Source organism: Chloroflexota bacterium, from assembly GCA_016875875.1.
Lineage (GTDB): Bacteria > Chloroflexota > Dehalococcoidia > GIF9 > UBA5629 > 9FT-COMBO-48-23.
The window spans coordinates 57,672-109,663 of sequence record VGOP01000009.1 but is presented as its reverse complement, the minus strand read 5'-3'; the positions used below and the strand labels follow the sequence as shown (position 1 = coordinate 109,663).

Below are 51,992 nucleotides of genomic sequence, written 5' to 3'. Positions count from 1 at the left end.
AATCAGCCGAGGACAAGCTTTTCTTATTCAGCTCAGTCGAGGCGAGGCTGTTTTGAGGAAACTGTAGCTTTGGCACGTAGGGATCGTGATAACTTACATTAGCCCCCTTTTCACGGAGGAGCTGGATTAACTTCAAGCAAGGCGACTCTCTTGTATCTTCGACATCTTTCTTATAGGTCACTCCCAAGATAAAAACCTTGGCTCTGTTCAAGCTTTTGCCTACTGCATTTAACGCTTCCATAATGCGGAAAACAACATAATGCGGCATATGCTCATTAATCTCAGCTGCCAACTCGATAAATCTGGTATGAAAATCAAATTCCCTGGCCTTGTTGGACAAGTAATACGGGTCTAAGGGAATACAATGACCACCCACACCGGGGCCAGGATAGAATGGCATATAGCCAAAAGGTTTTGTTGATGCAGCATCGATAACTTCCCAGACATTCACATTCATGTTATGGCAGAGCTGTGCCAGCTCATTGACAAGTGCTATGTTCACACTGCGAAAGACATTCTCAAAAATCTTTGTCATCTCAGCTACTTCTGGAGATGATACGGGAATCACAGTGTCAGCTATCTTAGAATAAAGAACCCTAGCCACATGAGTGGATTCTGGGTTTATGCCGCCAACAATTTTCGGGGTGTTCTTAATACTGTATTTCTTATTGCCAGGGTCTACCCTTTCCGGCGAATAAGCCAGATAAAAATCAACGCCACACTTAAGCTTTGCGGATTCTAAGATAGGTAATACCACCTGTCTGGTAGTACCGGGATAGGTGGTGCTTTCCAAAACAACGAGTTGCTCAGGCTGGAGATATTTAGCCACCTTTTTAGACTCATGGATTACATGAGAGAGATCAGGGTCCTTAGTCTTGGTTAAGGGGGTAGGCACACAAATACAGATAGCATCTACATTCCGCAGGCTGCTCTGGTCCGTGGTTGCTTGCAGACAATTGCTGGCTATTACACTTCCAAGGTATTCTGCAGGAACATCGGCGATATAAGACTGTCCACGATTAACCGCATCTACCCTTTTTTGTTGAATATCTATACCCAATACCTTAAAACCAGCTGTTGAGAAAGCTACCGCCAGCGGTAGGCCAACATAACCAAGCCCAACTATACCTATTTTGGCGGACCTAATGCTGATTTTTTCTTCCAGCTTTATCATAACATCCCCACCTGTCAATCCATTGTATAGCTTTGAAATATAACTCTGCTCTGATTCGTATGATTGCCCTCAATAATAAAGAGCTCGAGCGCGTCGATATCCTCAATGAATCTGATACGCCTGTAGCTCAGCCTTGTTGAAAAAATCATACCAAACAAGACAGGAACCACGCAAGTTTGTCCTCTGCTGTTTGATGTGATAAACTCAAATAGCTTTTGGGAAACTGCTGTGAAGATACTGATTAGCAATGATGATGGCGTATATGCCGATGGGCTATGGGCATTGGTAAAGGAATTGCGAGATATAGCCACGGTAACGGTAGTGGCTCCAGATAGGGACCAGAGTGGTGCCGGCACCTCGGTGACGCTACGCCATCCTCTGAGAATGATTGAGATAAGGACACCGCTTGAGGGAGTAAATGCATACTCAGTAGAGGGCAGTCCTGCAGATAGTGTAATTCTAGCCATCAGGCATATCCTGAAAGACGGGGTGGATTTGGTAGTAGCTGGCATCAATGAGGGGCCGAATCTAGGCGATGATGTTTATATCTCAGGAACAGTGGGGGCTGCTTTGCAAGGCCTTTTTTACGGCGTTCCTGCCCTTGCCTTTTCTATAGCTGCTTTTGGAAGTCTTCATTTTGATGTGGCTGCCAGACTAGCCAAACTATTAGTCGGAGAAATTGTTGATAGAGATATGCCTCGAAGAATACTGCTGAATGTCAACCTACCTAATTTGCCGCGGGAGAAACTCGAAGGAATTGAGATTACCAGGTTAGGCAAGCGTAGGTATGCTGATAGGATTGAACCGGGACATGATGGTAAGAGGCAATACCACTGGATTATGCGTGGCAAGTCTGAGTGGTATCCGACTTCAGGAACTGATATCTGGGCATTGGAGCATAATAGGGTTTCAGTTACTCCTTTGTTTGGAAATCCGGACGGCTCCAGCCGCGAGCTTCTTAAAGGCCTGGCCCCGGAGCTTTTCCGTAAGTTATCGGGCAACGAAGCTTCTTAAACTAGATTTGGAGTATAGAGTTATGTCAGAGGTAGTTATTGTCAGCGGCGTCAGGACAGCTATCGGGGCCTTCGGTGGCTCTTTGAGGGATGTTCCTGTGGTAAACCTTGGGGCGCTGGTGATCAAAGAAACATTGAAACGGGCTGGTCTAAGACCTAGAGCTGGCAAAGAGTTGCTCGACTATGCACCAAAAGCAGCGAAGGATGCTGGGCTGACTGAGCTGGAGAAAGCTCACTATGACTGGGATGATACACTTAAAGAGGTTCAAGTCGATGAAGTAATTATGGGCAATGTGTTGCAGGGAGGGCAGGGACAAAATACTGCCAGACAGGCTGCTATCTATGCTGGTTTGCCTAAGGAGACGAATGCCTTTACTGTAAATAAGATATGTGCTTCAGGGCTTAAAGCAATTACATTAGGTGCGCAGGCAATAATGCTCGGCCAAGCTGAAGCAGTTGTCGCTGGCGGTATGGAAAACATGAGTTATGCCCCTTATGTTCTACCTCGGGCTCGTTGGGGTTATCGCATGGATGTAAATGCCAAAGGCGAGGCTATAGACCTCATGGTTTACGATGGATTGTGGGAGATATTCTATGGCTACCATATGGGGTTGACTGCAGAAAATATTGCCCAGAAGTATAGCATTTCCCGGCAGGAACAGGATGAACTAGGGCTTTTGAGCCATCAGCGAGCCAGAGAAGCTATAACTCAAGGTTTATTCAAGCAAGAGATAGTGCCGGTGGTTATTCCACAAAAAAAGGGCGAAGCTTTTGTCTTTGATACTGACGAGCGACCGATGGACACAAGTCTGGAAAAGATGGCGAAGTTGCCGCCAGTATTTAAGAAAGATGGCACAGTAACTGCGGGCAACGCTTCTGGTATTAATGATGCTGCTGCGGCGGTAGTGCTGATGAGCCGGGAAAGAGCTGATGAGTTGAAGCTGAAGCCGATGGGGATGGTCAAGTCTTATGCCTCTGGAGGTGTCGACCCGGCTTATATGGGATTGGGGCCGATACCAGCGGTGAAAAAGGCGCTGGAGAAGGCTGGAGTTGGTGTTAAGGATTTGGATATTATTGAGCTGAATGAAGCCTTCGCCTCCCAGGCTATTGCTTGCATTAGAGAACTAGTATTAAGTACAGATAATACCAATGTCCGCGGAAGTGGCATTTCCCTGGGACATCCTATTGGCTGTACCGGAGCCAGACTGGTGGTCACAATACTCCATGAGATGAAGAGGCAAAACTTGCATCTTGGTCTGGTAACCATGTGCATTGGTGGAGGGCAGGGCATGGCGATGGTTATAGAGAGATAATGTCCCTGTCTGGAGTTAGCAGAATTGACTCGACTTATTGTGGTCAGGCATGGGCGGACGGAGTGGAACCGGGTAGAAAGATTTAGAGGTAGAGCTGATATCGAGCTTGATGAGATAGGTATTAGACAAGCTGAAGCTGCAGCTGCACGGATTGCAGACTGGCAAGTTTCAGCAGTTTGTTCTAGCCCACTTCGCAGGGCCTTGACCACAGCCAAAGTACTAGCCAGGCCTTTTAATTTGGAGGTGAAGTCACTCCCTGGTATTATCGACATAGATTATGGAGAGTGGCAGGGTTTGTCTCCTGAGGAAGCGGCTGCCAAGCATGGTAATCTTTATTCAATGTGGCTAAACAGCCCACACAAAGTGAAATTTCCCGGAGGCGAGTACCTTGCCGAGGTCAGAGAGAGAGCTGCTTTTGCGGTGGATGGCTTGATAGCACAGCATCCTAAAGAAACGGTTGTTTTGGTGACACACAAAGTGGTCTGCCAGATTCTTATTCTCAGTTTACTAGGTTTAGATAATTCGCATTTCTGGGAGATAACTCAGGATGTCTGCGCCGTTAACCTCTTTGAAGTGAGAGAAGGTGTACCTTCGGCCTTATTTCTAAATGACACCTGCCACCTGAAAGGTGTAAACTAGAGTCTCGCTTGGATTTGAATATGTCAAAGATAAGAGTCGGAATCATAAATGTTACCGGTTATGCCGGTGCAGAGTTGGCTAGGTTGCTCTATAAGCACCCGAGAGTTAAGCTTGGCTCAATTACAGGCAGGAGCACTGCCGGACAGAAGCTAGCCGAGGTTTTCCCACACCTAGCTGAAATTGACATAACGATCACTGCAGAGCTTGATGAAGTTGACCTCGTCTTTTCTGCAATGCCACATAAGGCAAGCGCTGAAGTCATAATACCCTTAGTTGAACGTGGCATTAAAGTTGTCGACATCAGCGCTGATTTCAGGCTCAAAGATGCTAGTCAGTATCCACTGTGGTACGACTTTGCTCATCCAGCACCGGAATTATTGCAGAAAACTGTTTATGGCTTGCCTGAATTACATCGTTCCGAGATCGCTACAGCCAATTTGGTTGCCAATCCCGGTTGCTATCCAACAGGAGCACTGCTGGCTCTAGCACCGGCAGTTAAGGAAGGCCTGATCGAGCCAGATATCATCATTGATAGCAAATCAGGTGTCTCCGGTGCCGGCAGGACTTTAAGTTTATCAACCCATTATACCGAGGCTGTTGATACTGTCCGTGCCTATTCCGTGCATGGGCATCGTCATTTGCCAGAAATTGTCCAGGGGCTTGAAACTCTGAATCTAGGTTCCCCTGTTTCGGTGACATTTTTGCCTCATCTGGTGCCGATGTCTCGGGGCATATTAAGCTCGTGCTATGCCAAGCTGAAAGAGAGCCAATTGGTTAAGAAGGAGAAGGTATTAGAACTATATCGCGATTATTATAAAGGGGAACCTTTTGTCAAGGTGGTTGATAAGCCACCTGAGACGAAACAAACCTGGGGAAGCAATCTTTGCCTCGTTTATCCTACTGTTGATGCTAGGACTGGCAGGATTATAGTCATAAGCTGTTTAGACAACCTGGTAAAAGGGGCGGCTGGACAGGCTATACAGAATATGAATATAATGTCTGGCTTTCCTGAAACTGCCGAGCTTGAAGCCTTACCGATTTACCCCTAACTCCTCTGCCCCCATCGTCTAGGGGACTAGGACGTCAGCCTTTCAAGCTGAAAACAGGGATTCGAATTCCCTTGGGGGCACCAAATCTCTTTTAGCCAAGGCGAGCTACACAGACTTCCCCACCCTCAATGACCACGGTCATCGTCCGGTGGCAATTATGGCAGGTGAGTGGGCCACTGTAATTCATCTGAGATGGCTCCAGCGGTATGCCTTTGCCACAACCCAAACAAATCACACCTTGGGAGCCCGCTGGAGCAGCCTGGTGCTGCTTCTTATGACTGGCTAACTGCTCTATGTTATCGAATTCGATTCCGCAGGTAACGCACTTGAATCGCATGTCTTTCTCCTTTCAGTTTTCTTTTGGCAAGACCTGGACTATTCTAAATCATTGGATGATGATATGTTAAGACTGAACTCGACCTAGACAAGCCGCCCACGGGTCTTGCAACTAAAGGTCGAACATAGACCCGCGCTTTTTCTTTGTCTCTCCTTTTATTTTCTCAAGTGTACTATCTATCTTGTCCAAACGTGAGCTTATATTCTCCAGATATTTGTTACCTTCTTTTAGAAGTTTTACCAGTTCCTCAAATTCCTGCTTGTTCATTTTCTGTCTCCTTGGTTGTTATAACGGGATGCTGGCTGGGAAGTTTATCTTGAGGCTGCGTTTATAAGATTCTGGTAAGTCAAGCCGGCGCCGGTAAGCTTATGGTTAAGGATATTCTGAACAGCTTTTTGATTGGATAGCTGAGTTAGCTGTCGGTAGGTGAGGCTATTATGGACTGCTTTATAATCCAGATAGCCAAAAAAGTACTTGGACCAGAACGGAGAAATGAACCCATACCCCTTGTAGTTAGCCAGCTTGACCAGGATTTCCAGGAATTTGGAATCCAGAGGTTCCCAGAAGCTGTACACATCTCTGCTGAACATCATTGCCTGGGTAGCAATGTTGCCTAAGTCTCCCAGTTCGTTATCGTATACCTTGTAAGTCCAGGCTTCACCGATAATGAGTCTTTTGTTATGGGCACGTGCAATGTCAGCAATGGTGCCGGCTTGCTCAAGGAAGTTAGCCGGATATATGTGGATGTCAATGTAGTCAATGCCGGTATCTCTGGCCAGCGACTTGACATAATCCAGATGGTTCCAAGTGCCGGTACCAGCTCCAATGAGCACGCCAGAGCGATCGAGTCCATTCAAGACGTAGCGCACCGTCTCTGTAAATTCAGGTACTGTTACGTTAAGCCCCGTGGACATGGCCTCGGTGGAAGGCTCGTTGGCTATGGTTAAATAGTCGGGGTGAATCTCCTTGATTATCCTTTCCGTTATTTGGCGTTTGGATTGGCGGTATTTGGGAAAAGTTAGATTTGAAAAAGACACTTGTAAATCGGTGAAAGATGGATCTGGAAGCAGGTTGCCGATGGCAATCAATATCTTCATGTCCCTTTTTTTCAGTTCTAAGACAAGGTTTTTGTAATATTCTAAATATCTGTCGGAGTTAGGGAAGTCAGGTGACAACAACGGATAGCTGATGGCTATTTTTACACCCTGGATGCCTATGGATTGCAAGCCGTCCAAATAAATCAAGGTGCCCTTATAATTCTCTTCGGTAAACAGTCTTTCGCCCATATGTCCATTGGCGGGAAGCAGTTCAGCACCGAAGGTTACTTTTTGTTTCACCCCATTCCAGTGAGAGTTTAAATAACTGTCAAATGTCTCTAGTTTCTGCGATATGTCTTCGTAGAGGGGCTGGTATTCTGTGGGGATGGCATGTTCTGTTTCTGGCTCGGCTACAGGTCCGGCTTGTGTTTCTGTTGGCATTTCTCCAGGCTGAGATGTAGGCATTGCTGGCTTTGCCTGATAACTGCAGCTAATTATTATGGCTACAGTAACAGATAATAGTAGACTGAAGTGTAGTTTACCCAATTATTCGCCTGGTTTTGAGTGAGCCTCAACCTATTTTTTGTATCTGTTGTTTATGTTCCTCGAGTACTTTTTCGTATTGAGCATTGAGTTGGCTGCTGAGCTTGTGCCATTCTGCCTGGAATTGAGCCTGAAGCTGTACCTCGATAGGGACAGCATTTCCGGGTTGCTTTTGTAAAACTTGATTACTTTCTTGTAGTCTTGCTTCGAAACCCTTTTTGAACTGCGAGTAGGTCTGCTGGCAGGCTTGCTCATAATAATTGAGTAGATTAGTTATCCGGTCCAGGATAGTTTCGAGTTGGTTTTTGTTTTCTTTTGCTACCCTTAAGCCAGTCATAGCTCTTTTTGTGATTTCTTTGTCTCGCTCACTTTGGGGGAGGATTATATTATGCAGGAATATCTCCTGGGCACCCTGAGCTATGTATTTCCTTAATCCGGTGCCTTTGTATTTCATCAGTTCGGCATCTAGATTAAAATCAGCTTCTTGAAGATATCTGGAAGCCAGTTTATTTCCGACTGGGACACACTCAAATCGTTTGACCTCGTCTTCAGTGGGTTTGCCCAGCTTTTCTACTTTTTCCATGGCTTTTTCCCGGGCGCTTTTCATCTCACTCATAATACCACCCACATGCCAAGATGGTGTTTAACATAATAGAGTTTGTTAAGCGACCTTTGATAATTCATTTACATAGAGTTCTCGCCATCTGTTTTTATTAGCTTGTCTAAGTTGCTTAAAGTGTGATTGAAAAACGCTGGAAGTCAGAGAATCGGTGGTCATGAGCACTGCATCTTCTCCGTTGTCTGTATAGTAAGCCCGGCGTACGCCAACCTTTTGGAATCTATATTTCTCGTATAGTGCTTGGGCTTGTTTGTTTGAGACACGTACTTCTAGTGTAACCACGTTAGCCTTAAGTTGTGCCGCCATTTCGATGATTTGAATTAGTAGTCGTTCTCCTATACCCTGTCGGCGGTAAGCGTTTCGTATGGCAAGAGTAGTAATATGTGCCTCATCTACCATTATCCAGAAACCAGCAATGCCAACGATGTATTCCTTCTGATGTGGGGAGACTTCTTCCCCAAAGAAGCGGGCATGGTCGAAAAGGTGCTGCAGTTTCTGCCAAAAACCTTTGTCGTCAGTGTCTTGTTTAGTCGCTTCAATTTCGCTTGGTTTAACAACCACTACATAAAGGGCTAACCGGTTGCGGAGTTCCTGTTTGAAGGAATCATACGATGGGTGAGGCCACTGAGCTGGGAAAGCCTCGCGGTCTATCTCAAGCGCCTGTGGAATGTCTCCGTCTTGCATACGTCGGATAATATAACTCATGAGCTCCTTGAATATCTCGATTTTGCCCTCTTTAGACTATTGGTTAAGATTTTAGCATATTTCTTTATATATGATAAAAGCCGATGCTGTCAGAGCGTTTAACAATGTACCCTTTCCAATGTAGTTGTAACCTTATGTGGGTGTCTAGCAACACAACATGTAGCCTTGACCCTAGAATTACCTATCACCACACACATGTAGCCTCACCCTTGGTAAATAATCGCGATACTATATTTTCTTCATAACCTTGGCTATACTATATGTAGGAGGTGGTGATGAAAGGACGCGTTGTTGCAGAAGTGTCAATTATTCCAATAGGTACAGGCGATACAGGGTTGAGCCACCATGTTGTTTCATGTCTCGAGGTACTTAAAGGGAGGAAAGACTTAACTTATCGTCTTACTCCAATGGGGACTGTCATTGAAGGTCCCCTTGATAAACTACTTGAAGCGGTTCGCAAGATGCACGAGGTTCCTTTTACTAGGGGTGCATCGCGAGTAGTTACCCACCTGAAAATAGATGACCGCCGGGACAAACCAACAACTATGGCTAGCAAAGTGGAGTCTGTGCGCAAATTGCGTCCGTCAATTAAGGCTTGAAATGGGTAACCTAAGTGTCCAGTTAACACCAGGGCATCCAAAGGGCCTACTTCTGGCTAATCCTGTGATGACAGCCTCTGGCACCTTTGGCTATGGTGTTGAATATAGCAAACTAATTGACATAAAAAGGCTGGGAGCTATCGTTTGTAAAGGCACAACTTTAAGGGCTAGAGAAGGTAATCCGCAACCACGGCTGGTGGAGACAGCTTCCGGGGTTATTAATTCTGTAGGTTTGGAGAATATTGGGGTCGAGGCTGTGATAAAAGAAAAAGCTCCTGTTTGGGCTAAATGGCGAGTGCCAGTTATTGTTAATATCGCTGGCGAAACTATAGATGCGTATCAAGAAGTCGCTGCTAGGCTAGAGGGCATTCCCGGCGTAAGCGGTATCGAAGTCAACATAAGTTGCCCTAATGTAGCATCTGGTGGGATGGAATTTGGCACTAACCCGAGGTCTGCAGCAGAAGTGACCAAAATGGTTAAATCAGTCAGCAGCTTACCCATTATCGTTAAGTTAAGTCCTAACGTCACTGATATTGGAGAAATTGCCTCGGCAGTATATGAAGCTGGAGCTGATGCTATAACCTTGATTAATACAGTGCGAGGAATGGCTATAGATATAAATAAATGCCAGCCTTCTTTGGGTAATACCGTAGGTGGGCTTTCCGGTCCAGCTATCAAGCCGATCGCTCTCTACATGGTGTATAAGGTTGCTGGGATCGTTGGTATACCTATAATTGGCTGCGGTGGCATTAGTTGCGCTGCTGACGCTTTAGAATTTCTAATGGCCGGGGCTAGTGCTGTACAGGTTGGCACGGTTAACTTGACCAGCCCTCAAGCCGTTCTGGATGTACTGGATGGCATTGAGCAATTTATGAAAAAGAAGGGGATACAGAATCTGAAAGATATCGTTGGAATTGCCAGAAGGTGATAAACTTGCTTAATTATTTTTGCCGGTCAGTTCGCTCCTGATAAACTCGATAATCTTTGGTGTGGGGGTACCTGGGCCAAAAATGGCTTTTATGCCTATCTTCTGCAATGCGGGGATATCCTCGTCTGGTATAATGCCACCGGCAACAAGTAAAACATCAGTCCTTCCCTTCTTCTTAAGCCCTTCCACAATTGGTGGGAAAAGTTCCAAGTGCGCACCGGAAAGAATACTTAAACCGACAACATCAACATCCTCTTGTACTGCTGCCTCAACTATCATTTCTGGTGTTTGCCTGATTCCAGTATAGACTACTTCCATTCCGGCATCTCGGAGTGCTCTGGCAACAACCTTAGCTCCACGGTCATGACCATCAAGGCCTGGTTTTGCAACTAATACTCGAATTTTTGCTTCTTCTGCCATCAGCCCTTCTCCTTATACTTTCTGCGCCAGTTCAATGAGTACCCCTTTGGTTGATTTAGGATGTAGGAAGCCGACTTTACCGGCTAGACCGGGGCGGCCTTCCTTGTCAATCAGTTGAACACCTTTATCAGCTAAGGTACAAAGCTCCTGGTCAACGTTCTCAACTTCGAAGCATATATGATGAATTCCCTCGCCCCGGCTTTCGAGAAATTTGCCTACACCGCTTTGCGGGTCAATCGGCTCGAGAAACTCGATTTCCCCACCTTCAGCCATAGGCAAGAGGGCTGCTTTTACTCCTTGCTGTGGCAAAGTTTCTATCTTGCTGGGTTTAGCCCCAAAGAGGTTATCGTAAAGTTGAAGTGCCTCATCCAGATTTTTGACTACAATAGCAACATGGTGAACTTTTTTAATCATTTTTCTCCTTTAATCCCCTCTAGTAAGAGCTCGGGCTATGGTCATTCTCTGCATTTCTGAGGTCCCCTCATAGATTTCGGTTATTTTAGCATCGCGCAGATAGCGTTCTACTGGATAGTCTTTGCAGTAGCCATAACCACCATGAATTTGAACGGCATTATTAGTAACCATTTTGGAGGTTTCAGCAGCATAGACTTTTGCCATAGCTGCCTCTTTCATAAATGGCATATTATGGTCTTTGAGCCAGGCAGCCCTGTAGGTCAACAGCCGAGCAGCATCAATATGGGTTGCCATATCAGCGAGCATCCACTGAATTGCCTGGAAGTTGGCTATCGCTTGTCCGAATTGCTGGCGTTCTTTGGCATAGGCAAGAGAATCATCAAATGCCGCCTGAGCGATACCTAGCGCTTGGGCAGCTACAGTGACACGGCTGGAATCTATGGCCTCTAAGGCTACCCTTAACCCACGACTTTGTTCACCCAACAGGTTGGCTGCCGGTATCTGACAGTTTTCGAATACCAACTCTGTTGTCGATGAGCCGCGTATACCAAGCTTGTTCTCCTCCTTGCCTACAGAGAAGCCCGGGGTACCTTTTTCAACGATGAAGGCAGTTATGCCCCGATGTCCCAGCGATTTGTCAATGGTGGCAAAAACCGTAGCTATTCCAGCTTCAGCACCATTGGTTATGAATATCTTAGTGCCATTAATAATGTATTTGTCGTCCTGCAATATGGCAGTTGTTTCTAAAGCTCCGGCATCGCTTCCCGCCCCAGATTCGGTCAATGCGAAACAGGCTAATTTTTCTCCTTTGGCTACGGGTGTAACATATTTATGCTTTTGTTCTTCATTTCCAAATTTGTAAATAGGGTAGCAGGCCAATGATAAGCTGGCTAGAAAGACTGTGCCCACGGAAGCCGAAGCCCGACATAATTCTTCTGCAGCAATAGCCATAGATAGATAATCGCCACCGCTGCCTCCATACTCCTCATCAATAGTAATGCCGAACAGGCCCAAACTGGCCGCCTTCTTTATAATTTCGTCCGGGCAGTTCCCCTCTTCATCGATTTTTGCTGCTAATGGCTTGACCTCGTTGGTAGCAAAGTCGCGTACCATAGCTTGGAACATCTTTTGCTCCTCGGTTAACTGAAAATCCATCTGGCGCTCCTCCTGTGTTTAATTTTATGCATTTATACGCTTATCCATCTTCAGAAAGCAAGGTATTCTTTCTGGGTACCAAAAACTTTGCGCAGCACATCACATATCTCACCGATACTGGCATAAGCCTCAACACAATCGATAAATGCTGGCATGGTGTTATCTTGGCTGCGGGCTACCTCTTCCAGGTTTTTAAGCGCCTTGGTAACCTTGTCCTTGTCTCTATTTTTCTTTACTTGGGATAATCTTTCTTTTTGTTTTATTTCCAGCTCAGGGTTTACTCGCAGTAGTTCTGCTATTTTGGGGGACGATGAGACAAATTTGTTGACACCTATCACGGTTGCTTTGTTTTCCTCGATGTTCTTCTGCTGACGATAAGAGCTTTCTTGGATTTCTTTTTGTTGGAAACCTTGCTCTATGGCAGCTACAGCACCACCCAGCTTGTCGATTTTATCAATGTATTCGGTAGCTTGTCTTTCTAAAGCCTCGGTGATGTATTCTATGAAATACGACCCACCAAGTGGGTCAACGACATCACCAATGCCTGTCTCATAAGCTAGGAGTTGCTGAGTGCGCAGGGCAATGGTTACTGCCTCTTGAGATGGTGTAGCATACGCTTCATCGAAGGAATTTGTATGAAGCGATTGTGTTCCACCTAGAGTTGCGGCCAGGGCTTGGACAGCTACTCTGACGATATTGTTGTATGGTTGTTGTGCGGTCAGGGTACAGCCGGCGGTTTGCGCATGGAAGCGCAGCATCATCGAGCGAGGGTCCTTAGCTTTAAACCCCTGGCTCATAATCTTAGCCCAGAGATGACGCGCAGCCCTAAACTTAGCCACCTCTTCAAAAAGATTGTTATGTGCGTTGAAAAAGAAAGAGAGCCGGCCACCAAATTCATCCACATCCAGCCCGGCATCAATGGCTGCCTGAACGTAGGCAATACCGTTAGCCAGGGTAAAGGCGATTTCCTGAGCTGCTGTGGAACCAGCTTCGCGTATATGGTAACCGCTGATACTGATGGTGTTCCACCGTGGGACATGCTGGCTGCAATAAGCAAAGATATCAGTTGTCAGGCGCATTGATGGACGAGGCGGAAAAATGTGCGTGCCCCGGGCAATATATTCCTTTAGGATATCATTCTGAATGGTGCCGTCCAGCTTAGCCGGGTCAACTCCTTGCTTTTTAACTAGGGCAATGTACATAGCCAGAAGGATAGGGGCGGTAGAATTTATGGTCATGGATGTACTGACCTTGTCTAACGGAATATCCTTAAAAAGAATTTCCATGTCCTCCAAAGTATCTATAGCCACTCCAACCTTACCAACTTCACCCCTAGCCAGGGGATGGTCTGAATCATAGCCGATTTGGGTAGGCAACTGAAAGGCAATGCTCAAGCCAGTCTGCCCTTGTTCCAGCAAGTAGCGGTAACGCTTGTTAGATTCCTCAGCAGTGCCAAAGCCGGCATACTGACGCATTGTCCATAGTCTACCGCGATACATGTTGGGTTGTATACCGCGGGTGAACGGGTACTCTCCAGGATAGCCTAAAGCAGCAAGGTAGTCGAAATTTGGTATATCTTCTGGAGCATAAACTGGCGAGATATCAATCCCCGAGCTGGTCTCAAATTTCTCTTGTCGCTCGGGAAAGCGCTTGAGGGTTGGAGCTAATGTGGTTTCTTGCCATTCCTGCTTCTTTTTACTAGTCATGAGTGGTCTCCTATGCTATTTTGCAATTCCAGGCCGAGACATTTTAACACGAGTTACTGGAAATGATAAAGTACTGGCAATAGGTCTTTACTTGATGCGCAGTTTACTCTGTCAGATTACTAGCGGCTAGTTTTTGACCAAGAGCAAAGGCATCTTTAAGCGCTGTTGGATGCAGATGGATGGATTCCCTTTCATCAATTCCAGAGAAGACCAGTTCGCCAGTGTATCTGACATCCAGAGTTGTAAACCAACTTTTGACCGTAGCCATGGCTGGCTGAAACAGATTTTGGAGCCTCGTTCCACCCACTGAGACAAAGTTTCCTTTGCGTTTTTTGCCGGGGTTAAACGCTACTGGAAGTTTAAGTACGTATTTTATTACCCACAGTGCCTGACAACGGTCAATCATGGCTTTGGTTTGGGCAGTAACTCCCATGAAAAAGATGGGCGAGGCTAGAACTACACGGTCAACTTCTCTCAAGTCGGCATGTATCCAATGCATGTCGTCGTCTATCACGCATTTACCGGTTTTAATACAGCCATCGCAGTGGCGGCAGGGCGCGATATTCAACTCACTAAGGATGACCGTTTTCGTTTCGGCTCCCTGACTGGAAGCGCCAGCCATTACCTGTTGAAGCAACTGGTCGGTGTTGCCGTCGCGACGAGGACTGCCGGCAATACCTAAGACCTTTAACTTTGAAGAGGGGCGGGTTTCTGGCGATTTTGACAAACTTGCTCCTTCCTGTTCATTTTCATTATATGATAACACTCCACAGATTTGGAGAATCCTCACCTCTTAGGGTTAGTGTATAATAAATCGATGGCATATATCTAGAGTCTGCCGAAATTTCAAGAAACAAAACCTTGTGCTTTTGCATGCAGCGATGAAATAGGCTAAAATTGAGGTCGCTTTTATGTGTGATAACTCTAAGGAGAACTTAAATGACCAAAAACGAGATATTCAAGCAAGCCAGGAAAGAGAACAGGGCACATTTAACTGAGATTGAGTCCAAAGAGCTTCTGAAAGAGGCTGGAATACCTGTCGTCGAATCGAAACTGGCTCGGACAAAGACAGAAGCGGTTTCCCTGAGTAAGAAGATGGGGTTTCCGGTGGTGCTAAAAATAGTCTCGCCCGATGTCATTCATAAGAGCGATTCTGGTGGTGTTAAACTAGGCCTAGCCAACACAGCCCAGGTAGGCAAAGCTTATAGTGAAATTGTCTCTGCGATTAAGAAACACTACCCAAAAGCGAAAATAGAGGGTGTATCGGTGCAGAAAATGGCTCGTCCCGGAGTGGAAGTTATTATCGGCATGACCAAAGATGCGCAATTCGGGCCGGTATTGATGTTTGGTCTGGGAGGGATACTGGTTGAGGTACTGAAAGATGTTTCCTTCAGGATAGTTCCGCTGGTCAAGAGGGATGCCCATGAGATGATAAAGGAGATAAAAGGTTATCCTCTGCTTGAAGGTTATAGGGGGCAGGAGCCGGCTGACGTCCCATTCCTGGAAGACTTAATGTTGAAGGTTTCTGACTTCGTTGATAAGAACCCGGAAATAAAGGAACTCGATCTTAACCCTATTTTCGCTTATAAGAACAGGGCAGTGGCGGTTGATGCCAGGGTGATTCTAGAACCCGCTTCGTAAAAGTGAATATTCATTAAGTCAAGCTGAAGACCCTGTAGCCTTCTCCCGGATTCATTCTGTACAATGCCGAGGATTTCCCTCACCAGCATAATGGTTTGATTTCATCCACCTCTCCTACTAACATTTTGTAAGTTTAGCCAATGCCAGCTAAAATTTTCAGTGAAAATCAGCAAACGGTATTTACATATAGTCGAAGAGCAGAACAATGGAGGGAATTATAAAGAAAGTCTATTTGCTACTGGTGCTGGCTCTATTAATTTTAACCACATGTGCGTCAGGCTGCTTAAGCTCAACAAGAGATAGAGACGTCCTGTTCCAAACTTCAATGTTCAGCGCACTTTCAGAAGGTGACTACGATGGAGACTTAATATACAAGGAACTGAAGAAACATGGTGATTTTGGGATAGGCACTTTTGACGACCTTGATGGAGAGATGATTGCCCTGGGGAGCGAATTCTATCAAATTAAAGCAGATGGCAAAGCTTATCCTGTAGAGGATTCGATGGAGACGCCATTTGCGATTGTAACGTTCTTTGAGCCAGATAAAGCTGTTTCTTTGGATAATGTATCAGGCCATGAGCAATTAAAGCAGTATCTTGATGGCATGTTGCCAACCAGAAATATCTTTTACGCAATCAAAATAGAGGGGGATTTCGAATATATCAAGGCAAGAAGTGTTGCTGCGCAAAGCAAACCGTATCCCCCCCTTGATGAAGCCTTGAAGGGACAGACGATGTTTGAATTTCATGATGTGACTGGTACTCTAGTAGGATTCTGGTGTCCGACCTATGTGGACGAAATAAACGTGCCCGGTTATCACTTCCACTTTATAACTGCCGACAGGAAAAATGGTGGTCATCTTCTTGAATGCAAAATAAAAAGCGCCCAAGCTGAAATTGATTATACCTCAGAGTTCTACATGGCATTGCCCTGAGGGTCAGTAGCTTTGTTGAGTAAGCCCGTTTGATAAGCCACCGTGGAAGTGAAACGTATCCTCACCTAGCTTGACCAAACTTGTAGCCTTTGTTAGTATTTGTTTTGAGGGGATATAGCTCAATTGGGAGAGCGCCGCGTTCGCATCGCGGAGGTCGGGGGTTCGAATCCCCCTATCTCCACCATCCACTTGAGAGCATTCTAGTAAGGCATTTAGCAACCGGAGTAGTATTGACAACGTGTATCTCCATATTATAGAATTTGCCATTATTGCTGCGGGTTTTTATTCCGCAAGAGTCAAAGCTACAGGAATAAGACCGGTGCCTGCTAATAAATACATTTACCGCCAGTGACTCCGGGGTAAGTTACTGTACAAGGCAGTAACTCTGGAGTCACAGTCCTGAATATCCTCACTATTAAACATCTGCCGCTCAATTTCTCTAAGGTTTCGTGCATCTTTCTTTCTAAGAAGGTACGAGCACTTAAGTTGCATTCAAGAGTATAATTTTGGCTTATAGCCTTATATGAAGAGGTCGAGAACTAAAAAAGGAGGTTGAAAATCAATGAAAAAAGAGATACTGTTTATCTTGTTAGCTCTTACGATGGTAGGAGCACTGGTGCTAGGTGCTTGTGCAAAACCAGCGCCGGCTGAGACTATCAAGCTGACGTATAGCAATTTCTTCCCGCCCACAAATTTGAACTCCATACTGGCTGAACAGTTTTGCGCCGAGATAAAGGCGCGCACCAACGGTGGGATAGAAATTACTTATTACCCTACTGGCACATTAACTCCAGCAGCAGGGATATATGATGGTGTGGTCAACGGCATTTCCGATATAGGCATGTCTTGCTTTACCTACACTATGGGGAGGTTCCCGGCCAGCGAGTTGGTCGATTTGCCTCACGCTTACCCCAATGGCTGGGTTGCTACTAAGGTTGCCAACGATTTTTATCAAGAATTCAAACCAGCGGAATTGAACGACGTACATGTGCTTTATTTGCACGCACATGGTCCTGGTGTGGTTTTCACTACCAAGAAGCCGGTGAGGACATTAGAAGACCTGCAGGGATTGCAAATAAGGGGTACAGGTGTGGGTGTCAAAATAATGGATACACTGGGGGCTAAAGGTGTAGGTAAGCCGCAGGGAGAGGCTTACGAGCTCCTGTCCAAGGGTACAGTAGATGGCAGCTTTGCTCCTCTCGAGGTATTGAAGGGATGGAAACAGGCTGAAGTGGTGAACTATGTGACCAATTGTTACGCTGTGGGCAACACCACAGACATGTTTGTGGTCATAAATAAGGCTAAATGGGATAGCTTACCAGCCAATATCCAGAAGGTCTTCACCGAAGTAAGCAAAGAGTGGATAGAGAAACATGCTAAGGCGTGGACTTACTCTGACAAATCGGGAGTCGATTTCCTCCTGACGTTCGAGGGCAGGGAGTTGATACAGTTGCCCCCGGATGAGATGGCAAAATGGGTGGAAGCTGCCAATCCGTTGATTGAACAATATATTACAGAGAAGACAGCCAAAGGACTGCCGGCTGCTGATTACGAAAAATACATAGCCGAGCGAGTGAAATACTGGAGTGCTAAGTCACCTTCTGAAGCAGCCTGTGTGGAATGGGCTGAAAAGGAACTGGTGCCTAAGTAGTCTGGAAAGTTTGGCAAAGCAAATTTAGCTTTCGGGGGCATCTGAAAGTGGGGATGGTAACTTTCCGGTGTCCCCGAAAATAGTTTACTTTGATACCAGGGGAAAATGAAGAGATTCGAGCGCATTGTAAATTCTTTGAGCAAGTGGCTTAACTGGGTTGCCGGGGTTGCCCTGGTGCTCATGCTACTAGTGATAGTGGCTGACATAATCGGCGCCAAGCTGTTCAAGTCGCCCCTGCCCGGCAGTGTTGATACAGTCGGCTTGCTGGGTGTAGTGGTAATCGCCTTTGCTGTAGCTCAAACTCAAGTTGTGCATGGGCACATTGAAGTCGAGTTTTTTGTGATGCGCATCCCTGAAAAAGCCAGAAATATTATCGCTGGGATTATCTATTCTTTAGGAATGCTGTTATTTGTACTACTCGGTTGGCAAAGCTATGACTTTGGGCACACGTTGCAGGCCAGCGGGGAGGTTTCCATGACTCTGGGTATCCCCACTTACCCCTTTGTTTATGGTATCGCCTTTTCCTGTATCGTTGTCTTTCTGGTGTTGCTGCTGCAATATCTTAAGGAAGTATTAAAGATAGGAAAATGAGTCCAGCTACTATCGGTATCATAGGAATTATCCTTTTAATTATATTTTTCGTTCTCCGTATGCCAGTTGGCTTCGCCATGGCCCTTATCGGAGTTGTCGGTTTCAGCTATCTGGTTTCCCCCGGGGCTGGGTTCGATATTTTTGCCAGGGACATTTTTTACACCTTCTCTTCTTATTCGCTCACAGTTATCCCCATGTTTGTCTTTATGGGTTGCATCGCTTCTGGCGCCGGCATGAGTAAGAGACTCTATGATGCTGGCTATTTGATATTAGGCAGGCTGCGCGGTGGCTTGGCAATGGCTACCATAGCAGGTTGCGCTGGCTTCGCTGCCATTTGCGGCTCAACCAATGCCTGCGCTGCTGCCATGGGAAAGGTATCGCTGCCAGAAATGAAGAGGTACCATTATGATGATTCGTTGGCAACAGGGACTGTGTCTGCTGCCGGCAGCCTAGGCATACTTATTCCTCCCAGCACCATCTTTATTGTTTACGGCATAATGACCGAGCAATCCATAGGTAAGCTTTTTATAGCTGGTGTTTTCCCGGGGCTCATTCTTGCCGGGCTATTCATGACTACTGTGTACCTTATTTGCTGGCTTAATCCCTCGCTTGCCCCGGCGGGTACAACGACAAGTTGGAGGGAGAAACTGGATGGAGTCACAGGTATTGGCGAGATGTTGGTTTTATTTCTCCTAGTCATCAGCGGATTGTTCCTCGGCTGGTTTAGCCCAACACAAGCTGGTGGTGCCGGTGCCGCTGGCGCCTTGCTCATAAGCCTTATTAGACGGCAACTCACCTGGGAGAACTTTCTCGGTGCAGTCAAGGATACTTTGCGCATAACCTGCATGATAATGGTTATCGTTGCTGGGGCTACGGTTTTCGGACATTTTATGGCGGTATCGAAGATTCCTCTTTTTCTGGCTGATTGGGTGAGTGCTCTGCCTTGGCCTCCGGCAGCTGTGCTGGCAGTGATAGTCCTCATTTATCTGCTCGGTGGCTGTTTCATGGACTCACTGGCAATGATAATGCTCACCGTGCCTATCTTTTATCCGGCTGTTATTGCACTTGGTTTTGACCCGATATGGTTCGGTGTGATAATTGTTCTGGTGGTAGAGATGGGTGTTATCACACCGCCAGTGGGTATAAATGTGTATGTAGTCAAGGGAATTGCTAAAGGAGTTCCTCTGGAGACTATTTTCAAAGGGGTATGGCCTTTCCTTTTGGCGGAACTTGTTATGGTTGGCATATTGATGCTTTTCCCTCAGATTGCCACTTTCCTGCCTAGTTTAACTACATATTAAAGATGAGCCAACAGATGACCACTATATCAGATATGTTAGCCCAAAATGCCAGACTGTATCCTTATGATATAGCTCTTATTGAATTGAAACCAAGCCAGAAGATAAGAAGGGAGATAACTTGGAAACAGTTTGATGAAAGGGCCAACAGGATTGCCAATGCACTGAAGGACAAAGGTATTGGCAAGGATCACAAGGTAATACACTGGATGATGAACTCAATTAAATGGCTTGAAACCTATTTTGGCATTATAAGAACCGGGGCATGGGCAATCCCACTCAATTTCAGGTTCACCAGCAGAGACCTTAAATATTGTGCGGATATAGCCGAAGCTAAAGCCATGATTTTAGGAGAAGAGTTTATAGATAGGGTAGAAGCCGTCCGTTTACAGTTACCCACGATTCAACATTATATTATTGCCGGTCACAACCCATCAGAAAATATGGACAGCTTGGAGGATTTAATTAGAAGCTCGTCACCTAAGCCGACGGGAATTGAGTTAGTCGACGATGACGAGTGTGGTCTCTATTTCACTTCAGGCACAACCGGAGACCCCAAGCCCATACTCTTAACTCATAAGAATATGGTCTGCGCTGCTATCGTTGAGGAGGTTCATCATTACCAAACGCGCAAGGATAACTTCGTCCTCCTGCCGCCTTTATATCATACCGGCGCCAAAATGCACTGGTTTGGTAGCCTGCTGGTAGGCGGGAAAGCTACCATACTAACGGAAATCAACCCCCGGAATATATTTGAAGCCGTTGAAAGAGAGAGGGGGACAATAGTATGGCTGCTGGTACCATGGGTTCATGACATCCTGGTAGCAATGGACAAGGGGGAATTGCGGAAGGAAGATTACGATCTGAGCTGCTGCCGACTAATGCATATAGGTGCTCAGCCCGTGCCTCCAAGCCTGGTCCAGCGCTGGAAGAAATATTTCCCCAGCATGCAATATGACACTAATTATGGTCTAGGTGAGGCCTCAGGCCCGGGATGCATCCATCTAGGCATAGAAAACGAGAGAAAGGTTGGAGCTATCGGGAAAGCCGGTTTTAACTGGGAGGTTCGCATAGTCAACGATAGTGGCGAAGATGTAGCCCGGGGTGAGGTAGGTGAGTTGATTGTCAAAGGCTGTGGTGTTATGAAGGAATATTACAAAAACCCAGAAAAAACAGCAGAAACGATAAGAAACGGCTGGCTATATACAGGTGACATGGCTCGAATGGACAATGAAGGCTTTACTTACCTCGTTGATAGAAAGAAAGACACAATCATCACTGGTGGTGAGAATATCTATCCTGCTGAAGTAGAAGAGATTCTCCATCGACATCCCCAAATCTATGATGTGGCCGTTATCGGGATTCCAGATGAGAGGTTGGGCGAAATAGCTTTAGCCATAATTGCCCCCAAGCCAGGCGAAACCTTGACCGAAGCCGAGGTAATTGTATTCTGTGAGCAGAATTTAGCCAAATACAATAGACCCAGGCGTATTATATTCGACAAAGTACCGCGTAACCCCACCGGTAAGATAGAAAAACCGAAACTCAGACAGAAGTTTGGTAGCCAGTAAGTTCAAGCCACTTCTGCCCAACATCAGGTGCTCTTTTTAGCAGCCACAATTTGTGTACAGACTATAGTGCCACCTGCTATCAAAATAATGACTCGCATATTGGCTTTGGTGCTTGTCCTCAAAAGTGGTAGAATCAGAAGGTTTGTGCGTCTTTTTGGCAATTGTATTAGCCCGAATTGGGAAGTTTTGAAATGAAAGGGGTTTTTTACGGTTGGTGGATAGTAGCTGCCAGTTTTTTTATTGCCCTTTATGTCGCTGGCATTATATTCTTCGGCTTCACCGCCTTTTTTGAACCCATCGTGCAGGAGTTTGGCTGGAGTTACACCGAGGTCTCAATCGGAGCCTCCCTTCGCGGTTTGGAGATGGGAATCCTTGCCCCAATGATAGGCTTCCTGGTTGACCGCTTCGGCTCGAGAAAGCTGGTTTTATTTGACGTCATCACGGTCGGCCTTGGTCTCATACTTATCAGCCAGACCCGGTCTCTTATCACACTATACTCGGGATTTCTACTTCTTTCTTTGGGGGCAGGTGGCTGTACCAGCGTGGTCTTGTACACAGCAGTCGCTAACTGGTTCAAAAGGCATATCAGCAGAGCGCTTGGTGTTGCAGCCTGTGGCTTTGGGGCTGGTGGAGTCATGGTTCCGCTTATCCCTTGGCTCATTAATATTTATGACTGGCGGACTACTCTGATTATCCTCGCATTTGGAATGTGGATTTTTGGGATACCTTTAGCCTTAGTTATTCGCGATAAGCCAGAGCAATATGGTTATCTCCCTGATGGTGGTGTAATGCCCGTAGTGGCTCCGGATTACCCAATAGAGTCAGAAGCTGTAGAAGCTAGCTTCTCGAATATAATTAAAGGCCGAACCCTGTGGCTCATCAGCCTTGCAGAGGCAATACGGTGGATAATACTTACAGCAGTTGTCATTCATATCATGCCATATCTAAGCAGCATTGGCATTCCAAGGGCAAATGCTGCTCTTGTGGCAGCGGCTGTTCCCCTGATTAGCCTGACTGGAAGATTTGGATTTGGCTGGCTCGGCGATATGTTCGACAAGAGGTATCTCATGGCTATAACATACTTTCTTACAGGCATGGGAATGATAGCTTTATCGTTTGCATCTACCGGGGCGGTCATATTCATTTTTGTCATATTCTTCTCAGTGGCGCTTGGTGGCGGCGTAACGCTCAGAGGGGCTATGCTCAGTGATTATTTTGGTAGAAGCTCTTTTGGTAAGGCTCTCGGCATAATTATGGGCACTTCAGCAGTCGGTGGTATCATAGGACCTACACTCGCTGGATTCACGTTTGATAACACGGGAAGCTACCGATTAATATGGCTGGTCTATTGTGGACTGACAATCATTTCGATAGCTGTAATACTTTTGCTTAGACCAGCAGCAACTACCAGGGTTGAACCAGGAGACGATGCAAGCCAGCGCAGATGAAATTATTCTGCTATGTCTTCCGCTAAACTTGACAGTCAAAAATATTTTCGCTAAAGTATTTAATTTGTGATTGGACTTTAGGCAATCGAATGACTGTCCTTAGACGGGCTTTTATTTTAAGGGAGGTTGTAATAACATGAGCAGATTCAAAGTGACTTATTATTTAGCTTGCGTTGCCTTGCTATTCGCTGTATTTGGTGGATTGTCGATTCAATCAACCGCTCAGGCAATGCCAGATACAGGCAGCCAACCGGCTTCGATATCACCAAACCAGAAATCACCTGGGGCCGAGAAAATAACGCTCACTTGCCAATATCCTGTAGTGAGCAGTTACGCTGGCACCTATTTCGCATATAAAATTGATTTGCAGTACACGGGAGGTACAGCGCCACGTATTTTTGACCTTCAGGCTAAGGGTCCTGACGGTTTCACTTATTCGATTACGCCAAGCTATGGAGAGACTACAGAAATTGCCGCTATTCGCCTCGACCCTCAGAAAACATACCCTGATACGATTACAGTGATGGCCAGACCATATGCCTGGCGAGTGCCACAGCCCGGAGAGTACCCCATAACTGTGGGAGCCAGCTCAGGAGAACTTAAAGCCAGCATTGAGCTTAAAGCTATAGTAACTGCCCAATATGACCTTGCGGTGGAGCCTTCTAGTGGACTGCTGAATACTAAAGCCACCACTGGTAAGGATAACTATTTCCCCATCTCTATAATAAACACCGGGTCGGCAGACCTTGCAAAAATCAATTTTAGTTCGAAAATAATTGGCGGACCTTCCGGTTGGAGTATCACTTTTAACCCCGAAAAGATAGATTTACTCCCAAAAGGCGATAAACGCGAGATTCAAGTTAATATAAAGCCAGCAGAAAAGACTATAGCAGGCGATTACATGGTTACCATATCGGCTGAGCCGGAAGCCAAGAATGCATTTGGCGCCTTTGATCTTAGGGTAACCGTGCTAACGCCTACAATCTGGGGTTGGGTAGGTGTCGGCATCGTAGTTCTGGTTATTGCCGGACTAGCATTCATGTTTATGCGCTTGGGTAGACGTTAAAGACAAAGTGGGCAAACAGGCTATTATCGAAACCAAAGACTTAGTCAAAGCCTACGGAAAATTTATCGCTGTGGATAAATTAAATCTTTGTGTAGGCGAGGGTGAGATTTTTGGCTTCCTTGGCCCCAACGGCGCCGGAAAGACTACAACATTACTCATGCTGCTTGGACTCACCGAGCCAACGTCTGGCACAGCTCGAATATGCGGTTTCGACTCTACCAGAGAGCCGCTCAAGGTAAAGCGTATTACCGGCTATCTGCCGGAAAAGGTTGGTTTCTATGATGATTTGACCGCAAGGGAGAACTTGGATTATACCGCGGCACTAAATGGCTTGTCCCGAGAGGTTGCATCAAGGAAAATCAGCGAGCTCCTAAATATGGTTGGACTGTCCCAAATGGCTGAGAATAAGGTTGGTACTTTCTCCCACGGTATGAAACAGCGCCTTGGAATCGCCGAAGTCATGATTAAAGACCCTAAAGTAGCTTTCTTTGACGAGCCCACAGCTGGAATAGACCCTGAGGGCATTGAACAGGTCCTTAGCCTCATCACCAACATGGCTAAACAGAAGGTGACCATTGTTCTGTCTTCGCATCAACTACACCAGGTACAGAAAATTTGTACTCGGGTGGGAATACTGTCCAAAGGACATCTCGTAGCCGAAGGGTCAGTAGATCAGCTCGCTAGAGAGAAAATCGGTGGTGGCAAGTTCAGAATAGAAGTCCAGGTATCGGAGCCTACAAGCAAGCTGATGAAATCAATAAAGAATATCAAAGGTGTGACCAATGTGGAAAGCTCTGACGACCTGCTGCTTATTAGCTGTGACGAAGACCTGAGACCTCAAATTGCCAGGGTGGTTGTTGATAGCGATAGCTTATTGGTTCAGATGAAGATTGAAGAGTATGGTCTGGATGACATTTACATGAAGTATTTCCGTAAGGCTTAGATTAGATATGTCGGGCTTAATGGCCGTTTTTTGGAAAGAATTAGCTGACCACTTTAATAGCAAGCGATTTATCATTTTATCTCTCCTGATTTACCTGGCCGGTATAGCAACTATCTATGTGGCAGCGCAAACCATTAGAACCGGCATAACTGAAACCACCGAATTCATCTTTTTGAGGCTTTTCATTGTCTCAGGTGAGACCTTGCCCTTTTCCTTCCCGTTCTTTCTCTCGCTTTTCATACCTATAGTCGGCATAGCTCTCGGTTTTGATGCTATAAACAGTGAGCGAACCAGCGGTAACCTTAGTAGGATTTTATCACAGCCCCTTTACCGAGATTCGGTAATCAACGGGAAATTTCTAGCTGGACTGGTCACCCTAGCAATATTAGTGGTAAGTATAATGCTTCTTGTCGCTGGCATGGGACTGCGCATGATTGGTGTGCCTCCAACTGCCGAGGAGATACTCAGACTTTTTGCCTTCATATTTGTGAGTATAATCTATGGCGCTTTCTGGATGTCGTTGGCTGTCCTTTTCTCGGTTTTTTTCAACCGTATTGCCACTTCGGTTTTGGCTTCGATGGCCCTGTGGATTTTTCTTTTCCTGTTCATGTCTATGATTGCCGGAGCTATTGCTGGTGCTGTTGTCCCTGTTGATCAGAACTCGAGTTTAGAATTGCTAGCCAAGAACGACGAAATCTACCGTACTATCAGTCGCATCTCACCAAGCACTTTATATGGAGAAACTGTCCAGGTTTTACTGATGCCTGAACTAGGGAACCCTAGCTCAACGTTGATGTTGATAAGCATATATGCAGGCGGAATGATACCAACACCTTTACCTTTAGGTCAGAGCTTGCTTATCATCTGGCCTCAGTTAACCAGCCTGATAGCATTGACTGCCCTGTGCTTCGCAGGCTCGTATATTAAGTTTATGCGCGAGGAGATAAGGTCAACCTAATCTAGTCCTACCAGTCCAAGTCGTATTTTGGCTATTCATCCTTGTGCTGAGTAAAAAATGATTCTGAAGACTCTTGTTGTCGGCCCTATTGCCAGTAATTGCTACATCGTTGGCTCTGAATCGAGCAAGCGGGGGATAATTATTGACCCGGGGGCTGAAGCCAAGTTGATTCTAAGAAATGTCAATGAGTTGGGCTTGACAATTCCTCTGATTGTGATTACCCACATGCACTTTGACCATACCGGTGCACTTGCGCCTGTTAAAGAGAGGACAGGAGCTAAGTTTGTCCTCCACGAGGCCGAGGCAGCAGACATAGGAATGTTTTCTAGAATGCTCTCATCTATGATGGGTGGCTCTTTCAGTCAACCACCCACACCAGACAGACTGCTAAAAGATGGCGACAGAATAGATATGGATGATTTAAGCTTCACTGTCTTGCATACACCGGGACATAGTCCTGGCGGCATCAGCCTCTACGGGCATGGAATAGTCTTCAGCGGTGATTCCCTCTTTAACTATGGCATAGGCAGGACTGATTTTCCGGGCTGTAGCTATAAACAGCTAATGGATAGCATTCAAAATAAACTCATGACCTTGCCGGATAAGACCATCGTCTATCCGGGGCATGGCCCGTCCACTACTATCGGCGAAGAAAAAAGGGGCAATCCCTTTCTCACATGATTGCCCCCTGCGGTTATTACTTTCTACGGTCTTCGCTATTCTCTACATCAAATGAACAGCGGACACATAACCAACGTGATGGTGCTGAGCAGCTTGACCAAGACATGAAGTGAAGGCCCAGCAGTATCCTTGAACGGGTCACCAACGGTGTCACCGACAACTGCCGCAGCATGAGTAAAAGTGCCTTTACCTATCACGTTACCATTCTCATCTTTGAGCTGCCCGTCTTCAATCATCTTCTTGGCATTGTCCCAGGCACCACCACCGTTGTTCATGAATGAGGCCAACATGATACCTGCGATGGTGCCAACCATAAGTAATGCGGCTACCACCATAGCGGCATCGTAACCTGCCCACTTGAAAATAAGCCCAACAACTACTGGCGCCAGCACGGGCAAAAGACCTGGCAGTATCATCTCTCTCAAGCCGGCACGAGCAGTAATATCGACCGCTCTAGCGTAATCCGGTCGAGAGGTACCAGCCATAATGCCTGGGTCAGCCTGAAATTGGCGGCGGACTTCTTTAATGATCTTGGCTGCGGTTTTTCCCACTGCCTTTATTGCCCAGGAGCTGAACAGATAAACCAGCATTACTGCCAAGAGAGCCCCTACGAAGACTTCTATCTTGGCGATGTCCACAACGTTGTACTGGCCCTCAACACCGAACTTGAGGAATGAAACCCTATTAAGATATGCCTGGAAGAGTAAGAAGGCGGCTAAACCTGCCGAAACCATGGCATATCCCTTGGTTAAGGCTTTTGTGGTGTTGCCCACAGCATCGAGCCTGTCGGTAATCCGGCGTACCTCTTTACCGGCACCTGCCATCTCGTTAATACCATTAGCATTGTCAGTTATAGGCCCAAAGGTATCCATTGACAGCACATACGGGCAGGTCATCAGCATGCCCATGGTAGCCACAGCAGTGCCGAAAGCACCGCCACCTTGGACTCCACTTATATTACCCATCCAGTAAGACAGCAAAAGGGCGAGGCCAATCACTACGGCTGTTGCCAGTGTGGTTTCAAAGCCTACAGCCGTGCCAGCGACAATGTTAGTGGCTGGACCTGTTCTTGAGGCTTCGGCGATTTCCTGTACCGGTTTGTATCGAGACTCAGTGTAATACTGAGTAATGTAAACGATGACAACGCTAGTAACAATCCCCACTACACCGGCACCGAACAGCCACCAGTTGCCTAGCATAAAGTGTATGGTTACAGCCATGCCGATAATTGATAAGGCGATAGCAACAAAATATCCGCGGTTCAACGCATTCATGGCGTTCTCTTCTTCCTTGGCGCGGACAATCAATACTCCTATCATGCTGGCGATCAGACCAAAAGCACGAACGACGAGAGGGAAGAGAATCCAGGCTATATTACCAGTGGCAAGATAGGCAATTACCCCAAGAATCATAGCGCCGATGTTTTCAGCAGCTGTAGATTCGAACAAGTCGGCACCACGGCCAGCACAATCACCAACGTTGTCACCGACTAAGTCGGCAATAACCGCAGCATTACGCGGGTCATCCTCAGGAATACCAGCTTCTACTTTACCCACCAGGTCAGCGCCCATGTCAGCAGCTTTGGTGTAAATTCCACCGCCGAGCTGAGCAAATAAAGCAACAAAACTAGCGCCGAACCCAAAACCCACGATTAGGTGAGGAGCGATTTCAGGTTTGCTGCCTCCGCCGAAGGCAAAGAAGATAGCGGTAACTCCAATTAAGCTAAGAGCGGTAATGAGAAATCCAGAAACAGCTCCACCTCTGAGGGCGATGGTAACTGCTTCAGTCAGGCTCTTTTGGGCTCCAGCAGCGCAGCGAACGTTGGACTTAACTGCAATATACATGCCGATAAAACCTGAAATCCCTGAACAGAAAGCACCTACTAGGAAGGCAACTGCTGTTCGCCAGCCAATTCCGAAAGCAGTCATCCCTTCAATACCCTTCTCTCCACCCAGTAGGGCCACAAGAACGCCGATGATAACTGCCACCACCAGCGACAGTATCCCGATGGTACTATACTGCCGTTTTAAGAACGCCCAAGCGCCTTCAAAAATCATGTCACCGATTTCCTTCATCTTTGGCGTTCCAGCGTCACGGCGTAGCACGTTTCTTGCCAGGAGTATGGCAAAAATCACCGTTACCAACCCAGCAACAGGAACAAGCCAGAAAATACCAGGCATTTTACCTCCTTATGATTGAGATTTGGTTTTCGCCATCTGATTTGCGAATAACCACCAAGTGTCAGATTCTATCGTCTTTGGCTAGCAGAGTCAAGGTTATCCATCATTGGAAATATAAAATTGTACTTTAGTACAGACGTATGCGGGATAGCAGACCTACTAGGCAAGAGGATCTCCTGCCTTTATCAAGTCACCTTTTTTTCGGAATTTGCTCTAACTTATCTTCCAGTTCTTTTTGTCTCAGAACCAGCGTCAGGTCGCCACGGGTTCTCTCCAAAATGCCACGCACGGCATCACTTGTTCGCCTCAAACCATAAGTGACACCCTCGGGGAAGTCCATAGTCATGAGGACAGCATATATGTCATCCATTACGGCTAGCAATTCCTCGCATCGAGAAAGGTCATTCCGTCTCAAGCTATCTAAAAGATAGCGCCGCAGTTCACCGACCGCTTCTCCCAGGCCGTTTAAGTACGCTGGATAGCTGATCCTCAATGCTTCCGGCTCAGGAAGCGACTTACCATCAACTATGGCTAAAGTTGTACTGGCCTCAGCGAATTCCTTCTGAGCATCGTGCACAAATCCGGCGTGTGCAAATTCGTCATTGTTCTGAAGCACATCGTTAACTAACTCTTCGAGTAATGCACGCGCTGAGCTTAAAAGTTGTTCTGCGATCACTTTCTCCTGACGATGGACAGCACGAATAGCATTGGCGCTGTAGCGAATTACCTCACGGCTTAGACGTAACGCCTTCTCTCGGGCTGCATCTTTAGCGGAGAAATAGAGGCGAATTTCCTCAGCGATGGTTTCTAGATTCTTTATGGCTCTTTGGTTTTTTTTCAATTTCTTTCACCAACTGGCGTGTTGCTGATTCTATATCCTTTTGAGTCAGGACAGCACTGATAACCGCTGCTGAATCAGCCCCAGTAGCCATGACCTCTCCAATGTTTTCTTTGTTAATACCGCCGATAGCAACTATTGGTATAGACACCGCCTTTCTGACTTGGCGCAAGTACTCCAGCCCAACCACCATAGCATGTACTTTTGTCGGCGAAGGGAATATGGAGCCTACGGCAATATAATCCGCTCCTTCGACTTCTGCGTCCTGCGCTTGAACCAAAGTATGTGTCGACAAGCCGACGATCTTGTCAATGGGTAATTCCTTTCTGACCGCAGATAAGGGGAGGTCATCATATCCAATGTGTATCCCATCTGCCTCAGATGCTAGGACTATATCAAGATAGTCATTAACTATAAAAAGGGTGCTGGATTTACAACATAAATCTTTCAGTTGTTGAGCTATAACTAACAGCTCGCCTTTGCCATGCTGTTTGTCGCGCAGCTGAATAACTTTAGCTCCACCACGGATAGCTTTGCGGGCTGCATCAATCACGTCTTTTAACTCTAATATTTGGGTATCGATAATGACGTAGAGACCGGTTAGTTCTTTTATCTTCTGCCGGCGCACTAATCTGGACAATAGCTCTTTCTCCAGTGTATAGAGATTAAACCGTGCTTGCTCGAAGTCCTTTGAGCGCAAGGTTGCACTCAAGTCTGAGAGTTTGGCTAGCTCCTCTACAACCCGTAATGCTTCTTCTACCCTTTTGGCGTTAGCCCTGGCAAGAGAAGGCAAATCCTGATGCTGGCTAATCTGGGTACCGAATCCTACATCTGCAGCTGCGTCTCTCTCCGAAAGCATGGCTGTGCCAAATTTATTTAGGCTCTTAACCAGGTTATGGCGCATCGTCTTCAATTGATGGCTAACGGCAGCATCATTAAGCAGAAAGCGAGCAACATCTTCGAGAAAGCGCAATCCTTCACCGATGCGGTTGCAATTGGCATCAAGAATACGCAGCGTCTGGCGAGGCACTTTGTAAATCCTTTACAGATTCAGGTAATTCACCTTCTCTAGCAGCCTGAATTTCCTGCTGAATTTCGCTGGGCATTTCCATACCCATGTCCTGGAACTTTCTCTCTGCCCATCTGCCTATATTGCGCGGGTCTTTGTAGTAGTCCGGACCTGAAAACATACTAGGCTCGCCACTCTCTTCATGTATGGTCTTGAGTGATTTATGATAAGCAAAGGTGGAGATAACACGAGATACATCAGGACTGCCGCAGATTGAGCACTTAGGCTCAAAAGAAGAGAGACTCCTTACTAGAAAACTGCTTTTTTTACGGCATTCGGGACAATAAAACTCGTAAACGGGCATGGAATTAAACCTGCTCAGCTTCTTCATGAGGCCCGCTAGTGCCTGTGCTGGCTGACTCAGCAGGCATTTCTCCCTTTTCCATCCTCTCAATCATCTCTTCGTATTCCGGGGCGACCTCCTCACCCTGACTCATTCGCTTGTTCCATTCAGCCAAAGCTCTAGGGTCGTCGGCTAACATCCCTCGGGTCATCTGCGAATCAGAGAGTATATCCTCATACATATCCTTGTATGTTTTGCTACGCACTGAGAAAGTGGAGAATAGGCGGCGTAACGTGTCATTACCACATTGCGGGCAAGAAGGTGAAGCCTGAGAAACGGTCGGCGAATATAACGTTACCTTACGTTTGCATTGACGGCACCAGTATTCGTAAAGTGGCATTGTATCAACTCCTTGATATATCTGAATTTTAGCACAACTGAGAAAAACATAGAAACAAAAACATCATCCTCACCAATAGACAGATTGACACTTGAGCGCTACTTCATTAAAATCCACATAGGTGATAACTAGTGAACAGTGATCAGATAAGAGAAGCCTTTCTGCGCTTTTTCGAGCAAAAAGAGCACAAAATAATCCCCAGTTCACCTTTAGTACCTCACGGTGATCCCACCTTATTACTAACAACTGCAGGTATGGTGCAAATAAAGCCTTATTTCCTGGGGTTAGCTATGCCACCAAGTACACGCCTAGCCTCATGCCAGAAGTGCTTCCGCACGACGGATATCAATTCAGTAGGCGATTCTAAACACCTGACTTTCTTTGAGATGCTTGGTAATTTCAGCGTGGGCGACTACTTTAAGAAGGAGGCTATTGCCTGGGCATGGGAATTTGTCACCGAGCGTCTAAAGCTAATGCCTGAGCGATTATGGATAACCATCTATTTAGATGATGATGATGCATTTAACTGTTGGCAAGGAATTGGCTTTCCTGAGAGCAGAATAATACGGCTTGGCGAAGAGGATAATTTCTGGGGACCGGCCGGTGATTCAGGGCCCTGTGGACCATGCAGCGAGATACACTACGATTTCGGCAAAGAAGCCGGCTGTGGCAAGCCTGACTGCGGTCCCGGCTGCGACTGTGGTCGCTTTTCTGAAATATGGAATTTGGTTTTTACCCAATATAACCAAGACCGCGGCGGAAAGCGCACACCTCTGCCAAAGCCAAACATCGATACTGGCATGGGGCTGGAAAGAGTTGCCGCTGTGATGCAAAGCGTGTCTTCAGTCTATGATACAGACCTCTTTATCCCTTTACGAGACAAGATATGCGGCTTAACAGGCATAAAGCACGGCAAGGATGAGGTTGCCGACCATTCCGTCAGGATTATAGCTGAGCACAGTCGAGGCATCACTTTTCTAATTGCTGACGGTGTTCTGCCATCCAATGAGGGCAGAGGATATGTTCTGCGTCGGGTATTGCGTCGAGTCTGCTTTTTCCTCAGGAAACTGGGCGCAGAAGAGCCTTTCCTTAGCCAAATAGCCGAAACAGTTATTGCCAAGATGGGGCACGTATATCCCGAGCTGGTGAAAAACCAAAATCTGATACAGGAAGTAGTTAAACTAGAGGAGGATAAATTCACCAGCACCTTAGATGCTGGAATTAATCTTGTCGACAAAGCTGTTGATGAAGCTCTGATGCAGGGGCGAAACAGTATTGCAGGTGAAGAAGCCTTCAGGTTTTGGGATACTTATGGCTTTCCTCTAGAATTAACTACTGAAATTGCGCGGGAGAAGGGATTAGATGTTGACCTCGAAGGCTTCGAGGTTGAGATGGAGAAGCAACGGGAGAGAGCCAGAGCTGGCCACAAGTTTAGCACTGCCCTGAGTGGTAATACGAGTTTGAATGCCGAAGCAGAAATCAAGCCTAAACCCACCAGCTTCGTTGGCTATGACAAACTTAAGGCTAATACTAAGGTTAGCTGCATTTTAGACCAAGTTTCTGGTAGCTCTGTAAAGTCTACCGGTAAGGCTCAGAAGGTTGCTGTTGTCCTTGAGGAAACGCCTTTCTATGGTGAGATGGGAGGACAGGTGGGAGACACTGGCATAATAACCGCCGATTCCAGTCGAATCGATGTTACCGATACAGTTTGGTCTCCATATGGTAGCCTGGCTGAAGGTGCCATCGTTCATATTGGGCAAGTTTTTAAAGGTGCTATCTCGGTTGGCGATATCGTTGAAGCCAAGGTAGACAAAAGCCGTCGCCTCGATATCGCCCGAAATCATACAGCGACACATCTGCTTCAGGCCGCCTTGCGCCAAGTGTTAGGTAGTCATGTTCATCAGAGGGGGTCTTTGGTACACCCTGAAGGGTTCCGGTTTGATTTTTCCCACTTGACCACCATCAGCAAACAGCAGCTTGATGAAATCCAGCACATCGTCAATGAAATGATACGAGAGAACTTGCCGGTGAAAAGCAAGGTTATCCCATATAAGCAGGCCATGGATGAGGGTGCTATTGCTCTTTTCGAGGAGAAGTATGGGGATACCGTAAGGGTGCTGGAAATAGGCGAGCCACTGATAAGTGCCGAGCTTTGTGGTGGTACACACGTCAAATCAACCGCAGAAATCGGAGCCTTCATTATAACCGGCGAAAGCAGCATCGGCACTGGTTTACGCCGAATCGAAGCTGTCACCGGAAGAAGTGCTGAAGCTTTTCTACGACAGCGACTTGAAGCATTGGAGGCTGCGGCTGAGGAGCTCAGAAGTTCACCGACAGAAGTTGTAGATAAGGTGAAAGCTCTGCTTGCTGAGCTGGCTTCAGAGCGCAAACACTCTACTTCCTTGGAAAAAGAGCTATCCCGCTATACAGTTGAATCCTTGATAGGTAAAACTGAGAAAGTGAATGGCATAACAGTCCTGACAGCTAAGGTACCATCCACTTCGTTAGCAGTCTTGAGGGAAATGGGAGATTTATTGAAAGACCGGTTGAAGAGTGCTGTTGTGGTTTTGGGGACGGTTCACGATGGTAAACCTGGCTTTGTGGCTATGGTCACCCCGGATTTGGTGAAAAGAGGTTTACATGCCGGTGATATCGTGAAACAAGTTGCCGCAGTCACCGGTGGTAGCGGTGGTGGTAAGGCAGACATGGCACAGGCTGGCGGCAAGGATAAAAGCAAACTCAACGAAGCTCTCGAGCTGGTGAAACAGTTGATCCAGAAAACTGGCCGATAACTCGAAATGCGTATTCTAGGATTAGACGTTGGAGACCGGAGAATAGGGGTTGCCATCAGTGACCCTGGAGAGATTTTAGCCAGTCCGCTGGTTACCATCACCAGAGAGGATGAGCAAAACGCTATAGATGCTATCATCCAACTCGTTGACCAACACGATGTGAAACGAATTGTGGTTGGTCTGCCTTATTCTCTAGATGGCAGTATTGGTGAACAGGCTAGCAAGGTGATGGATTTCGTTGAAGAGCTTTCCAAAGGTACCAGTGCCAAAATTGAAATTTGGGACGAGCGGCTATCCACTGTGGCTGTGGAACGCTTGCTAAGAGAGGCTGGTAATAAGAGGGCTGGGAGAAAGGCATCACGGGATGCAGCAGCAGCAGCCTTCATCCTGCAGGGATATCTGGATAGCCTGAAGGTCTGCGACCAGTGACACAGTTAATCAGCGTTATCGGTTACCCACTGAAGCACTCGGTATCTCCCGATTTTCAACAGGCGGCTTTGGACTACTATAAACTCGACATACACTACGAAGCCTGGGAGACAAAACCCGAGGATTTACCGTCCACAATAACTAAGCTGAAGCAGTCTCAAAATCTAGGAGCGAACATAACCGTACCTTATAAAGAGACAATCTTACATCTCATAGACGAGATTGACGACCTCGCCAGCCTGGTTGGCGCTGTGAACACAGTAGTCAATCGTGATGGCAGGCTCATAGGTTTCAATACTGATGCGCCTGGCTTCCTCAAAGCCTTACGTGATGATGCCAGGTTTGAACCTAAAAACAAGCGAGTGGTAATTCTCGGGGCGGGTGGGGCTGCCCGTGCTGTAAGCCTTGCTCTTCTTCAAGAAAAGGTAAGCTCTTTGACTATTGCAAACCGCACTCTGGCAAAGGCCGAAAGCCTAGCAGGCTCTATGGTCAAACATGCTGCTGACAACAAGATGAGCACAGAGATAGCTGCTATGCCATGGCAAAGCTCAAAGCTTGCAGAAGCAGTCAAGCACGCTCATCTGATAGTCAATTGTACTACCCTCGGGATGAAGCATTCTTCTGAAGAAGGACAATCGCCTTTGGCATCAGGCCTAATCCCCAAAGATGCTCTGGTCTACGACTTGGTGTATAATCCTCCAGAGGCACCTTTACTGAGAATGGCCAGGGAAGCTGGTGCCAATACTATCGGTGGCTTGCCTATGCTAGTTTATCAAGGAGCTGACTCATTTAAGCTATGGACGGGTAGGGAGGCACCACTTGACATAATGCTTTCAGCAGCCAAGCAAGCCCTGCTTAGAATAGGAGGTTAAAACGTGAAGAGAGTTACAATAATAGTCTGCACAATTACTTTATTGGTCTTATGTGCAATGTCGGTCTCTTGCGGAATCGTGGAAAATAAAGTAGCAGTAATCTCGCTTAGCGGGCCGATACAGTCGCAGGGCTCCGGGCTGTTATTTGGCGGCAATGTTATCAGTCCGAAATTTGTTCGAGAACAGCTGGAAAAAGCCAAAAACGACATAACCGTAAAAGCGATTGTTCTTCAAGTGGAAAGCCCGGGCGGTAGCGCAGCTGCCTCTCAGGAAATTTTGAACCAGCTTGAGCTGGTAAAAAAACCAATCGTGGTTAGCATGGGCGATGTGGTTGCTTCCGGCGGTTACTACATCTCGGCAAAAGCTGACAAAATCGTGGCTTTGCCTGGTACTTTAACCGGCAGCATCGGGGTCATCCTAGAAATCCCTAATCTCAAAGGACTGTTTGATAAGCTTGGGATAGAGACAGAGGTTTTCACAGGTGGTAAACATAAGGATATGTATGCCGGGCTTAGAGAGCTAACTCCGGAAGAAAAAATAATTACGCAGGAAATAACTGACCAGATCTATGACCAGTTCGTTCAAGTCGTGGTTGAGGGTAGAGATTTGAGTGAGGAGAAAGTCAGAGAATTGGCCACGGGACAACTTTATACAGGCGTACAGGCTAAGGAACTGGGCCTCGTCGATGAATTGGGTGGTCTAAACAAGGCTATAGACCTGGCTGCTAGTTTAGCTGGTATCGAGAAGCCAGAGATAGAATATTACAAGCCTGAAATTCCGTCTCTACTAGATACTTTGCTGGGGATGGGCTTGCAAAAGCTGCACAACGTCATTCAGGTGCAATCATTGGGGGCTGAAGGTATTATCCTTCTGGAAACACTGAGCAATCCCTACCCTCAGCCGGAATATCGATAAACAACCACAGGAATCAAGAATTATGGGGCAGTTTCGTTTTCTCACCGCAGGTGAGTCACACGGCAAGGGGCTAGTGGCAGTTATTGAGGGGATGGTAGCCTGCTTGCCCATCAGTGAAGACTACATAACTCAAGACCTTAAGCGTAGGCAGGCTGGCTATGGACGCAGCGCCCGCATGAAAATCGAGCGGGACAAAGCTGAGATTATCTCCGGCGTACGCCACGGCCTTACCATCGGCAGCCCGATAAGCCTGCTCATCTGGAATCGCGTCTGGGAAGATTGGCAGGAGATAATGAGCATTGCCCCGGTAGGTAAGAAAATACAGCCGATAACTACACCTCGACCGGGACATACCGACTTAGCTGGAATAACTAAATATGGCGTTGAAGATATTCGTCTCATTTTGGAACGGGCCAGTGCCCGAGAGACAGCAGCCAGAGTTGCCGTCGGCGGTGTAGCCCGAAGATTCCTCGATGAATTCGGCATTACTATTCATAGCCATACCATAAGCATAGGTAAACACCGGGCTAAACAACCCAAATCAATAAATTGGAAACAGGTGGAGAAATCATCTGTACGCTGCGCCGATGCCATGGCCCAAAAGGCAATGATAGCGGCTATCGATGAAGCCAAAGCTAAGGGAGATACGCTGGGTGGTGTCTTCGAGGTAATTGCCGCTGGAGTTCCTGTCGGACTGGGCAGCCACGTCCAGTGGGACCGCCGTCTTAACGCTCAAATCGCTCAAGCCATAATGAGCATACCCGCTGTGAAAGGTGTGGAAATAGGCGACGGCTTTTCGGTAGCCAGTGCTAAAGGCTCTCAGGCTCAGGACATAATCGAGACCAGCCCAAAAGGAGCTGCTTTAGCCTGGCATCGAGCCACTAATAATGCCGGCGGCATTGAAGGCGGTATAAGCAATGGACAGCCAATTGTGGTTCGCGCTGCTGTGAAACCTATCGCCACTCTGGGCAAACCCTTGCCATCCGTAGACCTGCGAACTGGAAAGAAGGCCGAGGCTCATTATGAACGCAGCGATATCTGTGTCGTCCCTGCAGCCGGAGTCATCGGAGAAGCCATGCTGGCCATCGTCCTGACAAACGCCATGCTGGAAAAATTCGGCGGTGACCACTTGAAAGAGACCTTAGCCAACTATAAAAACTACATCGGCTCTGCCTGCTCTCGCAAGCACTATGCGAAGTCGTAAAGCAAACAACAACATCGCCCTCATAGGTTTCTCAGCTACTGGTAAGTCGGTCGTTGCCACAAAAGTAGCTGAACGCCTGAACTGGACACTCATAGACACCGATGATGAGATAGTTAAGCTCAGCGGCAAGACTATTTCGGAAATCTTCAAACAGGACGGCGAGGATAAGTTCAGGCAGCTAGAGAGCAAAATATTGAAGCAGGCCTGTCACAAAGAGCGAGTGGTCATCGCCACTGGAGGCGGGGCTATAGTTGACCCTAAAAACCAGGATTTGCTTCTTGAAACCAGCGTGCTTGTCTGCCTGGAAGCCAAACCAGAGACCATATACCAGCGTCTGCTCCACGATACTCTGTACTCGGCTAACCCTGCAGTCCGACCTTTGCTTGCCGGGGGGAATCCTCTAGAACGCATCAAGCAGCTTAAAACCAAGCGTCAGCCCTACTATGCTATCGCCGACTGGACAGTCCATACCGACAACCTGACTCTCGATGAAGTAAGCCAGGAGGTAATAAAGGGCTGGCAGTATATAAATAAACATCGAAGCAGTAAACAATCTGCTGAAGCTGATTTGGCCTGTATGGTAGAGACAGCGACCGCCAGTTATCCTGTATTTGTCGGCTGGGGGATACTGGACAAGCTTGGGGAAAAAATGAAACAGGCCGGCCTATCAGGCACAGCTAACATAATTAGCGATGGAATCGTTTTTTCTATTTACGGGACACGAGTTAAGAAAACGCTGGAAAAAGCTGGCTTTACTGTCAATTGCTATGTGGTACCGCCTGGCGAAGCTTCAAAGAACATCGACCAGGCGGTCAAGATTTATGATTTTCTCATTGAGCACCGGGCAGAAAGAAATGACGTGATAGTTGCGCTGGGTGGTGGCATGATTGGTGACCTGGCCGGATTTGTAGCCGCCACTTTCTTAAGAGGCTTGCCCTGGCTGCAAGTGCCCACCAGCCTAGTAGCCATGACAGACGCCAGTATAGGCGGAAAGGTAGCCGTTGACCACCGCCAAGGTAAAAACCTGATAGGCGCTTTCTATCAACCGCGTCTTGTCCTGGCCGACGTTAAGACCTTGACTACCTTACCACAACGTGAGCTTACCTCAGGATGGGCGGAGGTTATCAAGCATGGGCTGATTCTAGACGACGCTTTCTTGCAGCTCATTGAGGATAATGTTAAAGACTTAGTGAAGTTAAAGCCAGACATTACTTCTAAAGTCATTGCTAGAAGTGCTGCCATTAAATGCCAGATTGTCTCTGAAGATGAAAAGGAAACTGGAAAACGCACCATCTTAAATTACGGGCATACTATAGCCCATGGACTTGAAGCCGCCGGCAAATATGACCGTTTTCTCCATGGTGAAGCAGTGGCTATTGGAATGATGGGAGCAGCCAGGCTCAGTCATAGGTTGAAGCTTTTATCACCAGACGCTGTTGGACGCCAGAAAGCTCTCTTGCAGAAGTTCAAACTACCTACAGATTGCTCCGGTATAAATCTAGCTGACGTGCTTGCGGCTATGGAACTGGACAAGAAAGTACGGGGCAAAGCAATCCGATGGGTCTTGCTCGAAGACATCGGCAAGGTAGTGATACGCAGTGATGTGCCGGAAAAGGACATATTGACTGTCCTTAAAGAGGTTGTAAAGCCTTGAAAATAACTCTAAGTAGGCAGTGGTCATTTCTGGACTATATCACCGTCCTGAAACCTGTAGAAACCAGCCTGCTTACCTTTATCGGCATTTGCTCAGTGATTATCGCCGCCGGTGGCTATCCGACAGCCAAAGTCTTTGCTCTCACCTTAATTGCCATCTTCTTAGGCAGTGCTGGCTCCAATGGGCTTACCAACTATCTCGACCGTGAGGTCGATGCCCGGATGGTGAGGACATCCAATCGAGCTTTGCCCTCAAGGCGAATCGACCCTCCGCAGAAAGCCCTGCCCCTCATCATCGGGCTTATAGTTGTCGGATTAGCCTTAGCCTGGGTGCTGCATCCCCTCTGTTTCCTATTTGGGCTGATCGGCGTCATAGCTTCGTCAATATGGCGTAAGACGATTTCATGCACCTTTCTCGGCATAGTCGCCGGCTGTAGCCCGGTGCTTATCGGCTGGTTTGCCATAAGTCCAGCCTTCGACGCCAGGCTTTTTCTCCTATGCGGTCTAGTCGCTATCTGGACTCCCATTCATGTCTGGTGTGTAATGATTGCCAACCGGGAAGATTATCTCGGTGCTGGCTTAAATTATTTCCCACTAAGCTGGCAGGTCAAAGATGTGGTAAAAATACTTTTTGGCTTATCTATACTTCTCTATCTTATTTCAATGCTCATCTACATAGCCGCTGATTTTCATCTGCCTTATCTGATTGTGGTGAATATCCTTGGCATTTTGATGGTTTATGCCAATGGCCGCTTGCTATTCTCGATGACATCAATGGCTGCCTGGAGGGTCTACAAACTATCGGCCTTTCCTTATTTGGGTATCATCTTCCTGGGTATGTGCTTAGATATTTGGTTGACATAGCATGGATGCTGACCTTATCAATACATTAGAGACTGCCTTTCATCCTAAGGCCATTGCTGTAGTCGGGGCATCGGAAGATCCCTTGTCGTTTGGCTACCACTATGTACGTCACCTTCTGGATTACGGCTATCCCGGGCATATCTATCCAGTAAACCCCAGCAAAGAATCCATCCTTGGTCTGAGAGCTTACCCAAACTTGAGCAGCGTCCCAGAGATAATCGATTATGTTATCTGCTGTCTTCCAGCATCTAAAGTCCCCAATCTGCTTGCCGAATGTCCTGCCAAAGGAGTAAAAGTTGTTCATCTTGTTGCCGGTCGCCTTAGTGAAACAGGGCGGCATGAAGCTAAAGACCTCGAAGCTAGGATCCTTCAGGAAGCTAAAAGACTTAACATCCGACTTATTGGCCCTAACTGCATGGGGATTTACTACCCGCGCGGAGGAATAGCGCACAGTTATAATTTGACCAAAGAGGCTGGAACAATTGGTGCTGTGTGTCAAAGCGGTGGTACGTCCGCGTTGCTCGTTCGTTACGGAGAATTACGAGGCCTTCGTTTCAGCAAAGTCATCAGCTACGGCAACGCACTTGATTTAGACGAAAGCGATTTCCTGTACTATCTCGCTCATGACAACGAGACTACGATTATCGCTGCTTACTTTGAGGGTATAAAGGATGGCAAGAAGTTTCTCAAGGTTTTAGGCGATGTAGCGCGTACTAAACCAGTGCTCGCCATCAAAGGCGGGCGAGGCACAGCTGGACCTAAAGCTGTTGCTTCACACACCGCTGCCATCGCCGGCTCTGACATTATATGGAAGGCAGCTTTCAAAAAGGCTGGTGTAATATCTGCCAAAGACCTAAGTGAGCTTGTTGACCTTCTCGTCGCCTTTTCCTTCCTGCCTCCGATTAGAGGAAATGGTGTCGGTTTAGTGAGTGCTGGCGGAGGGCTCTCAGTAATGTCTGCTGATGTTTGTGAAGAAGCCGGCCTTACACTGCCTCCGCTGCCCCGTGAGATTAAGGAGGAACTGAGAGGAAAGGCACCCGAAATATGGGATTGGGTGGGTAATCCAGTAGACTGCTCCATAATGGGTGGGGTAGCCATGGGCTTCGCAGAAATTCTAAAAGAGATACCGAGAATGTTAGCCAAGAGCCCACATTTCGATTTCATCATTGCTGAATTTACCGATGATAACCCCTTTTCGGAGGAGGTTTGGTCCAGTATTGCCAAGGGGCAGACTGAAGCGTTTATTAACCTGTCTCGAGAGGAATTGATGCCGTTAATTGCCGTAGTGAGTAGTGGAATAACCGGTTCTGACCGGCTTCCACACCAGCGATGGAAGTTGCTTGCTGAGCAGAGAGCACGGCTCGTCGATGCTCATATCCCGACTTATTCAACAGTAGCCGAGGCTGCAAAAGCCGTCAGGCAGTTTATAGATTATTGGCAAGCAAGGGCAGATGCGTAGCTTTCCAACCTCCGCCGCCTATGCCCAGAGCTTTCTACTAAAAGGCAAGGAGTTAATTAATAAAAGAACATTTTAGAGTCATAAAGGCCTGTTCAGATACCAAAGCACGTCTTGGAGAGCTTGTTACAGGTCATGGAATAGTGCCAACGCCGGCTTTCCTCCCCGTAGCCAGCCAGGGCACGGTCAAGACCTTAACACCAGAAGAGCTCAAGGACCTCGGTATAGCCATAATCCTGAGCAACACCTATCATCTTTACCTGCGGCCGGGAATAGATGTTATTGAGAAGCTGGGAGGGCTGCACCGGTACATGGGCTGGGATGGGCCGATATTGACCGACAGCGGCGGCTATCAGGTTTTCAGCTTAGCCCGGCTGTGTAAAGTCACCAACGATGGTGTCATATTCCGCTCTCATATCGACGGCAGTGAGCATCGCCTTACTCCTGAGCTGGTCATTGAATTACAACAGAAGCTGGGCGCCGACATCATCATGACACTGGACGAATGCCCAGCCGTTAACGCCAGCCTGGCAAAGATGCGTGAAGCTGTAGACAGGACCTCTCGGTGGGCGGAAAGATGCAAGAAGCACCATCGAAGCCCTGGCCAGCTACTCTTCGGCATTGTCCAGGGCGGCACTTCCACTCAGCTTCGGCAGCAGTCGGCGAAAGCCATTACCTCTCTGGATTTTCCCGGCTATGCCATCGGCGGCTTGAGCATAGGAGAACCTAAAGAGCTGACTTGGTCGATGGTGGATGAAACAGTGCTTTCATTACCTCCAGATAAACCCAGATATCTCATGGGTGTAGGCTCGCCTGAGGACATAATTGAAGGGGTCAGCCGGGGCATAGACCTCTTCGACAGCGCACTGCCTACCAGGGTGGCCCGCAATGGCGCCCTTTTTACCCTGCAGGGCAGGCAAAACATACGGAAGGCCGTCTACAAGGCCAAGAAGGGGCCTGTTGATGCCGGCTGCGATTGCTATACCTGCCGCACCTTTTCGGCTGCTTACCTTCATCACCTGTTCAAATGCGATGAGCTGTTAGCCTACAGGTTAGCCACCATACATAACCTGCGATTTATCATCAGGCTGATGCAGAAAATAGAAGCCGCCATTCAGCAGGGCACCTTCACCGCCTTCAAAAACGACTTCCTCAGCCAGTATCAGGTTACCGATGAGGAAGTCAGGCTCACCCAGAAGCAAAAGTGGTTGGATTCACCACGGCGGGCTGATATTCATTGATTTGAGGGATAGAATTCACCTATTGGTAAGTGAATCTCTCAGAATCTAGTTAGCATTCTATGAGCAAAAACAAAGAATCCGCTGAACTTTTTACAAGATTCAGAGGATTTTAGCTTCGAAAATTAGTGGCAGAGGTTGGATTTGAACCAGTACTCCTGACTACCTAAGCGGTTGCGCAGTGTCACCTTTAGGCAGATGATACCTAAAAGAGATCCCCTTACTTGATATTGGCAGTATTTGTGATAGCCAAACAGTGCCCAGAAAGCGTTATAATATAGCAGGTGTAAAATGAAGTATTCAATGAGCGAATCTGAGTTATTGAGGCTGGCTGATCTCAACCTTATAGAGTTCTGGTGCGAAAGCTCCAAATGGATACCAGGTACAGAGATTTTTGAAGCGCATGATACTGTGTTCATCAATTCTGCCTTGGGTTTTCCCGGCTGCAGTCTCGCATTTAGTTTAGCCACCGAACAAGATGAGCGTCCTGATGCGTTCCTGTCCCGCATAAAAGCCTTTTTCGCCACGCGCAAGCGGGGCTTTTCACTCCTACTTCGAGGCCATTGTGACCAAGCTCTTATTCAGTACTGTAAAGATAATGGAATATTCTTGGTATCTGAGCAACCGGGAATGGTACTTGAGGAACCGATAAAGGGGGGGCCAGCACCATCTGGAGCAGAGCTGCATTGGGTGGATAATGAGAATGAATTGCAGGGCTTCAAGCAAGTTGTAGTCGAGGCCTACCAGGACCTGGCATTTCCCAAAGAGGTCAGCGAAAGCTATTTTGCTCAGGCGCAGCGTGTAATCAGCCCGCACTTTATTTTAGCAGTAGTCCATTTTAAAGGCGAGCCCGTATGTACAGCACTGGCTATGCTCAGCCATGGCATCGCCGGTGTTTACTGGGTAGGTACAATAAAGAAGGCGCGAGGCACTGGATTGGCCGCGTACTGCACCCGCGAGGTGAGCAATGCTGCTTTTGCTCTGGGTGCACGAAAAGTCGTGCTCCAGGCAAGCAAGTTCGGTGAGCCGGTCTATCTAAGGATAGGCTATCGGGAATTCACCAGATATCCATGGTTCATATGTTCCAGCAAGTAAGGTAAGAGGTGTGGTTGCCTGTGGGCAGACAAGAACATACGGAAGGCCGTCTACAAGGCCAGGAAAGGGCCTGTCGACACCAGCTGTGACTGTGTTACACCTGCCGCACCTTCTCCGCCACCTATCTGCATCATCTGTTCAAATGTGAGGAGCTTCTGGCCTATAGGTTAGCCACCATACATAATCTTCGCTTTATCACCAAGATGATGCATCAAATACATACCGCCATCAAGCAGGACACCTTCGCTGCCTTTGAAGGCGACTTCCTCAACCGATATCAGGTTACCGACGAGAGAGTCAGGCTTGCCCAGAAGCAGAAGTGGCTGAACTCGCCACAGCATCGTAATGACACCGTTCTTTAGGCCTGGAAGATTGTATAAAAAGAACGCATCGTCTTTGGAGTTATATAGTATAAGGATAGTAAGACTCACGAAAAAAGGCTGGCATATTGCTATGATTTATTTTCTAGATTATCTATTAGACTGTCTGAGGAATCCTTCCATTTTTTAACAAGCATGTTAATATTTTGGTTAACAATGATTGCCTGAGAGCCGATTATGACTATTCCCGCTGAAATCCAAGCAAGACTATCATGTACATTATTGAAAATTTTATTAATGTCCTTTTCAGAAGGTAAATCCGTCTCTTTACGATCTAATTTCTTGGATAGTTCTAATAATTTCTGGATATCTTGTAATTGCTTTATAGTTTTTGCCATTTTGGGGGGTGGCACGAACAATTCTACTCCACCATCAAGAATAAATTTCAGCATGTAATTTATTCTGTCATCATTTGTACCTGAGCCTAATTCTTGTGGTCTTAGGATACGATGTTCGCGAATTGCAGTCTTGAAAGCGCAGGCTGTTGACAAGATCTCATATGCAGAAGATCGATAGCGATAAGCCTTACGCAAAAATTGCAGATGAGTAGGATCATCAATTTTTATACCTTTAACAGTTGGCAAGGTCAAAGATTTGAATCGCTCTGTTATTGATTCTGCGAGTTTTTTCGCTATATTATCATCAATACCTAAGACAGTCCACTGATGTTGCATAGGTACTATACTAGTTTGTACAACTGAAGTAATCTGATTACGAATTTGGTCAAGTTCCCTTCTATTTTCTTCCCGCAAAGATTCAAATTTCGAATTAAAATCTATTAAATTCCATATTTTCAATTTTCCTGCTAGCGGCGCTAATACTAAAGCTACGACCAATACAAAGATCCAAAAATGTATATACTGGATGGGATTCCCTTGGACTGCAAGCACATATATTAGGTAGGCGATAGCAATAGTAGCTACACAATACGGTATTATTTGATTCCATAAGGATGGTTTCAGCTTCATCAGCTCATCGTATAGCCCACTGCATTATAATTCTATCGGCAATCGTAGTGCAACTAATGCATTTTAAATATTTATCTAACGAATATTCAATTTAAACTCGAGCCTGTGATTTGCATCAATAGAAACGTAATTGAACAAGAGGCTACCTTAGGCTATAATTTCCAAATACACTAGGAGATCTACTTGCTCAAGAGCCATAGCTGCGGAGAACTAAGAGATAAACACGTGGGAAAAGAGGTAACTCTGGCGGGGTGGGTGCACCGGCGCCGCGACCACGGCGGACTGATATTCATAGATTTGAGAGATAAAGAGGGCATAGCTCAGGTAGTATTTAATCCTGAGACGTCAAAAAAGGCACACCAAACAGCCAACGAGCTCCGCAACGAATATGTGGCTAAGATAACCGGCAAAGTTGCGAAACGTCCCTCTGGCACCGAGAACCTGAAGCTGCCTACGGGCAAAATAGAGGTTATCGCCAGCGACATTCAAATCCTCAATATAGCCAAAACACCGCCATTCTATATAAATGAAGATGTAGAAGTCGACGAGAACCTGTACCTCAAGTACCGCTATCTCTACCTCAGGCGCCCCAGAGTGAAAGAAAATATCATACTTCGCCATAAGGTGGAGAAATTTATGCGCGATTTCCTCGATGCCAAAGGCTTTGTGGAGATTGAGACGCCCATATTATTCAAGAGCACACCGGAAGGCGCCCGTGACTACCTGGTGCCCAGCCGCATACATCCGGGCAAGTTCTACGCGCTGCCTCAGTCACCGCAGCAGCTCAAGCAGCTATTGATGGTGGCAGGCTTCGAGAAATACTACCAGATAGCCCGCTGCTTCCGCGATGAGGACTTGCGAGCCGACCGCCAGCCCGAGTTTGCGCAGCTCGATATGGAGATGAGCTTTATCGATGAGGAAGACATACTCAGCCTGCTGGAAGAGATGTTCACCTCGCTGGTGGAGACGGTTAAGCCGGAAATGAAGATGCTGAAGCCGTTCCCACGGCTTTCCTTTACGGAAACGATGGAGAGATACGGCACGGATAAGCCGGATATACGCTTCGGGCTGGAATTAAGAGACCTGTCCAAAATTGCCGCCGAATCCGAGTTCGCCGTTTTCCGGTCCGCTATACAGGGCGGTGGCAAAGTGAAAGGTATATGCCTGCCTGGCTGCGCCGATTATTCCCATAAGCAGCTGGAAGAGCTGACGGAGCTGGCAAAGTCCTGCGGAGCCAAGGGGCTGATAACATTAGCATTACCTGCCGGCAGTTTTGACAAACTGGAGCAACTGACTCCCGAAAAAGTAAAATCGGTAGCTGCCAAATACCTGGCCACGGAACAGCTAAAAGAGATAGTCCGTAAATTTGAAGCTAAGGCTGGCGACCTGATACTAATCGTGGCCGGCGAGACCAAGATGGTGGATAAGGTGCTGGATGAGCTGCGGCGGGAGATGGGACACCGACTGGGACTGATCGACCCGAACCATCTGGTTTTCTTCTTTGTCGTTGACTTTCCGCTGCTGGACTGGAATGAGGAAACGAAGCTGTGGGAGCCGATGCACCACCCGTTTACATCACCGCGCGAAGAGGATATACCTCTTCTTGATACCGACCCAGCCAAGGTGCGGGCGCGCCATTACGACATCGTGTGCAACGGCTATGAGCTATCCAGCGGCAGCATCAGGATTCATACTCGCGAGTTGCAGCAGAAGGTATTCCGCCTGCTCGGCTACAGCGATGAGGAGATAGAAGCCCGGTTCGGGCATATGCTGGAAGCATTCGACTACGGAGCACCGCCTCATGGCGGTATTGCGCCGGGTATCGACCGCGTGGTGATGCTGCTGGCAGGGGCGGATAACATCAGAGAGGTGATCGCCTTTCCCAAGAACCAGAGCGCCATAGATGTGATGAGCGATTCACCGTCTCCGGTGTCTCAAGCCCAGCTCGATGAATTGCATTTGAAGCTGACAGGCGAGGGGACCACGAAGGCTTGAGGCGGCAGGTCTATTTGAGTTTCCCCCCTCCCTCTATCTCCCTCCCGCCAGGGGATGGAGGAATTTTTTTCGCAGAAGATAATACCGTAAGGTATAATATAGAAGGGTAAAAATGAAGGTATCTACAGAGCCAGTTGAGAACAGCCAGGTAGCAGTAAACATCGAGATGGAGCCCGTCGAGGTAGATAAATACCTGGACAAGGCTTACAATCGCCTGGTTAGAAGGGTCTCCGTACCCGGCTTTCGTAAAGGGAAGGCACCCAGAGATATACTGGAACGTCACATTGGCAAAGATGCCTTATTCAAGGAAGCCCTGGAAGACCTGATACCAACAGCCTATAAAGAGACTCTGGAAGAGCAAAAGATAGAGCCCATTGCTCAACCACAGTTCGAACTTATCCAGACAGAGCCATTGATTTTTAAAGCCATTGTGCCGCTCAAGCCTACAATCAAGCTTGGAGATTATACAAAGATAATGGTTGAATCCAAGCCGGTAGAAATAAGCCAAGAAGACGTCGAGACAACCATCGAGCAACTACGGCATCAACAAGCTATCCAGTCACCGGTAGACCGCCCAGTCCAATTCGACGACATCGTAACCATCGACGTCGAGGGCAAGAGAGACGGAGAATCTTTCCCTATCCGTAAGGACGTTGTATATGAGGTCCTTAAAGAAGCCCGGTTACCTCTTCCTGGCTTCGCTGAGAAGCTGGAAGGTATGAGTAAAGGCGAAGAAAAAAGCTTTGTCTTGTCCTATCCTGCAGACTACGAAATGGAGGAGCTGGCTGGAAAAGAACATGCCTTCAAGGTTACAGCTACGGAGATAAAGGAAAAAACACTGCCCGAGGTCGATGACGAATTCGCCAAAAGTCTGGGTAAAGAGGACCTGGCTTCACTGCGAGAGCAAATAGCGTCCAATCTGAAAACCAGGGCTGAGGAAAGGGCTCGCGCGGAGCTGGAGCAGAAGGCGGTCGATGCTGCGGTCGAACTAAGTGAAGTAGAATATCCACCGGTATTAGTGGATGGAGAAATCGACCGATTGCTCAGGGACGAGGCAAGGCACTTTGCTGAAGGAATCACCGGCCTGGAGAACTACCTGAAGACCATCAACAAGACACTTGAGGGGCATGTGGAAGAATTACGCCCTACGGCAAGTCGACGTGTTGTCCGGTCTCTGGTTCTGGGTAAAATAGCTGAAGCCGAAAAAATCGAAGTCGATGATTCAGAAATAGATGCTGAGATTGAGAAGGCAGCAAAAGATGCGGATAAGCAGGCTGATGAGATAAGGAGGTTTTTCAGCCTCCCGGAAACTCGTGAGCCTATCAAGCAGCTTCTGGTAGGTCGAAAAACGGTTGAGCGGTTGGTTCAGATAGCTACAGAGCAAAAACGAGTTACTCATTCTAGAAAGGGGAAGGCAAAATGAAAAATTTACCACAAAACATTATTCCAATGGTTATCGAAAGCGGTGCCCGGGGCGAGCGAGCCTTTGACATTTACTCGCTGCTCTTAAAAGAGCGCATTGTCTTTCTGGGTACACCTATCAATGACCAGATAGCCAGTTTGATAATCGCACAGCTTCTTTACCTGGAGCACGAGGACCCGGAGAAGGACATAAACCTTTACATCCATTCACCGGGCGGAATTATCGCTGCTGGCCTAGCGATTTATGACACTATACAACTCGTTCGGCCAGATGTGTCAACAATCTGTGTTGGGTTGACTGCCAGTATGGCCACGGTTATTCTTGCTGCCGGAGCTAAAGGTAAACGTTATGCCCTGCCACACTCCACGATTCACATGCATCAGGCAGTTGGCGGTGCCCAGGGCCAAGCAGCCGATATTGAGATCGCTGCTCGAGAGATTATGAGGCTGCAGGAACTGATTCGCAATATATTGGCTAAGCATACCGGGCAGCCGATGGATAAAATTGCCCATGATACCGACCGTGATTTCTACCTTAATGCTGAGCAGGCTGTGGAATATGGCATCGTTGACCAGATTTTAAGCGGCGCACCAGTCAAGGGGCAGAAAAAAGGCTAGGCATTTACAGGCGACATCCTGAGCGTTTGAGGTATCTCTGGGATAACTGAGCTAAGGTCGGAAGCCCTTTTCGAGCACCGACTTCCCTGATAGCAAAGCTTGCCATTATATCGCCGAGCAACCCACATTCTTCAATCCCTTTGCCTTTGAGGAAACCGAAGAGAAAGCCGGCAGAAAAAGCATCTCCAGCACCGGTGGTCTCCAACGGAGATTTTGGGCTTCCTGTTTGGGACTCAACTTCATATTCCTTTTCCCCAGCACAGGTATAGGCAGTAACCGTCCCAGCTTTGCCCTTAACCAGACCTTTGCCCAAAGTTACGACGACAATCCGGCAGCCTGATTTCACAAGTTCCCGGGCTCCGGCCTTGAAATCCTTGCCTGTCAATCGCTCGATTTCCTCACGGTTCATGAAGACAATGTGCGTCTTCTCAAGTAAAGGCATTAAGGCTTTCAGCCCTTTAGCAGCGTAAAGCATACCGGGAGACAGGCTGACCCTGACTGACTTCACAAGTTTTTTTACTAAGTCGACTTGAAGTTTAAGCTGCTTGTCATCAGCAAAGGAAGACAGGTGAACTATCTGAACCGGGTTCAAATAAGCGAGGCCTATATTCTTGGGGTTTAATAGACTATTAGCTCCGGGGGAGACATATATGACTCGTCTTCCCAACTTATCGCTGATGCAGGTTGTGGAGCCTGTCGCCGCTTTCTTAGCCCTGATTTGACTGATATCGACTGCGGCAGCCTTGAAATCATTGAGCAATTCTTTCCCATCATCGTCCATGCCTACAGCACCGACGAATCCTGTCTTAACACCGAGCTTAGCCAAGCCGTAAATAGTGTTAGCCGCAGACCCACCGGGAAGAGACATGAAATCTGTCACCATTTGCTCGCCGTCAACGACAAGCTTCTCGACCCGGTACAGACGGTCGATATTCATCGCTCCAAAACCGACTACCTCAATTTGAGCCATTTGAACTCAGCCTAGCTTAGCTGCCTCTTCTCGAACAACACGGCGGATTCGCTTGTGGATTTCAAGAGGAGTCCCTATTTTTTTAATTCCGGCAAGCCAGTGAAAGTGCTCCCTGTTAGCGTTCCCACCGGCTTTTTCTTTTTCTTTGACCAGCTTTTCCACGGCCGACCGTTTGCCCTTATTCCAGGCTTCTAACACCGGCCGCAGGTCGTCAAGGTGTGTAGAGGCTAAACCTATGGTAGCATAGGGTAGGGCATACTCGTTAGCATTGAAGGCAATCGCCAGTCCACCAGCCTGCTCAACAGCCTGAAGCATCTTGAAGTCGGTAATGCTATCACCAACCACTACACAGTTGGAGAAAGATTGCCCTTGAGCTGTGGCGAAATGGCGCAAGGCTTCCACCTTACGCTGTCCGCCAACAGGTTGCACCTGTTCTATGAGTAGACCCAGATTGGTCTTGGGCAGTTCCTTCCAGTAAAAACGGTCAAGCCTTTTCTTTATCCAGATGTCGTCGATTGGATGTTTATCCAAAATATTTTTCTCCACCGTCTCTACATAGCAGAAATCTTCTTTATTTAACTGTTTAGAGAATTTATCCAGTGGGCAAGAAGTACAGGCAACATTTTGCGAAAAAATGCCAAGTCTAAAAGCTATATGCCTGGCATACTGCTCATAGCTGGTGCTGATGCAGAATATTTTCCAGCCCTGAGCACTCAGTCGGGAGATAAGGCTAATAGCTCCATTGGTTAAGGTTGCTTTTCTGGCTAAGGCAGAAATGTCATCCTCTTTTATCCCGTGGTAAACCAGGAAGGGTGCAATAAGGGCTAAAGTGTCACCGGGCTCGTAGTCCAGCCTGGCTCCTAAAGTGAGCAAATCATCATAGCGGCTGATGACCTCAAAAATCCTGCCTCCATCAGGGAACAGCTTCATAAGCTCATAGGCATTATCCTGAGTAGCTAATGGCCCCTCGAGATCAAAACAAATTAGGCTCATCACGATTCCACTGCTTTATTTACTTCATCACTAAGGTTGTACCCCGGTATCGATTTCTCATAACGATCAAAAATTTTGCCAGCTTCTATTTTAACCTCACCACGGCCGAAGGCTCTCAAAGTCGACACGATAAGAGGGAATTCTCTGGCTAGCCCATGCTGGCGGATAAGTTTAAAAAGTGCATTGTTTTCACCTTGTGCCTTTTTTATCTCAGCTACAGAGCGACCATCTATTTCCCGCCAATATTTATCAAAATGTTCACCTCTAATAGGATAAGTGCAATAAGCTATTACCGGCCCCCTGTCCAACTCAGGCGTTACCAGGTGCATCATTACCCCGGATTCTGCAGCATTATTCTCAATCAATGCCCAGATTACCTCCTGCCAGCTACCTTTAGGCCCTCCGGGAGCCGCTGGATGCAGGTTAATCATGTCATATTTATGGCACATCTCTTCCCCGACAATAAGCATATAGCCAGCAAGCACGCACAGGTCTGGACGGAAACCAGTTAGTCTTTTCATAACCTCCCTATCAAAATCGAGGCGCCACTCTGATAATTTTTCGCTTTCCGCCTTGCCTGTTATTCCTTGCGCGGTTTTGAATTTCTCTGAGGAAAAGCCAATCAGTGGAACACCATAGCTTCGAACTAGCTCAAGGAATAAATCACTCTCTTTAGTTTCGCCGGGTTCGCGATTACTAAAGACAAAACTAATCTTGCCCTCGATTTCACCACTTCGAATTTTTGGGCATACAACTTGCAGAAGTCGCCTTGCTGCCTTATCTCTGCCGGTTGAAAACCAACCGATGGTCAACAAGTGAACCACTCCTATGACAATTGTTTTTTCAGTCTATTCCAGGTGCTGACGAAATGAGCAGCTGGGTTCGACATACTACCAGAAATTTTTCCCTTAGCCAGGGAGGCCAG

50 protein-coding genes, 2 tRNA genes and 1 pseudogene (1 of these 53 only partly in view) are annotated in these 51,992 nt (G+C 47.2%); 33 read left to right on the top strand and 20 right to left on the bottom strand.

Annotated elements, in window-relative coordinates; all coding sequences use genetic code 11:
- Nucleotides 1–1,174: nucleotide sugar dehydrogenase (locus FJ023_07905; protein ID MBM4447253.1), on the bottom strand; the 1,174-nt coding region annotated here is incomplete at its 3' end.
- 144 nt (nucleotides 1,175–1,318) lie between these two features.
- On the opposite strand from FJ023_07905, the gene surE reads away from it, so the two are divergent.
- From surE to FJ023_07880, 5 genes are all read left to right on the top strand, one after another.
- Entirely contained in the window at nucleotides 1,319–2,188 is an 870-nt protein-coding gene (gene surE / locus FJ023_07900) for a 5'/3'-nucleotidase SurE (protein ID MBM4447252.1), read from the top strand.
- Between the two features lie 22 nt (nucleotides 2,189–2,210).
- Nucleotides 2,211–3,500 carry an acetyl-CoA C-acetyltransferase gene (locus FJ023_07895; GenBank protein ID MBM4447251.1) on the top strand — a complete coding sequence of 430 codons (1,290 nt, stop codon included), beginning with the start codon at nucleotides 2,211–2,213 and terminating at the stop codon, nucleotides 3,498–3,500.
- Between the two features lie 9 nt (nucleotides 3,501–3,509).
- Nucleotides 3,510–4,139: a histidine phosphatase family protein gene (locus tag FJ023_07890; protein ID MBM4447250.1), complete on the top strand. Its 630-nt coding sequence runs from the start codon at nucleotides 3,510–3,512 to the stop codon at nucleotides 4,137–4,139.
- Between the two features lie 20 nt (nucleotides 4,140–4,159).
- The gene (locus FJ023_07885; protein ID MBM4447249.1) at nucleotides 4,160–5,188 is read left to right on the top strand and encodes an N-acetyl-gamma-glutamyl-phosphate reductase; all 1,029 of its coding nucleotides are present in this window, start codon (nucleotides 4,160–4,162) and stop codon (nucleotides 5,186–5,188) included.
- A 7-nt stretch (nucleotides 5,189–5,195) separates the two neighbouring features.
- Nucleotides 5,196–5,271, top strand: a tRNA-Glu gene (locus tag FJ023_07880).
- An 8-nt stretch (nucleotides 5,272–5,279) separates the two neighbouring features.
- Here the strand turns inward: FJ023_07880 and FJ023_07875 are convergent.
- The 4 genes from FJ023_07875 to rimI all read right to left on the bottom strand — a co-directional run bounded on the left by FJ023_07875 (nucleotide 5,280) and on the right by rimI (nucleotide 8,429).
- Complete coding sequence (locus FJ023_07875) at nucleotides 5,280–5,525, bottom strand: hypothetical protein (protein ID MBM4447248.1); 246 nt, start codon at nucleotides 5,523–5,525, stop codon at nucleotides 5,280–5,282.
- 311 nt (nucleotides 5,526–5,836) lie between these two features.
- A complete protein-coding gene (locus FJ023_07870) occupies nucleotides 5,837–7,003 on the bottom strand; it encodes a hypothetical protein (protein ID MBM4447247.1) in 1,167 nt (388 codons plus the stop codon).
- Between the two features lie 130 nt (nucleotides 7,004–7,133).
- Entirely contained in the window at nucleotides 7,134–7,721 is a 588-nt protein-coding gene (locus FJ023_07865) for a hypothetical protein (protein MBM4447246.1), read from the bottom strand.
- Nucleotides 7,722–7,766: 45 nt separating this feature from the next.
- Nucleotides 7,767–8,429 (bottom strand): ribosomal-protein-alanine N-acetyltransferase, encoded by a 663-nt coding sequence (rimI, locus tag FJ023_07860; GenBank protein MBM4447245.1) that lies wholly within the window; start codon nucleotides 8,427–8,429, stop codon nucleotides 7,767–7,769.
- A 275-nt stretch (nucleotides 8,430–8,704) separates the two neighbouring features.
- Here rimI and FJ023_07855 point away from each other — a divergent pair, with 275 nt between their 5' ends.
- Nucleotides 8,705–9,028, top strand: a complete 324-nt coding sequence (locus FJ023_07855) for an MTH1187 family thiamine-binding protein (protein MBM4447244.1) — start codon at nucleotides 8,705–8,707, stop codon at nucleotides 9,026–9,028.
- 1 nt (nucleotide 9,029) lies between these two features.
- Complete coding sequence (locus FJ023_07850) at nucleotides 9,030–9,956, top strand: dihydroorotate dehydrogenase (GenBank protein ID MBM4447243.1); 927 nt, start codon at nucleotides 9,030–9,032, stop codon at nucleotides 9,954–9,956.
- Between the two features lie 9 nt (nucleotides 9,957–9,965).
- Here the strand turns inward: FJ023_07850 and FJ023_07845 are convergent, their stop codons facing one another.
- The 5 genes from FJ023_07845 to FJ023_07825 all read right to left on the bottom strand — a co-directional run bounded on the left by FJ023_07845 (nucleotide 9,966) and on the right by FJ023_07825 (nucleotide 14,378).
- Nucleotides 9,966–10,376, bottom strand: coding sequence for a cobalamin B12-binding domain-containing protein (locus FJ023_07845; GenBank protein ID MBM4447242.1), 411 nt, complete (start codon nucleotides 10,374–10,376; stop codon nucleotides 9,966–9,968).
- Nucleotides 10,377–10,388: 12 nt separating this feature from the next.
- Nucleotides 10,389–10,790, bottom strand: coding sequence for a methylmalonyl-CoA epimerase (mce, locus tag FJ023_07840; GenBank protein ID MBM4447241.1), 402 nt, complete (start codon nucleotides 10,788–10,790; stop codon nucleotides 10,389–10,391).
- Between the two features lie 9 nt (nucleotides 10,791–10,799).
- Nucleotides 10,800–11,945 (bottom strand): acyl-CoA dehydrogenase, encoded by a 1,146-nt coding sequence (locus FJ023_07835; GenBank protein MBM4447240.1) that lies wholly within the window; start codon nucleotides 11,943–11,945, stop codon nucleotides 10,800–10,802.
- A gap of 50 nt (nucleotides 11,946–11,995) precedes the next feature.
- Nucleotides 11,996–13,651: a methylmalonyl-CoA mutase gene (locus FJ023_07830; protein ID MBM4447239.1), complete on the bottom strand. Its 1,656-nt coding sequence runs from the start codon at nucleotides 13,649–13,651 to the stop codon at nucleotides 11,996–11,998.
- Between the two features lie 103 nt (nucleotides 13,652–13,754).
- Nucleotides 13,755–14,378, bottom strand: coding sequence for a flavodoxin family protein (locus FJ023_07825; GenBank protein MBM4447238.1), 624 nt, complete (start codon nucleotides 14,376–14,378; stop codon nucleotides 13,755–13,757).
- 212 nt (nucleotides 14,379–14,590) lie between these two features.
- Here FJ023_07825 and FJ023_07820 point away from each other — a divergent pair, with 212 nt between their 5' ends.
- The 12 genes from FJ023_07820 (at nucleotide 14,591) to FJ023_07765 (ending at nucleotide 26,433) form a co-directional block, all read left to right on the top strand.
- Nucleotides 14,591–15,292 (top strand): acetyl-CoA synthetase, encoded by a 702-nt coding sequence (locus FJ023_07820; GenBank protein ID MBM4447237.1) that lies wholly within the window; start codon nucleotides 14,591–14,593, stop codon nucleotides 15,290–15,292.
- 205 nt (nucleotides 15,293–15,497) lie between these two features.
- Nucleotides 15,498–16,226 carry an acetolactate decarboxylase gene (gene budA / locus FJ023_07815; protein MBM4447236.1) on the top strand — a complete coding sequence of 243 codons (729 nt, stop codon included), beginning with the start codon at nucleotides 15,498–15,500 and terminating at the stop codon, nucleotides 16,224–16,226.
- A 108-nt stretch (nucleotides 16,227–16,334) separates the two neighbouring features.
- Nucleotides 16,335–16,410: transfer RNA gene (locus FJ023_07810), tRNA-Ala, on the top strand.
- Between the two features lie 378 nt (nucleotides 16,411–16,788).
- Nucleotides 16,789–17,877, top strand: a complete 1,089-nt coding sequence (locus FJ023_07805; protein ID MBM4447235.1) for a TRAP transporter substrate-binding protein — start codon at nucleotides 16,789–16,791, stop codon at nucleotides 17,875–17,877.
- Between the two features lie 105 nt (nucleotides 17,878–17,982).
- Nucleotides 17,983–18,468, top strand: coding sequence for a TRAP transporter small permease (locus FJ023_07800; GenBank protein MBM4447234.1), 486 nt, complete (start codon nucleotides 17,983–17,985; stop codon nucleotides 18,466–18,468).
- The gene (locus tag FJ023_07795) at nucleotides 18,465–19,769 is read left to right on the top strand and encodes a TRAP transporter large permease (GenBank protein ID MBM4447233.1); all 1,305 of its coding nucleotides are present in this window, start codon (nucleotides 18,465–18,467) and stop codon (nucleotides 19,767–19,769) included. Before FJ023_07800 ends, FJ023_07795 begins: the two co-directional genes overlap by 4 nt.
- A gap of 14 nt (nucleotides 19,770–19,783) precedes the next feature.
- Nucleotides 19,784–21,337, top strand: coding sequence for an AMP-binding protein (locus FJ023_07790; GenBank protein ID MBM4447232.1), 1,554 nt, complete (start codon nucleotides 19,784–19,786; stop codon nucleotides 21,335–21,337).
- A 191-nt stretch (nucleotides 21,338–21,528) separates the two neighbouring features.
- Entirely contained in the window at nucleotides 21,529–22,785 is a 1,257-nt protein-coding gene (locus FJ023_07785) for an MFS transporter (GenBank protein ID MBM4447231.1), read from the top strand.
- A 136-nt stretch (nucleotides 22,786–22,921) separates the two neighbouring features.
- Nucleotides 22,922–23,851: a hypothetical protein gene (locus tag FJ023_07780; GenBank protein ID MBM4447230.1), complete on the top strand. Its 930-nt coding sequence runs from the start codon at nucleotides 22,922–22,924 to the stop codon at nucleotides 23,849–23,851.
- Nucleotides 23,852–23,858: 7 nt separating this feature from the next.
- Complete coding sequence (locus FJ023_07775) at nucleotides 23,859–24,794, top strand: ABC transporter ATP-binding protein (GenBank protein MBM4447229.1); 936 nt, start codon at nucleotides 23,859–23,861, stop codon at nucleotides 24,792–24,794.
- Nucleotides 24,795–24,801: 7 nt separating this feature from the next.
- Nucleotides 24,802–25,752 (top strand): ABC transporter, encoded by a 951-nt coding sequence (locus FJ023_07770; protein ID MBM4447228.1) that lies wholly within the window; start codon nucleotides 24,802–24,804, stop codon nucleotides 25,750–25,752.
- A gap of 57 nt (nucleotides 25,753–25,809) precedes the next feature.
- Entirely contained in the window at nucleotides 25,810–26,433 is a 624-nt protein-coding gene (locus FJ023_07765; GenBank protein ID MBM4447227.1) for an MBL fold metallo-hydrolase, read from the top strand.
- A 47-nt stretch (nucleotides 26,434–26,480) separates the two neighbouring features.
- Here FJ023_07765 and FJ023_07760 read toward each other — a convergent pair whose 3' ends face one another.
- The 5 genes from FJ023_07760 to FJ023_07740 all read right to left on the bottom strand — a co-directional run bounded on the left by FJ023_07760 (nucleotide 26,481) and on the right by FJ023_07740 (nucleotide 31,203).
- Nucleotides 26,481–28,613 (bottom strand): sodium-translocating pyrophosphatase, encoded by a 2,133-nt coding sequence (locus FJ023_07760; protein ID MBM4447226.1) that lies wholly within the window; start codon nucleotides 28,611–28,613, stop codon nucleotides 26,481–26,483.
- A gap of 190 nt (nucleotides 28,614–28,803) precedes the next feature.
- A complete protein-coding gene (locus tag FJ023_07755) occupies nucleotides 28,804–29,433 on the bottom strand; it encodes a haloacid dehalogenase (protein MBM4447225.1) in 630 nt (209 codons plus the stop codon).
- Nucleotides 29,408–30,490, bottom strand: a complete 1,083-nt coding sequence (locus FJ023_07750) for a thiamine phosphate synthase (protein ID MBM4447224.1) — start codon at nucleotides 30,488–30,490, stop codon at nucleotides 29,408–29,410. Before FJ023_07750 ends, FJ023_07755 begins: the two co-directional genes overlap by 26 nt.
- Nucleotides 30,453–30,851, bottom strand: a complete 399-nt coding sequence (locus FJ023_07745; GenBank protein MBM4447223.1) for a hypothetical protein — start codon at nucleotides 30,849–30,851, stop codon at nucleotides 30,453–30,455. The genes FJ023_07750 and FJ023_07745 overlap by 38 nt, the downstream gene beginning before the upstream one ends.
- A complete protein-coding gene (locus tag FJ023_07740) occupies nucleotides 30,829–31,203 on the bottom strand; it encodes a zinc ribbon domain-containing protein (protein ID MBM4447222.1) in 375 nt (124 codons plus the stop codon). The genes FJ023_07745 and FJ023_07740 overlap by 23 nt, the downstream gene beginning before the upstream one ends.
- Nucleotides 31,204–31,334: 131 nt before the next feature.
- Between FJ023_07740 and alaS the strand changes: the two genes are divergently transcribed.
- From alaS to FJ023_07685, 11 genes and pseudogenes are all read left to right on the top strand, one after another.
- Entirely contained in the window at nucleotides 31,335–33,995 is a 2,661-nt protein-coding gene (gene alaS, locus FJ023_07735) for an alanine--tRNA ligase (protein MBM4447221.1), read from the top strand.
- A 6-nt stretch (nucleotides 33,996–34,001) separates the two neighbouring features.
- Nucleotides 34,002–34,424 carry a Holliday junction resolvase RuvX gene (gene ruvX / locus FJ023_07730; protein ID MBM4447220.1) on the top strand — a complete coding sequence of 141 codons (423 nt, stop codon included), beginning with the start codon at nucleotides 34,002–34,004 and terminating at the stop codon, nucleotides 34,422–34,424.
- Nucleotides 34,412–35,296, top strand: a complete 885-nt coding sequence (gene aroE, locus FJ023_07725; protein ID MBM4447219.1) for a shikimate dehydrogenase — start codon at nucleotides 34,412–34,414, stop codon at nucleotides 35,294–35,296. The genes ruvX and aroE overlap by 13 nt, the downstream gene beginning before the upstream one ends.
- 3 nt (nucleotides 35,297–35,299) lie before the next feature.
- Complete coding sequence (sppA, locus tag FJ023_07720) at nucleotides 35,300–36,211, top strand: signal peptide peptidase SppA (protein MBM4447218.1); 912 nt, start codon at nucleotides 35,300–35,302, stop codon at nucleotides 36,209–36,211.
- Between the two features lie 22 nt (nucleotides 36,212–36,233).
- The gene (gene aroC, locus FJ023_07715; protein ID MBM4447217.1) at nucleotides 36,234–37,415 is read left to right on the top strand and encodes a chorismate synthase; all 1,182 of its coding nucleotides are present in this window, start codon (nucleotides 36,234–36,236) and stop codon (nucleotides 37,413–37,415) included.
- Entirely contained in the window at nucleotides 37,402–39,069 is a 1,668-nt protein-coding gene (aroB, locus tag FJ023_07710) for a 3-dehydroquinate synthase (GenBank protein MBM4447216.1), read from the top strand. Before aroC ends, aroB begins: the two co-directional genes overlap by 14 nt.
- Nucleotides 39,066–39,932: a protoheme IX farnesyltransferase gene (locus tag FJ023_07705; protein ID MBM4447215.1), complete on the top strand. Its 867-nt coding sequence runs from the start codon at nucleotides 39,066–39,068 to the stop codon at nucleotides 39,930–39,932. Before aroB ends, FJ023_07705 begins: the two co-directional genes overlap by 4 nt.
- Nucleotide 39,933: 1 nt before the next feature.
- Complete coding sequence (locus tag FJ023_07700) at nucleotides 39,934–41,391, top strand: hypothetical protein (protein ID MBM4447214.1); 1,458 nt, start codon at nucleotides 39,934–39,936, stop codon at nucleotides 41,389–41,391.
- Nucleotides 41,392–41,450: 59 nt separating this feature from the next.
- Entirely contained in the window at nucleotides 41,451–42,629 is a 1,179-nt protein-coding gene (gene tgt / locus FJ023_07695) for a tRNA guanosine(34) transglycosylase Tgt (protein MBM4447213.1), read from the top strand.
- 288 nt (nucleotides 42,630–42,917) lie between these two features.
- On the top strand, nucleotides 42,918–43,721 hold the full coding sequence (locus FJ023_07690; protein MBM4447212.1) for a hypothetical protein: 804 nt from the start codon (nucleotides 42,918–42,920) through the stop codon (nucleotides 43,719–43,721).
- A gap of 18 nt (nucleotides 43,722–43,739) precedes the next feature.
- Nucleotides 43,740–44,083, top strand: a pseudogene (locus FJ023_07685) (tRNA-guanine transglycosylase).
- A gap of 89 nt (nucleotides 44,084–44,172) precedes the next feature.
- Here the strand turns inward: FJ023_07685 and FJ023_07680 are convergent.
- Nucleotides 44,173–45,069 (bottom strand): hypothetical protein, encoded by an 897-nt coding sequence (locus FJ023_07680; GenBank protein ID MBM4447211.1) that lies wholly within the window; start codon nucleotides 45,067–45,069, stop codon nucleotides 44,173–44,175.
- A gap of 183 nt (nucleotides 45,070–45,252) precedes the next feature.
- On the opposite strand from FJ023_07680, the gene aspS reads away from it, so the two are divergent.
- From aspS to FJ023_07665, 3 genes are all read left to right on the top strand, one after another.
- Nucleotides 45,253–47,064 (top strand): aspartate--tRNA ligase, encoded by a 1,812-nt coding sequence (gene aspS / locus FJ023_07675; protein ID MBM4447210.1) that lies wholly within the window; start codon nucleotides 45,253–45,255, stop codon nucleotides 47,062–47,064.
- Between the two features lie 112 nt (nucleotides 47,065–47,176).
- Entirely contained in the window at nucleotides 47,177–48,487 is a 1,311-nt protein-coding gene (gene tig, locus FJ023_07670) for a trigger factor (protein MBM4447209.1), read from the top strand.
- The gene (locus FJ023_07665; protein ID MBM4447208.1) at nucleotides 48,484–49,104 is read left to right on the top strand and encodes an ATP-dependent Clp protease proteolytic subunit; all 621 of its coding nucleotides are present in this window, start codon (nucleotides 48,484–48,486) and stop codon (nucleotides 49,102–49,104) included. The genes tig and FJ023_07665 overlap by 4 nt, the downstream gene beginning before the upstream one ends.
- A gap of 4 nt (nucleotides 49,105–49,108) precedes the next feature.
- Here the strand turns inward: FJ023_07665 and FJ023_07660 are convergent, their stop codons facing one another.
- The 4 genes in view from FJ023_07660 to FJ023_07645 are tightly spaced (at most 11 nt apart) and all read right to left on the bottom strand, a layout consistent with a single transcriptional unit that may run on beyond the window.
- Nucleotides 49,109–50,074, bottom strand: coding sequence for a carbohydrate kinase family protein (locus FJ023_07660; protein ID MBM4447207.1), 966 nt, complete (start codon nucleotides 50,072–50,074; stop codon nucleotides 49,109–49,111).
- Nucleotides 50,075–50,080: 6 nt separating this feature from the next.
- Nucleotides 50,081–51,067, bottom strand: coding sequence for a hypothetical protein (locus tag FJ023_07655; GenBank protein MBM4447206.1), 987 nt, complete (start codon nucleotides 51,065–51,067; stop codon nucleotides 50,081–50,083).
- On the bottom strand, nucleotides 51,067–51,882 hold the full coding sequence (locus FJ023_07650) for a phosphoglycerate transporter (GenBank protein ID MBM4447205.1): 816 nt from the start codon (nucleotides 51,880–51,882) through the stop codon (nucleotides 51,067–51,069). Before FJ023_07650 ends, FJ023_07655 begins: the two co-directional genes overlap by 1 nt.
- A gap of 11 nt (nucleotides 51,883–51,893) precedes the next feature.
- Nucleotides 51,894–51,992, bottom strand: the final stretch of a protein-coding gene (locus FJ023_07645) for a PHP domain-containing protein (protein ID MBM4447204.1). It continues 552 nt past the right edge of the window; 99 of the gene's 651 nt are visible here — the last part of the coding sequence; its start codon lies beyond the right edge, outside the window — the gene reads right to left on this strand; the stop codon is at nucleotides 51,894–51,896.

What these genes read in the sequence shown, in the direction of transcription:
- FJ023_07770 (MBM4447228.1), top strand. Translation starts at nt 24,802, where the DNA reads ATGTCGGGCTTAATGGCCGTTTTTTGGAAAGAATTAGCTGACCACTTT.
- FJ023_07865 (MBM4447246.1), bottom strand. Translation starts at nt 7,721, where the DNA reads ATGAGTGAGATGAAAAGCGCCCGGGAAAAAGCCATGGAAAAAGTAGAA.
- FJ023_07740 (MBM4447222.1), bottom strand. Translation starts at nt 31,203, where the DNA reads ATGCCACTTTACGAATACTGGTGCCGTCAATGCAAACGTAAGGTAACG.
- FJ023_07830 (MBM4447239.1), bottom strand. Translation starts at nt 13,651, where the DNA reads ATGACTAGTAAAAAGAAGCAGGAATGGCAAGAAACCACATTAGCTCCA.
- ruvX (MBM4447220.1), top strand. Translation starts at nt 34,002, where the DNA reads ATGCGTATTCTAGGATTAGACGTTGGAGACCGGAGAATAGGGGTTGCC.
- FJ023_07805 (MBM4447235.1), top strand. Translation starts at nt 16,789, where the DNA reads ATGAAAAAAGAGATACTGTTTATCTTGTTAGCTCTTACGATGGTAGGA.
- FJ023_07820 (MBM4447237.1), top strand. Translation starts at nt 14,591, where the DNA reads ATGACCAAAAACGAGATATTCAAGCAAGCCAGGAAAGAGAACAGGGCA.
- FJ023_07660 (MBM4447207.1), bottom strand. Translation starts at nt 50,074, where the DNA reads ATGGCTCAAATTGAGGTAGTCGGTTTTGGAGCGATGAATATCGACCGT.
- FJ023_07665 (MBM4447208.1), top strand. Translation starts at nt 48,484, where the DNA reads ATGAAAAATTTACCACAAAACATTATTCCAATGGTTATCGAAAGCGGT.
- mce (MBM4447241.1), bottom strand. Translation starts at nt 10,790, where the DNA reads ATGATTAAAAAAGTTCACCATGTTGCTATTGTAGTCAAAAATCTGGAT.
- FJ023_07760 (MBM4447226.1), bottom strand. Translation starts at nt 28,613, where the DNA reads ATGCCTGGTATTTTCTGGCTTGTTCCTGTTGCTGGGTTGGTAACGGTG.
- FJ023_07765 (MBM4447227.1), top strand. Translation starts at nt 25,810, where the DNA reads ATGATTCTGAAGACTCTTGTTGTCGGCCCTATTGCCAGTAATTGCTAC.
- FJ023_07700 (MBM4447214.1), top strand. Translation starts at nt 39,934, where the DNA reads ATGGATGCTGACCTTATCAATACATTAGAGACTGCCTTTCATCCTAAG.
- FJ023_07835 (MBM4447240.1), bottom strand. Translation starts at nt 11,945, where the DNA reads ATGGATTTTCAGTTAACCGAGGAGCAAAAGATGTTCCAAGCTATGGTA.
- FJ023_07680 (MBM4447211.1), bottom strand. Translation starts at nt 45,069, where the DNA reads ATGAAGCTGAAACCATCCTTATGGAATCAAATAATACCGTATTGTGTA.
- tig (MBM4447209.1), top strand. Translation starts at nt 47,177, where the DNA reads ATGAAGGTATCTACAGAGCCAGTTGAGAACAGCCAGGTAGCAGTAAAC.
- budA (MBM4447236.1), top strand. Translation starts at nt 15,498, where the DNA reads ATGGAGGGAATTATAAAGAAAGTCTATTTGCTACTGGTGCTGGCTCTA.
- FJ023_07885 (MBM4447249.1), top strand. Translation starts at nt 4,160, where the DNA reads ATGTCAAAGATAAGAGTCGGAATCATAAATGTTACCGGTTATGCCGGT.
- FJ023_07785 (MBM4447231.1), top strand. Translation starts at nt 21,529, where the DNA reads ATGAAAGGGGTTTTTTACGGTTGGTGGATAGTAGCTGCCAGTTTTTTT.
- FJ023_07845 (MBM4447242.1), bottom strand. Translation starts at nt 10,376, where the DNA reads ATGGCAGAAGAAGCAAAAATTCGAGTATTAGTTGCAAAACCAGGCCTT.
- FJ023_07795 (MBM4447233.1), top strand. Translation starts at nt 18,465, where the DNA reads ATGAGTCCAGCTACTATCGGTATCATAGGAATTATCCTTTTAATTATA.
- FJ023_07690 (MBM4447212.1), top strand. Translation starts at nt 42,918, where the DNA reads ATGAAGTATTCAATGAGCGAATCTGAGTTATTGAGGCTGGCTGATCTC.
- FJ023_07875 (MBM4447248.1), bottom strand. Translation starts at nt 5,525, where the DNA reads ATGCGATTCAAGTGCGTTACCTGCGGAATCGAATTCGATAACATAGAG.
- aroB (MBM4447216.1), top strand. Translation starts at nt 37,402, where the DNA reads ATGCGAAGTCGTAAAGCAAACAACAACATCGCCCTCATAGGTTTCTCA.
- FJ023_07850 (MBM4447243.1), top strand. Translation starts at nt 9,030, where the DNA reads ATGGGTAACCTAAGTGTCCAGTTAACACCAGGGCATCCAAAGGGCCTA.
- FJ023_07895 (MBM4447251.1), top strand. Translation starts at nt 2,211, where the DNA reads ATGTCAGAGGTAGTTATTGTCAGCGGCGTCAGGACAGCTATCGGGGCC.
- rimI (MBM4447245.1), bottom strand. Translation starts at nt 8,429, where the DNA reads ATGAGTTATATTATCCGACGTATGCAAGACGGAGACATTCCACAGGCG.
- FJ023_07655 (MBM4447206.1), bottom strand. Translation starts at nt 51,067, where the DNA reads ATGAGCCTAATTTGTTTTGATCTCGAGGGGCCATTAGCTACTCAGGAT.
- FJ023_07800 (MBM4447234.1), top strand. Translation starts at nt 17,983, where the DNA reads ATGAAGAGATTCGAGCGCATTGTAAATTCTTTGAGCAAGTGGCTTAAC.
- FJ023_07855 (MBM4447244.1), top strand. Translation starts at nt 8,705, where the DNA reads ATGAAAGGACGCGTTGTTGCAGAAGTGTCAATTATTCCAATAGGTACA.
- FJ023_07870 (MBM4447247.1), bottom strand. Translation starts at nt 7,003, where the DNA reads ATGCCAACAGAAACACAAGCCGGACCTGTAGCCGAGCCAGAAACAGAA.
- FJ023_07790 (MBM4447232.1), top strand. Translation starts at nt 19,784, where the DNA reads ATGACCACTATATCAGATATGTTAGCCCAAAATGCCAGACTGTATCCT.
- FJ023_07745 (MBM4447223.1), bottom strand. Translation starts at nt 30,851, where the DNA reads ATGAAGAAGCTGAGCAGGTTTAATTCCATGCCCGTTTACGAGTTTTAT.
- aroC (MBM4447217.1), top strand. Translation starts at nt 36,234, where the DNA reads ATGGGGCAGTTTCGTTTTCTCACCGCAGGTGAGTCACACGGCAAGGGG.
- FJ023_07780 (MBM4447230.1), top strand. Translation starts at nt 22,922, where the DNA reads ATGAGCAGATTCAAAGTGACTTATTATTTAGCTTGCGTTGCCTTGCTA.